The sequence below is a fragment of the Pseudomonas khavaziana genome (assembly GCF_019145205.1).
Classification (GTDB): Bacteria; Pseudomonadota; Gammaproteobacteria; order Pseudomonadales; family Pseudomonadaceae; genus Aquipseudomonas; species Aquipseudomonas khavaziana.
In genome coordinates this window covers 343184-400854 of the sequence record NZ_JAHSTT010000005.1, presented here as the reverse complement: position 1 = coordinate 400854, position 57671 = coordinate 343184, and the positions used below count along the sequence as shown (strand labels likewise).

The 57671-nt window shown below is 60.1% G+C and carries 47 protein-coding genes and 1 pseudogene (2 of these 48 running past the window's edge); 31 read left to right on the top strand and 17 right to left on the bottom strand.

Annotated features, from left to right (window positions below; all coding sequences use genetic code 11):
• Nucleotides 1–1210, top strand: the 3' portion of a protein-coding gene (locus KVH01_RS15345; RefSeq protein WP_217881955.1) for a putative bifunctional diguanylate cyclase/phosphodiesterase. 842 nt of this gene lie to the left of the window's left edge; only the last 1210 of its 2052 coding nucleotides appear in the window; its start codon lies beyond the left edge, outside the window; the stop codon is at nucleotides 1208–1210.
• 126 nt (nucleotides 1211–1336) lie between these two features.
• Nucleotides 1337–2674 (top strand): imelysin family protein, encoded by a 1338-nt coding sequence (locus KVH01_RS15340; protein WP_217881954.1) that lies wholly within the window; start codon nucleotides 1337–1339, stop codon nucleotides 2672–2674.
• A 127-nt stretch (nucleotides 2675–2801) separates the two neighbouring features.
• Here KVH01_RS15340 and KVH01_RS15335 read toward each other — a convergent pair whose 3' ends face one another.
• Entirely contained in the window at nucleotides 2802–4226 is a 1425-nt protein-coding gene (locus KVH01_RS15335; protein WP_217880603.1) for an IS1182 family transposase, read from the bottom strand.
• A gap of 302 nt (nucleotides 4227–4528) precedes the next feature.
• Between KVH01_RS15335 and KVH01_RS15330 the strand changes: the two genes are divergently transcribed.
• A complete protein-coding gene (locus KVH01_RS15330) occupies nucleotides 4529–5983 on the top strand; it encodes a TrkH family potassium uptake protein (protein ID WP_057013678.1) in 1455 nt (484 codons plus the stop codon).
• On the opposite strand, the gene KVH01_RS15325 is transcribed toward KVH01_RS15330, so the two are convergent.
• A complete protein-coding gene (locus KVH01_RS15325) occupies nucleotides 5940–6998 on the bottom strand; it encodes an AraC family transcriptional regulator (RefSeq protein WP_217881953.1) in 1059 nt (352 codons plus the stop codon). The two genes, KVH01_RS15330 and KVH01_RS15325, sit on opposite strands and share 44 nt — an antisense overlap.
• 158 nt (nucleotides 6999–7156) lie before the next feature.
• Here KVH01_RS15325 and KVH01_RS15320 point away from each other — a divergent pair, with 158 nt between their 5' ends.
• The 3 genes from KVH01_RS15320 (at nucleotide 7157) to KVH01_RS15310 (ending at nucleotide 9315) form a co-directional block, all read left to right on the top strand.
• On the top strand, nucleotides 7157–7468 hold the full coding sequence (locus KVH01_RS15320) for an Mpo1-like protein (protein WP_217881952.1): 312 nt from the start codon (nucleotides 7157–7159) through the stop codon (nucleotides 7466–7468).
• A gap of 363 nt (nucleotides 7469–7831) precedes the next feature.
• Nucleotides 7832–8014, top strand: coding sequence for a hypothetical protein (locus KVH01_RS15315; protein WP_217881951.1), 183 nt, complete (start codon nucleotides 7832–7834; stop codon nucleotides 8012–8014).
• A gap of 104 nt (nucleotides 8015–8118) precedes the next feature.
• Nucleotides 8119–9315 carry an MFS transporter gene (locus KVH01_RS15310; RefSeq protein WP_217881950.1) on the top strand — a complete coding sequence of 399 codons (1197 nt, stop codon included), beginning with the start codon at nucleotides 8119–8121 and terminating at the stop codon, nucleotides 9313–9315.
• Here the strand turns inward: KVH01_RS15310 and arfB are convergent.
• On the bottom strand, nucleotides 9312–9725 hold the full coding sequence (arfB, locus tag KVH01_RS15305) for an alternative ribosome rescue aminoacyl-tRNA hydrolase ArfB (RefSeq protein WP_217881949.1): 414 nt from the start codon (nucleotides 9723–9725) through the stop codon (nucleotides 9312–9314). The genes KVH01_RS15310 and arfB overlap by 4 nt on opposite strands.
• A gap of 110 nt (nucleotides 9726–9835) precedes the next feature.
• A complete protein-coding gene (locus tag KVH01_RS15300; RefSeq protein WP_217881948.1) occupies nucleotides 9836–11257 on the bottom strand; it encodes an amino acid permease in 1422 nt (473 codons plus the stop codon).
• A 649-nt stretch (nucleotides 11258–11906) separates the two neighbouring features.
• On the opposite strand from KVH01_RS15300, the gene KVH01_RS15295 reads away from it, so the two are divergent.
• The 3 genes from KVH01_RS15295 to KVH01_RS15285 all read left to right on the top strand — a co-directional run bounded on the left by KVH01_RS15295 (nucleotide 11907) and on the right by KVH01_RS15285 (nucleotide 14744).
• Nucleotides 11907–12044 carry a hypothetical protein gene (locus KVH01_RS15295; protein ID WP_003237751.1) on the top strand — a complete coding sequence of 46 codons (138 nt, stop codon included), beginning with the start codon at nucleotides 11907–11909 and terminating at the stop codon, nucleotides 12042–12044.
• Nucleotides 12045–12116: 72 nt separating this feature from the next.
• Nucleotides 12117–13076, top strand: coding sequence for a M29 family metallopeptidase (locus KVH01_RS15290; protein WP_217881947.1), 960 nt, complete (start codon nucleotides 12117–12119; stop codon nucleotides 13074–13076).
• A 243-nt stretch (nucleotides 13077–13319) separates the two neighbouring features.
• Complete coding sequence (locus KVH01_RS15285) at nucleotides 13320–14744, top strand: IS1182 family transposase (RefSeq protein ID WP_217880603.1); 1425 nt, start codon at nucleotides 13320–13322, stop codon at nucleotides 14742–14744.
• Nucleotides 14745–14876: 132 nt separating this feature from the next.
• Here the strand turns inward: KVH01_RS15285 and rluB are convergent, their stop codons facing one another.
• The 6 genes from rluB to KVH01_RS15255 all read right to left on the bottom strand — a co-directional run bounded on the left by rluB (nucleotide 14877) and on the right by KVH01_RS15255 (nucleotide 19822).
• Nucleotides 14877–16097 carry a 23S rRNA pseudouridine(2605) synthase RluB gene (gene rluB / locus KVH01_RS15280; protein ID WP_043049064.1) on the bottom strand — a complete coding sequence of 407 codons (1221 nt, stop codon included), beginning with the start codon at nucleotides 16095–16097 and terminating at the stop codon, nucleotides 14877–14879.
• A 144-nt stretch (nucleotides 16098–16241) separates the two neighbouring features.
• Nucleotides 16242–16433, bottom strand: coding sequence for a DUF1289 domain-containing protein (locus tag KVH01_RS15275; protein ID WP_043049065.1), 192 nt, complete (start codon nucleotides 16431–16433; stop codon nucleotides 16242–16244).
• A gap of 136 nt (nucleotides 16434–16569) precedes the next feature.
• Nucleotides 16570–17484 (bottom strand): SMC-Scp complex subunit ScpB, encoded by a 915-nt coding sequence (gene scpB / locus KVH01_RS15270; protein ID WP_032879731.1) that lies wholly within the window; start codon nucleotides 17482–17484, stop codon nucleotides 16570–16572.
• Between the two features lie 12 nt (nucleotides 17485–17496).
• Nucleotides 17497–18195: a segregation and condensation protein A gene (locus KVH01_RS15265; RefSeq protein ID WP_172833438.1), complete on the bottom strand. Its 699-nt coding sequence runs from the start codon at nucleotides 18193–18195 to the stop codon at nucleotides 17497–17499.
• A 120-nt stretch (nucleotides 18196–18315) separates the two neighbouring features.
• Complete coding sequence (locus tag KVH01_RS15260; protein WP_034115727.1) at nucleotides 18316–18945, bottom strand: L-threonylcarbamoyladenylate synthase; 630 nt, start codon at nucleotides 18943–18945, stop codon at nucleotides 18316–18318.
• 13 nt (nucleotides 18946–18958) lie between these two features.
• Nucleotides 18959–19822, bottom strand: a complete 864-nt coding sequence (locus KVH01_RS15255; protein ID WP_124412963.1) for a PHP domain-containing protein — start codon at nucleotides 19820–19822, stop codon at nucleotides 18959–18961.
• Nucleotides 19823–19909: 87 nt separating this feature from the next.
• On the opposite strand from KVH01_RS15255, the gene KVH01_RS15250 reads away from it, so the two are divergent.
• The 7 genes from KVH01_RS15250 (at nucleotide 19910) to KVH01_RS15220 (ending at nucleotide 25372) form a co-directional block, all read left to right on the top strand.
• Nucleotides 19910–20506: a septation protein A gene (locus KVH01_RS15250; protein WP_043049069.1), complete on the top strand. Its 597-nt coding sequence runs from the start codon at nucleotides 19910–19912 to the stop codon at nucleotides 20504–20506.
• 1 nt (nucleotide 20507) lies between these two features.
• Nucleotides 20508–20807, top strand: a complete 300-nt coding sequence (locus KVH01_RS15245; protein ID WP_043049070.1) for a YciI family protein — start codon at nucleotides 20508–20510, stop codon at nucleotides 20805–20807.
• 106 nt (nucleotides 20808–20913) lie between these two features.
• The gene (locus KVH01_RS15240) at nucleotides 20914–21321 is read left to right on the top strand and encodes a translation initiation factor 2 (RefSeq protein WP_217881946.1); all 408 of its coding nucleotides are present in this window, start codon (nucleotides 20914–20916) and stop codon (nucleotides 21319–21321) included.
• A 7-nt stretch (nucleotides 21322–21328) separates the two neighbouring features.
• Nucleotides 21329–22006, top strand: a complete 678-nt coding sequence (locus KVH01_RS15235; RefSeq protein WP_043049073.1) for a response regulator transcription factor — start codon at nucleotides 21329–21331, stop codon at nucleotides 22004–22006.
• A gap of 103 nt (nucleotides 22007–22109) precedes the next feature.
• A complete protein-coding gene (locus tag KVH01_RS15230) occupies nucleotides 22110–22571 on the top strand; it encodes an LTXXQ domain protein (protein ID WP_043049075.1) in 462 nt (153 codons plus the stop codon).
• Nucleotides 22572–22638: 67 nt separating this feature from the next.
• Nucleotides 22639–23982, top strand: a complete 1344-nt coding sequence (locus tag KVH01_RS15225) for a sensor histidine kinase (RefSeq protein WP_043049077.1) — start codon at nucleotides 22639–22641, stop codon at nucleotides 23980–23982.
• Between the two features lie 40 nt (nucleotides 23983–24022).
• Nucleotides 24023–25372: a CoA transferase gene (locus tag KVH01_RS15220; protein ID WP_217881945.1), complete on the top strand. Its 1350-nt coding sequence runs from the start codon at nucleotides 24023–24025 to the stop codon at nucleotides 25370–25372.
• 104 nt (nucleotides 25373–25476) lie between these two features.
• Here the strand turns inward: KVH01_RS15220 and KVH01_RS15215 are convergent, their stop codons facing one another.
• A complete protein-coding gene (locus KVH01_RS15215; RefSeq protein ID WP_217881944.1) occupies nucleotides 25477–26328 on the bottom strand; it encodes a DNA-3-methyladenine glycosylase family protein in 852 nt (283 codons plus the stop codon).
• On the bottom strand, nucleotides 26325–27752 hold the full coding sequence (gene arcD / locus KVH01_RS15210; protein WP_217881943.1) for an arginine-ornithine antiporter: 1428 nt from the start codon (nucleotides 27750–27752) through the stop codon (nucleotides 26325–26327). Before arcD (KVH01_RS15210) ends, KVH01_RS15215 begins: the two co-directional genes overlap by 4 nt.
• 405 nt (nucleotides 27753–28157) lie before the next feature.
• Here arcD (KVH01_RS15210) and arcD (KVH01_RS15205) point away from each other — a divergent pair, with 405 nt between their 5' ends.
• The 10 genes from arcD (KVH01_RS15205) (at nucleotide 28158) to KVH01_RS15160 (ending at nucleotide 41183) form a co-directional block, all read left to right on the top strand.
• Nucleotides 28158–29585 carry an arginine-ornithine antiporter gene (arcD, locus tag KVH01_RS15205; RefSeq protein ID WP_032879725.1) on the top strand — a complete coding sequence of 476 codons (1428 nt, stop codon included), beginning with the start codon at nucleotides 28158–28160 and terminating at the stop codon, nucleotides 29583–29585.
• Between the two features lie 25 nt (nucleotides 29586–29610).
• A complete protein-coding gene (gene arcA, locus KVH01_RS15200) occupies nucleotides 29611–30867 on the top strand; it encodes an arginine deiminase (protein WP_043049082.1) in 1257 nt (418 codons plus the stop codon).
• A 12-nt stretch (nucleotides 30868–30879) separates the two neighbouring features.
• The gene (locus KVH01_RS15195) at nucleotides 30880–31890 is read left to right on the top strand and encodes an ornithine carbamoyltransferase (protein WP_043049084.1); all 1011 of its coding nucleotides are present in this window, start codon (nucleotides 30880–30882) and stop codon (nucleotides 31888–31890) included.
• A 153-nt stretch (nucleotides 31891–32043) separates the two neighbouring features.
• Nucleotides 32044–32973: a carbamate kinase gene (gene arcC / locus KVH01_RS15190; protein WP_217881942.1), complete on the top strand. Its 930-nt coding sequence runs from the start codon at nucleotides 32044–32046 to the stop codon at nucleotides 32971–32973.
• Nucleotides 32974–32991: 18 nt separating this feature from the next.
• Nucleotides 32992–33354 (top strand): DUF5064 family protein, encoded by a 363-nt coding sequence (locus KVH01_RS15185; protein WP_043049087.1) that lies wholly within the window; start codon nucleotides 32992–32994, stop codon nucleotides 33352–33354.
• Nucleotides 33355–33540: 186 nt separating this feature from the next.
• Nucleotides 33541–35049, top strand: a complete 1509-nt coding sequence (locus tag KVH01_RS15180) for a sigma-54-dependent transcriptional regulator (protein WP_043049088.1) — start codon at nucleotides 33541–33543, stop codon at nucleotides 35047–35049.
• A gap of 410 nt (nucleotides 35050–35459) precedes the next feature.
• Nucleotides 35460–38690 carry an aminomethyl-transferring glycine dehydrogenase gene (gcvP, locus tag KVH01_RS15175; RefSeq protein WP_217881941.1) on the top strand — a complete coding sequence of 1077 codons (3231 nt, stop codon included), beginning with the start codon at nucleotides 35460–35462 and terminating at the stop codon, nucleotides 38688–38690.
• A gap of 176 nt (nucleotides 38691–38866) precedes the next feature.
• Complete coding sequence (gene gcvT / locus KVH01_RS15170) at nucleotides 38867–39991, top strand: glycine cleavage system aminomethyltransferase GcvT (RefSeq protein ID WP_217881940.1); 1125 nt, start codon at nucleotides 38867–38869, stop codon at nucleotides 39989–39991.
• Between the two features lie 392 nt (nucleotides 39992–40383).
• Entirely contained in the window at nucleotides 40384–40599 is a 216-nt protein-coding gene (locus KVH01_RS15165) for a cold-shock protein (RefSeq protein WP_056847631.1), read from the top strand.
• A gap of 95 nt (nucleotides 40600–40694) precedes the next feature.
• Entirely contained in the window at nucleotides 40695–41183 is a 489-nt protein-coding gene (locus tag KVH01_RS15160) for an RDD family protein (protein WP_217881939.1), read from the top strand.
• A gap of 71 nt (nucleotides 41184–41254) precedes the next feature.
• On the opposite strand, the gene nadA is transcribed toward KVH01_RS15160, so the two are convergent.
• Nucleotides 41255–42313, bottom strand: a complete 1059-nt coding sequence (nadA, locus tag KVH01_RS15155) for a quinolinate synthase NadA (RefSeq protein ID WP_043049096.1) — start codon at nucleotides 42311–42313, stop codon at nucleotides 41255–41257.
• Nucleotides 42314–42805: 492 nt separating this feature from the next.
• Between nadA and KVH01_RS15150 the strand changes: the two genes are divergently transcribed.
• Together KVH01_RS15150 and KVH01_RS15145 are read left to right on the top strand one after the other, a co-directional pair.
• On the top strand, nucleotides 42806–44521 hold the full coding sequence (locus tag KVH01_RS15150) for a ShlB/FhaC/HecB family hemolysin secretion/activation protein (protein WP_217881938.1): 1716 nt from the start codon (nucleotides 42806–42808) through the stop codon (nucleotides 44519–44521).
• Nucleotides 44522–44656: 135 nt separating this feature from the next.
• On the top strand, nucleotides 44657–49612 hold the full coding sequence (locus KVH01_RS15145; RefSeq protein ID WP_217881937.1) for a hemagglutinin repeat-containing protein: 4956 nt from the start codon (nucleotides 44657–44659) through the stop codon (nucleotides 49610–49612).
• 137 nt (nucleotides 49613–49749) lie between these two features.
• On the opposite strand, the gene KVH01_RS15140 is transcribed toward KVH01_RS15145, so the two are convergent.
• The 4 genes from KVH01_RS15140 to KVH01_RS15125 form a co-directional block, all read right to left on the bottom strand.
• Complete coding sequence (locus tag KVH01_RS15140; RefSeq protein WP_217881936.1) at nucleotides 49750–51294, bottom strand: MDR family MFS transporter; 1545 nt, start codon at nucleotides 51292–51294, stop codon at nucleotides 49750–49752.
• Complete coding sequence (locus KVH01_RS15135; protein WP_217881935.1) at nucleotides 51287–52438, bottom strand: HlyD family secretion protein; 1152 nt, start codon at nucleotides 52436–52438, stop codon at nucleotides 51287–51289. The genes KVH01_RS15140 and KVH01_RS15135 overlap by 8 nt, the downstream gene beginning before the upstream one ends.
• The gene (locus KVH01_RS15130) at nucleotides 52435–53916 is read right to left on the bottom strand and encodes a TolC family protein (RefSeq protein ID WP_217881934.1); all 1482 of its coding nucleotides are present in this window, start codon (nucleotides 53914–53916) and stop codon (nucleotides 52435–52437) included. Before KVH01_RS15130 ends, KVH01_RS15135 begins: the two co-directional genes overlap by 4 nt.
• Nucleotides 53917–54198: 282 nt before the next feature.
• Complete coding sequence (locus tag KVH01_RS15125) at nucleotides 54199–54933, bottom strand: AraC family transcriptional regulator (protein WP_217881933.1); 735 nt, start codon at nucleotides 54931–54933, stop codon at nucleotides 54199–54201.
• 331 nt (nucleotides 54934–55264) lie between these two features.
• On the opposite strand from KVH01_RS15125, the gene KVH01_RS15120 reads away from it, so the two are divergent.
• From KVH01_RS15120 to KVH01_RS15110, 3 genes and pseudogenes are all read left to right on the top strand, one after another.
• The gene (locus KVH01_RS15120; protein WP_217881932.1) at nucleotides 55265–56653 is read left to right on the top strand and encodes a lipid II-degrading bacteriocin; all 1389 of its coding nucleotides are present in this window, start codon (nucleotides 55265–55267) and stop codon (nucleotides 56651–56653) included.
• 80 nt (nucleotides 56654–56733) lie between these two features.
• On the top strand, nucleotides 56734–57288 hold the full coding sequence (locus tag KVH01_RS15115) for a hypothetical protein (RefSeq protein WP_217881931.1): 555 nt from the start codon (nucleotides 56734–56736) through the stop codon (nucleotides 57286–57288).
• Nucleotides 57289–57403: 115 nt separating this feature from the next.
• A pseudogene (locus KVH01_RS15110) lies at nucleotides 57404–57671 on the top strand (hypothetical protein); its annotated part runs 44 nt beyond the window's last position; the annotation flags it as partial.

Genomic DNA, 57671 nt, shown 5'->3' with positions numbered 1-57671 from the left:
TGTAGCGGTGTTGTGCGTAGGGTTGGATGATTTCAAGAGCGTCAACGAACAATTCACCTACCAGGCCGGCGACAAACTCTTACTGGCCCTGGCCGACCGCTTGCGCGCCCACAGCGGCCGCCTCGGCACGCTTGCCCGTTTGGGTGGCGACCAGTTCGCCTTGGTGCAAGCCGATATCGACCAGCCCTACGAAGCAGCTGAACTGGCACAAAGCATCCTCGATGACCTGGAAGCTGAATTTGCACTCGACCATGACCTGATTCGCCTGCGCGCCACCATCGGCATCACGCTGTTCCCGGAGGATGGCGACAGCACCGAGAAGCTGCTGCAAAAAGCCGAACAGACCATGACCCTGGCCAAGAGCCGTTCGCGCAACCGCTATCAGTTTTATATCGCCAGCGTCGACAGCGAAATGCGCCGACGCCGCGAGCTGGAAAAGGACCTGCGCGACGCCCTGGGCCGCGACCAGTTCCACTTGGTGTACCAACCACAGATCAGCTACCGCGATCACCGTGTGGTTGGCGTAGAAGCCCTGCTGCGCTGGCAACACCCGGAACACGGCCTGGTGCCGCCCGACCTGTTTATCCCCCTGGCGGAACAGAATGGCACCATCATCCCGATTGGCGAATGGGTGCTCGACCAGGCATGCCGGCAACTGCGCGAATGGCATGACCTGGGCTTCACCGGCCTGCGCATGGCCGTCAACCTCTCCACCGTACAGTTGCACCACACCGAGCTGCCCCGGGTGGTCAACAACCTGATGCAGATCTATCGCCTGCCTCTGCGCAGCCTGGAACTGGAAGTCACCGAGACCGGCCTGATGGAAGATATCAGCACCGCTGCCCAGCACCTGCTGAGCCTGCGTCGCTCCGGTGCGCTGATTGCCATCGACGACTTCGGCACCGGGTATTCATCCCTGAGCTATCTGAAAAGCCTGCCGCTGGACAAGATCAAGATCGACAAGAGCTTCGTTCAGGACCTGCAGGATGACGACGATGACGCCACGATCGTGCGCGCCATTATCCAACTGGGCAAAAGCCTGGGCATGCAGGTGATTGCAGAGGGCGTGGAGACCGCCGAGCAGGAGGCCTACATCATCTCCGAGGGTTGCCATGAGGGGCAGGGTTATCACTACAGCAAACCCTTGCAGGCGCGGGAGTTGGCGGCTTATTTGAAGCAGTCCGAGCGCAATAATGCGGTGAGTCTTTGAATTAACAAACCGATACTAAATATTTACCGTGCATAAGCCTTTACACAAAATGCAAATCTTTCGCATTATGTCGCAGCTTTTGCGCTCCCCGCGCGCCCTATTCACCACCGAAGCAGGATGTTCGCCATGATTCGTATGCCCCTGGCCACCGCCAGTCTGCTGGCCATTGCCATTTCTCTCGCCGGTTGCGGCGAAGGTAAAGACAAGGCCGCCGCGCCTCAAGCTCCCGCAGCCGCCAGCGCTACCGCACCTGCAGCTGCCCCGGCAGGTCAGGTCGACGAAGCGGCTGCCAAAGCCGTAGTCGCGCACTACGCAGACATGGTGTTTGCGGTGTACAGCGATGCCGAATCCACCGCTAAAACCCTGCAAACCGCAGTCGACACCTTCCTCGCCAACCCGAACGACGAAACCCTCAAAGCGGCCCGTACCGCCTGGATCGCCGCCCGCGTGCCTTACCTGCAGAGCGAAGTGTTCCGCTTTGGCAACACCATCATCGACGACTGGGAAGGCCAAGTGAACGCCTGGCCCCTGGACGAGGGCTTGATCGACTATGTCGACAAATCCTATGAGCACGCGCTGGGTAACCCGGGCGCCAACGCCAACATCATCGCCAATAACGAGATCCAGGTCGGCGAAGACAAGGTCGACGTCAAAGACATCACCCCGGAAAAACTCGCCAGCCTCAATGAGCTGGGCGGTTCCGAAGCCAACGTTGCCACCGGCTACCACGCCATCGAATTCCTGCTCTGGGGCCAGGACCTCAACGGCACCGGCCCTGGCGCGGGCAATCGTCCAGCTTCGGACTACCTGACCGGTGACAGTGCAACCGGCGGTCACAATGAGCGCCGCCGCACTTACCTGCGCGCCGTGACCCAGCTGCTGGTCAGCGACCTGGAAGAAATGGTCGGCAACTGGAAACCCAACGTCGAAGACAACTACCGCGCCACCCTGGAGTCTGAACCTGGCACCGATGGCCTGCGCAAAATGCTGTTCGGCATGGGCAGCCTGTCCCTGGGCGAGCTGGCCGGTGAGCGCATGAAGGTGTCCCTGGAGGCCAACTCGCCGGAAGACGAGCAGGACTGCTTCAGCGACAACACGCACTACTCGCACTTCTACGATGCCAAGGGCATCCGTAACGTCTACCTGGGCGAATACACCCGCGTTGACGGCACCAAGATGAGTGGTGCCAGCCTGTCATCCCTGGTGGCCAAGGCCGACCCGGCAGCCGATTCGGCTCTCAAGGCCGACCTGGCGGCAACCGAAGCGAAGATCCAGGTCATGGTCGACCACGCTGAGAAAGGTGAGCACTACGACCAACTGATCGCCGCCGGCAACGATGCGGGCAACCAGATCGTACGTGACGCCATCGCCGCACTGGTCAAGCAGACCGGTTCGATCGAAGCCGCTGCAGGCAAGTTGGGCATCAGCGACTTGAACCCGGACAGCGCTGATCACGAGTTCTGATTCGTACGCTGTTGAAAAAGGCGACCTTCGCAGACTGTGTGAAAACGCAGTCTGCCGCTGTTTAAAAGCCAATGCCCCGACTTGTCGGGGCATTGGCTTTTCTGAAATCTGAAAAATAATGGGCCTCTCAGCCCATCAACGCCATCAGCTTTTGTGCTCCGAGCACCTTGATCGCCCTTTTCAGGTTGTAGGCTTGTACCGCCAGTGCCATTTCGGCTCTGGCGCCTTTCAGCTGTCGTAGCAAGAACCGGCCATTGCCAAATAGCCATTGCTTGAGATTGCCGAAGGGGTGTTCGACGATAGATCGTCGGCTAGCCATCATCTCGGGATGGGCCCGCATTCGCTGCTCCATCCGTTCAAAAGCGGCTTCATGAGCATGGCGCGTGAGGTGGCGGCGGCTCGTTTTGGTACAGCGGCTTTTTAACGGACAAACGCCACAATCGGCGATAGTCGCCTGATAAATCCGATTGCTTTTGTTCATCTGCTTAAGTGTTAGCCATTTACCGCCAGGGCATTGATAAGCGTCGCGTTGTTCCTCGTACTTGAAGTCCGTGCGATCAAAAAACTCAGTACCGTCACCTTGATTGTTGACCGAGCGATTAGGCGGTACGAAGGCCATGATGCCGACATCTTCACAGGCTTGAAACTGTTCGCCATTGGAGTAGCCGGCATCGGCCGTGACGCTTAATTGCGATTGATTCAGCTCGGTTTTAGCAGCTTTTGCCATTGGCTCAAGCTGCTGCCGATCAGAGCCATCCTGAGTTACCTCGTGGTGCAGAATCAGACAATGTTCAGCGTCCACGGCGCTTTGGATGTTGTACGCCACGAACTTGCCAGAAGGCGTGCGCATTTTTTGCGCATCGGACTCGCCCACAATGTGTTGAACCAGACCTTGAGCTTCCATGAGCAGTTGGCAGGTCTGGTTATTGGCCTTTTTTACCTGCAACTCCCGAAGCGTCGCCTGCACCGCCGAGCGGTCAATGGATTCCCCTTCCTCGCCACGATCCGCCTCATCGAGCTGCGCCAAATAGCGTTCAATGCGCTTCTCGAGCGCCGCTTCCTGGTGTTTGAGCTTTTTCGGCGTCATGTGCTTTCGATTCGAAGCCACCGCCTGAAACTTGCTGCCATCGATGGCCACCAGCTCGCCAGCAATCAGGCCAGCGTGTCGGCAAAACTGAACAAAGGCGCGGCAGGTGGCGCTGAACGCCGCACTGTTGTCGCGGCGAAAATCAGCGATGGTTTTGAAGTCAGGGGCCAGTCGGCCCAACAGCCACATGACTTCAACGTTGCGCTGACACTCGGCCTCGAGTCGTCGCGACGAGCGAATACGCTGGAAATAGCCGTACAGATAGAGTTTGAGCAGATCGGCAGGATCGTACGAAGGGCGTCCCGTGGCCTTGGGTCTGGCTTTGTCGAAACCCAACTGCTCAAGGTCCAGCAGGGAAATGTAGGCCTCGATCACCCGAACCAGATGGTCATCGGGGATAAGTTCGTCCAACGAAAGTGGAAACAGAGCGCTCTGGGAGCGGTCTTCACCTTGGATATAGCGCATAAGCAAAATGCCCGTATCTTGCGATACGGGCATTTTCTTTAACCGGCCGGCAGATTGCTAGGTTTTCACACAGTCTGCTTCGGGTCGCTTTTTTTATACCTGTTTCAAACACTGCAGATCCCCTGTGGGAGGGGGCTTGCTCCCGATAGCAGTAGACCAGCAACCACATGCTTCACTGCCCCTCCGCTATCGGGGGGCAAGTCCCCTCTCACATTTGCTGCGTGTAACCTCAAGCACTCTGGTTTACATGCCTTGCACCGCAGGTAGAATGGCGCCTCTACCCAATCACCCGAGCGAATTACATGGCGTTGCCGACCTTACGCATCATCGGTTTCATCATCGGCATCTTCCTGATCACCCTTGCGGTCGCCATGGTCATTCCGATGGCCACCCTGGTGATCTTCGAACGCACCAGCGATCTGCCCTCGTTCCTGTGGGCCAGCCTGATCACCTTTATCGCAGGGCTGGCCCTGGTCATCCCCGGTCGCCCCGAACATGTGCACCTGCGCCCCCGAGACATGTACCTGCTGACGGTCAGCAGCTGGGTGGTGGTATGCATCTTCGCCGCCCTGCCGTTTTTGCTGACCCAGCACATCAGCTACACCGACTCGTTCTTCGAAAGCATGTCGGGCATCACCGCCACCGGTTCCACCGTATTGAGCGGCCTGGACAGCATGTCACCGGGCATCCTGATGTGGCGTTCGCTGTTGCACTGGCTTGGCGGCATCGGTTTTATCGGCATGGCGGTGGCGATCCTGCCGCTGCTGCGCATCGGTGGCATGCGCCTGTTCCAGACCGAATCTTCGGACCGCTCGGAAAAGGTCATGCCCCGCTCGCACATGGTGGCGCGGCTGATCGTGGCGGCGTATGTGGGCATCACCATCTTCGGCAGCCTGGCATTCTGGTGGGCCGGCATGGGCTTGTTCGATGCGATCAACCACGCGATGTCGGCGATTTCCACCGGTGGGTTTTCCACGTCGGATGAGTCACTGGCGCACTGGAAACAACCGGCGGTGCATTGGGTCGCCGTGGTGGTGATGATCCTCGGCAGCTTGCCGTTCGCCTTGTATGTGGCCACATTGCGCGGCAACCGTCGGGCGCTGATCAAGGACCAACAGGTACAAGGCTTGCTCGGCCTGTTGTTCGTGACCTGGCTGGTACTCGGCACCTGGTACTGGTGGACCACCGACCTGCATTGGCTCGACGCCTTGCGGCATGTGGCGCTGAATGTGACTTCGGTAATGACCACCACCGGATTTGCACTGGGGGACTACAGCCTGTGGGGTAACTTCTCACTGATGTTGTTCTTCTACCTGGGCTTTATCGGCGGCTGCTCGGGCTCCACGGCCGGCGGCATCAAAATCTTTCGTTTCCAGGTCGCCTACATCCTGCTCAAGGCCAACTTGAACCAACTGATTCACCCACGTGCGGTAATCAAGCAAAAGTACAACGGCCATCGCCTCGACGAAGAAATTGTGCGCTCGATCCTGACCTTTTCGTTTTTCTTCGCCATTACCATCTGCACCATCGCCCTGGCCTTGTCACTGTTGGGCGTGGACTGGATGACCGCCCTGACCGGCGCCGCCAGTACCGTATCCGGTGTCGGCCCGGGCCTGGGCGAAACCATTGGCCCGGCCGGCAACTTCTCCACCCTGCCGGATGCGGCCAAGTGGATCCTGTCCCTGGGCATGCTGCTGGGCCGGCTGGAGATTATTACCGTGTTTGTGCTGTGCATTCCGGCGTTCTGGCGCCACTGACCGCCGACATTTCCAGCAACCGCGCCCGGTATTCGCCGGGCGTGGCATCAAACCAGCGACGAAACGCACGAAAAAAGTTGCTCGGGTCGGCAAAACCCAGCAGGTAGGCTATTTCCAGCAAGGTCATGTTCGGCTGCGCCAGGTATTGCTCGGCCAGTTCACGACGGGTGTCGTCGAGCAAGACCTGGAAGCTGGTGCCCTCTTCCTGCAGACGCCGCTGCAAGGTGCGCTGGGACAGGTGCAACGTCTGGGCCACCGCTTCGCGCTTGGGTTCGCCCTGAGGCAGCAGACGGCACAACACCTGCCGTGCCTTGTGGGTCACGCGACTTTCGGAAAAACGCGCCAGGTATTCACCGGCAAAGCGGTCGTGCAGCAGCGCCATGGCTTGGTTGGCGGTGGGCAGCGGCGCCTCCATGTCGGCTTGCTCGAAGATCAGCGCGTCATAGGGTGCATTGAATTGCAAAGGCGCATGAAAGGCCTGTTTGTACGGCACCAGGTCCGCCGGTTGATCGCCCTGCAGCAGCACTTTGCGCGGTTGCAAGGTGCGTCCGGTTAGCCAGCCGCACAAGGCCAGGGCGCTGGCCAACGAGGCTTCGGCGCTTTGTCGGGTCGGCGGCAGGTGATCGCCATGAACCGTCAGAATCAACGCATAGCCTTCAGGTATAAGTCGGAAGCTCAAGTCAGCGCTTTCGGCGATGATGCGCTGGTAGCGCACCAGTCGCATAAAGCCCTCAGCCAGTGTGTTGCTGGACATCAAGGCATAGCCGGCGACATGAAACGAAGCAGGGCGCACCACCTTCCCCATGTTCAGGCCAATCGCCGGGTTGCCCGACAACTCCACCGCTCGCTGCCACAAGCGAGTCATGGCATCCTGAGGGAAACGCGCGTCGGGGTCATTCAGCGCCGCATAATCCAGGCCCAGCTGCCTGAACAAGACACGGCAATCCAGGCCATCCATTTCCAGTGCCTTGACTATCCCCATCGCCCAGCTTGCAGAAGTTGTTCGTTCGCTCATGGCGTCTTCTTATTGAAAGCAGGCTCAAACGGCCAGGAAGCCAAGGATACTAAAATGGCATCTATTGTCACTGGCCGTTACCTCTGATGACTCTAGACTCAAATAAGCTCCCCGCCGAACATCTGTTGGGCGGTATAACCACCCGAGGGCCGGCAGTCGTGGAAAACGTCAAGAAATTCAACAGTTTTGCCGAGTTCTACCCGTACTACCTGCGCGAGCATGGCAACAGCACCTGTCGGCGCCTGCACTTTATCGGCACCACCTTGGTGATCGGCATCCTCGCGTATGCCATTGGCAGGGGTTCACTGGTTCTTTTGCTGGCCTTGCCCGTCGCCGGCTACACCTTTGCCTGGATCGGCCACTTTTTCTTCGAAAAGAACCGTCCAGCGACCTTCCAGCACCCGTTCTACAGCTTGTTGGGGGATTTTGTGATGTACCGCGACATGATCCTGGGCAAAGTGCCGTTCTAAGGGTGTGACCTCATGTCACTTGCGTTTGAACCATGAAAAAATGTGAGTTCACCGAGATAAAAGTCTTTTTGTCATTTACGGTGCTGTATCCTGCCAAGGCTTTTTGAGAGCGCGGAATCACCTGCGATTGAAAAAACAGACCTTGCGAGGAGCGACGACGATGCACGAGATACCTAATCTCCCCTTCCCAAGCCTGCACCCAACTGAGCAGCCAACACCGCAGCAGGCCAACGAGAAACAGCCTGAGGCCAAAGAAGCAAAACCAGTCGACCGCGAAAGCCAGGACTGATGCCGTACCAGACCGTGTGGAAAGCGCACCATTGAGCGCTTTCCACACTGCCTGAATAACCCGAGACCCTCATTATGACCACTACCCTTCCTGATACTCCTGACACCGCCGTGCTCGACACTGCCTTGCAGATGGTCGAAATCTGGAACCGCCTCAGTGCAGACAAGCAGGCCACATTGCTCAAGCGCTTCGGCACCCAGGAAAACGCCTTGGCGGCCCTGGTAACCACGCAACTGCTGGCCCCTGCCCAGGGTTGATGTGTTGTTGATCTGACGTTTTACATTTTTCCCCGCCCTGCCCGGCCTGCGCGCCGGTATCATTAGCAGCCTATCTTTGCCTGCTGCGACAGTGGACCCTTCCCATGCCAGATTCCCAGCGACCCATGGCGGTCACGCTGCAAGTCGTATCCATCGTGCTGTTCACCTTTATCGGCTATCTGAACATTGGCATTCCCCTGGCCGTCTTGCCGGGCTACGTCCATAGCCAGTTGGGCTATGGTGCGGTGATCGCCGGGCTGGTGATCAGCGTGCAATACCTGGCCACCTTGCTGAGCCGTCCCTATGCCGGCAAGATTATCGACAACCTGGGCAGTAAGCGCGCCGTGCTGATTGGCCTGGTGGGCTGCGGATTGAGCGGGGTGTTCATGCTGCTGGCAGCGTGGTTTTCCAGCCTGCCGGCGGTCAGCCTGGGCAGCCTGCTGATCGGTCGACTGGTGCTGGGCAGCGCTGAAAGCCTGGTGGGCTCAGGCGCGATTGGCTGGGGCATCGGCCGCGTCGGTGCGGCGAATACGGCCAAGGTCATCTCCTGGAACGGCATCGCCAGCTACGGCGCGCTGGCGGTCGGCGCACCGCTGGGGGTGCTGATGGTCAGCCATTTCGGACTGTGGAGCATGGGCGCCAGCATCATTCTGCTGGCGGTAGTGGGTGTGCTGCTGGCCTGGAAAAAGCAAGCGGCGCCAATTGTGCCTGGCGTCCGCTTGCCGTTCATGAATGTGCTGGGCCGGGTACTGCCCCATGGTTGCGCACTGGCGTTGGGCTCAATCGGCTTTGGCACCATCGCTACCTTTATCACCCTGTACTACAGCACCCAGCACTGGGACAACGCGGTATGGGCCTTGAGCCTGTTCGGCGCCAGCTTTATCGGCGCACGCTTGTTGTTCGGCAACTTGATCAACCGCATTGGCGGCTTTCGGGTCGCGATTGCCTGCCTGTCGGTGGAAGTGCTCGGCCTGCTGCTGCTGTGGCTGGCGCCAGATGCCCAGTTGGCATTGGCAGGTGCGGCGTTGAGTGGCTTCGGCTTTTCCCTGGTGTTCCCGGCGCTGGGGGTGGAGGCGGTCAACCTGGTGCCGGCCTCAAGCCGCGGCTCGGCGGTGGGCGCCTATTCACTGTTTATCGACTTGTCGCTGGGCATCACCGGGCCGCTGGCTGGCGCCGTGGCAGCAGGGTTTGGCTTTGCGTCGATCTTCCTGTTCGCCGCCCTCGCCGCTGCAGCGGGCTTGCTGCTGAGCCTCTATCTGTACCACCAGGCGCCCAAGGCCCGCGAAACACGCGACGCCTAAAAGTCGACTTTGCCGCGCCCGGCCTTGATATTGCCGCGCTTGGTCTTGGACTCGAGGCGGCGTTTCTTCGAGCCCAGGGTGGGCTTGGTCGGACGACGCTTTTTCTCGACCTTGGTGGCGCTCTGGATCAACTCCACCAAACGTTCCAGTGCATCGGCGCGGTTCTGTTCCTGGGTACGGTATTGCTGGGCCTTGAGCACCAGCACGCCTTCGCTGGTAATACGGCTGTCGCGCAACGCCAGCAGGCGCTCCTTGTAGAACGCCGGCAGCGACGAGGCGGGAATATCGAAGCGTAGGTGCACCGCACTTGAGACCTTATTGACGTTCTGCCCGCCGGCGCCCTGGGCGCGAATGGCGGTCAACTCTATCTCGGCATCGGGCAAGTGTACGTTGTTGGAAATCACCAGCATGAGCAACAAGGTCCTCCAGAATGAGTCCCAGGATACGCGAATGCATCTTGCCCATCCTCTCAAACAACAAACCCGGCCTAAGGCCGGGTCTGCTCAACAGCATTGGAAGATTACTTCACGGCAGGAGCGGCCATATCCAAGGGTTGCTGCATCCTTCGCTTGCTCTTGACCCAGTAGCACACGCCCATGAACGCCACCCAGACCGGGATCGCGTACACCGACATCCGGATCCCCGGGATCATCAGCATGACCACAAGGATAAACACCACGAATGCCAGGCACACATAGTTGCCATACGGGTACCACAGCGCCTTGAACAGCGGCACCTGGCCGGTGCGGTTCATGTGCTGGCGGAACTTGAAGTGCGAGAAGCTGATCATCGCCCAGTTGATCACCAACGTGGCCACCACCAGGGACATCAGCAGTTCCAGCGCGTCATGGGGCATCAGGTAGTTCATCAGCACCGCCACCAGGGTGATCGCCGCCGAGGCCAGGATCGAACGCACAGGCACACCGCGCCTGTCGATTTTCGCCAAGGCCTTGGGTGCATCGCCCTGCTCGGCCATGCCCAGCAGCATGCGGCTGTTGCAGTAGGTGCCGCTGTTGTACACCGACAACGCTGCAGTCAGCACCACGAAGTTGAGGATATGCGCGGCGGTGTTGCTGCCCAGCATCGAGAACACCTGCACGAACGGGCTACCGCTGTAGGCATCGCCGGACGCATTGAGGGTCGCCAGCAGGCTGTCCCATGGCGTGAGTGACAGCAGCACCACCAGGGCGCCGATGTAGAAAATCAGGATGCGATAGATCACCTGATTGATCGCCTTGGGGATCACGGTACGAGGCTGGTCGGCTTCGGCCGCGGTAAAGCCGAGCATTTCCAGGCCGCCGAAGGAGAACATGATGATCGCCATGGCCATCACCAACCCACCGACACCTTGGGGGAAGAAGCCGCCGTGGTCCCACAGGTTGCTGACCGAGGCTTGCGGGCCGCCGCTGCCGCTGACCAGCAGGTAGCTGCCCAGGGCGATCATGCCGACGATTGCCACCACCTTGATGATGGCGAACCAGAACTCGGCTTCACCGAAGACCTTGACGTTGGCCAGGTTGATCGCATTGATCAACACGAAGAAGGCCGCCGCAGACACCCAGGTCGGGATTTCCGGCCACCAGTAGTGCACGTACTTGCCGACGGCTGTCAGCTCCGACATGCCCACCAGGATGTACAGGATCCAGCAGTTCCAGCCCGACAAAAAGCCGGCGAAGCCGCCCCAATACTTGTGGGCAAAATGGCTGAAGGAACCGGCGACCGGCTCTTCGACGATCATTTCGCCGAGTTGGCGCATGATCATGAAGGCGATAAAGCCGCAGATGGCATAGCCCAGGATCATCGACGGGCCGGCGGACTTGAGCACCCCGGCCGAGCCCAGGAACAGGCCGGTGCCGATGGCGCCCCCGAGGGCGATCAACTGGATATGCCGATTTTTCAGGCCGCGTTTCAGCTCGCCTGAAGAAGAATGGGGTCCACTCATGAAAACGGTCTCACGCAAGGTTTGAGGATGTTGAATGCAGGTTGCTGCCTTGAATTACCGACTCAAGCAGCGCCGCTCAAACCCCAGCGCAGGCACCAGGAGTACAGCGTCTTTCTAACGGTCATGCGTCACCTGTTTGTTTTTATCTGTGACGAAATCGAACCCGTCCGGCTCGTGGCCAGGCGGAGTGATCAGGGCGAACACACACCCTGGGTCTTGGCCTTTTGCGTGGGTACGCAAGGGGGGTCACAGTAAAACGCGGCGCATTGTACACCGCTCGACGGCTTCGGGCCGAGCCTGCTAAGCGCCCGCGAGAAAATGGCAGATATTCCTTACGCGTCGGGCACACGCTGAAATACCAGGGCAAACCCGTAAATTTATCGTTACACCATGGAAAACCTACGTTACAGCCGGCTTTTACCGACATCCACCAGAAAATTGTCGGTGAGAATCTTCCGAAGAATCGGTTCAGCCAATTGTCTGTTTTGCTTGAATAAAAAAATCTGCCAAAAAACAGAAGAAAAAATCCAAATGAAACCGTGTCAATAAATTTTTTGCATTTTGAAACACTCTCTTCTAGGTTCTTTGCACTTGCTCGCGAAGCCCGCGGGCAAGCCGTTCTCAAACAACGTCCTCTAGGAGATACACCATGCAAGCACTGGAAAAAGACCTGGAAACCGAACTGCAACTCGACGATTGGTTTGAAGCGCCGACCCATGAGGCCGCCGTTGAAATGATGCAAGCCGATGCCGTTGTGCCTTTCGGCACCGCGATGTGGCCTTTCTAATACCCGGCAGGCATCCGGCAGGTGCTGTGCACGGCACCTGCCCCCTTACCCAGGCACAGAAGGACACACGTCATGGACAAGGCCCGCGCCGTCGAACACTTTCTCTACTACCTCGCACACCACCCGGCCCTCAGCGGCCTGCATCGTCCCACCGTGCTGCTGGGCCATACCGAGCGCTACGACGCCATCGCCCAGGCAATCACCCACGGTAGCGCCGCGCGCTTCAACTTCCAGCTGCAGCGCCTGGACCTGGCGCCCAGCGACACCTTGGTCCAGGCCATTGAAACCTGCGACCTGTACCTGTTTCTCTACGACTCCTCGACCCTGCCCAACCCACGCGCTGAAGGCCCTGACTTTATCCGCGCCCTGCATGGCGTGATGGCCGAGCACTGGAAGAAATCCCTGCTATTCAAGGATTATGGGGATTACTTCTACGACACCTTCAGCGTCGAGCCGCAGCGCATCGCCGACCTTAACGCCACGCTGATCCGACGCATGTCCCAGGCCAATGTGCTGAGCTTCACCGACAAGCACGGCTCGCGCCTGGAAGCGCCGATGAGCAGCATCAAGAAATGGACCAATATCAACGGCGTCGGCAACCACGACCTGGCCCCCGGCGAAATCGCCACCCACAGCGAAGCCATCAATGGCCAGGTGCGGTTTGTCGGCACCTTCCTCAGCACTATTCCGTTTGCACGCAAATACGGCGTGCTGCAATCACCGTTGGAGTTATGGATCGAGAACTCGACCATCTGCAGCGTAGCCAGCGAGGTGCCGGGGCTGGCGGATGATTTCAACAAATACCTGAATGCCAACCCATCGAACCGCCGCGTGGAGGAACTGGGCATTGGCACCAATGAAGGGGTCAAGGATTTGTATGCGCGCAATGCAGGCTTTGAAGAGCGCCATTGCGGGTTACACCTGGGCCTGGGCGGCGGGCAGAAAGGCAGTCACCACCTGGATTTGATCTTCGCCAGTGGGGTGTTGGCGCTGGATGACAAGCCGGTGTTTGATGGCTCCTTTGCCTTCTGAACACAGGGCTCGAAAACACGGGAGATCCAACTGTGGGAGGGGGCTTGCTCCCGATAGCGGTGTGTCAGTGACAGATACTTAAGCTGACATATTGCTATCGGGAGCAAGCCCCCTCCCACAGTTGATTGCATTTCAAATTTAGATCAAAAAAAACGCCAACCCTAGGCAGACTGTGTGAAAACCTAGCAATCTGCCGGCCGGTTAAAGAAAATGCCCGTATCGCAAGATACGGGCATTTTGCTTATGCGCTATATCCAAGGTGAAGACCGCTCCCAGAGCGCTCTGTTTCCACTTTCGTTGGACGAACTTATCCCCGATGACCATCTGGTTCGGGTGATCGAGGCCTACATTTCCCTGCTGGACCTTGAGCAGTTGGGTTTCGACAAAGCCAGACCCAAGGCCACGGGACGCCCTTCGTACGATCCTGCCGATCTGCTCAAACTCTATCTGTACGGCTATTTCCAGCGTATTCGCTCGTCGCGACGACTCGAGGCCGAGTGTCAGCGCAACGTTGAAGTCATGTGGCTGTTGGGCCGACTGGCCCCTGACTTCAAAACCATCGCTGATTTTCGCCGCGACAACAGTGCGGCGTTCAGCGCCACCTGCCGCGCCTTTGTTCAGTTTTGCCGACACGCTGGCCTGATTGCTGGCGAGCTGGTGGCCATCGATGGCAGCAAGTTTCAGGCGGTGGCTTCGAATCGAAAGCACATGACGCCGAAAAAGCTCAAACACCAGGAAGCGGCGCTCGAGAAGCGCATTGAACGCTATTTGGCGCAGCTCGATGAGGCGGATCGTGGCGAGGAAGGGGAATCCATTGACCGCTCGGCGGTGCAGGCGACGCTTCGGGAGTTGCAGGTAAAAAAGGCCAATAACCAGACCTGCCAACTGCTCATGGAAGCTCAAGGTCTGGTTCAACACATTGTGGGCGAGTCCGATGCGCAAAAAATGCGCACGCCTTCTGGCAAGTTCGTGGCGTACAACATCCAAAGCGCCGTGGACGCTGAACATTGTCTGATTCTGCACCACGAGGTAACTCAGGATGGCTCTGATCGGCAGCAGCTTGAGCCAATGGCAAAAGCTGCTAAAACCGAGCTGAATCAATCGCAATTAAGCGTCACGGCCGATGCCGGCTACTCCAATGGCGAACAGTTTCAAGCCTGTGAAGATGTCGGCATCATGGCCTTCGTACCGCCTAATCGCTCGGTCAACAATCAAGGTGACGGTACTGAGTTTTTTGATCGCACGGACTTCAAGTACGAGGAACAACGCGACGCTTATCAATGCCCTGGCGGTAAATGGCTAACACTTAAGCAGATGAACAAAAGCAATCGGATTTATCAGGCGACTATCGCCGATTGTGGCGTTTGTCCGTTAAAAAGCCGCTGTACCAAAACGAGCCGCCGCCACCTCACGCGCCATGCTCATGAAGCCGCTTTTGAACGGATGGAGCAGCGAATGCGGGCCCATCCCGAGATGATGGCTAGCCGACGATCTATCGTCGAACACCCCTTCGGCAATCTCAAGCAATGGCTATTTGGCAATGGCCGGTTCTTGCTACGACAGCTGAAAGGCGCCAGAGCCGAAATGGCACTGGCGGTACAAGCCTACAACCTGAAAAGGGCGATCAAGGTGCTCGGAGCACAAAAGCTGATGGCGTTGATGGGCTGAGAGGCCCATTATTTTTCAGATTTCAGAAAAGCCAATGCCCCGACAAGTCGGGGCATTGGCTTTTAAACAGCGGCAGACTGCGTTTTCACACAGTCTGCCTAGGGTTGGCGTTTTTGTGCAGCGCTTAGCGCATCACTGCGGCTTCTTGCGACCAAAGCCCGGACGCTGGCCGGAGCCGGCCGGTGCGCCGCGGCGCTTGCCCGACGGCTCATCGGCTACCAGTTTCGGGCCAGGGCGCTTGTTCGCCGCTGGCTTGGCTGGACGCTTGGTACTGGCGTTGTCGGCCGGGCGATCCGCTTCGCCACGGTTGCTGCGACCACCGCTTGGCGCTTCGCCACGGGCAGGACGTGGTGTGCGGGGAGCACGTTCACCTTCCTGACGGGACGGTGCGGTTGGGCGGCGCTCACCTTCGATCTGCGGCTCACGGGAGATACGACCGCCAGTGGCCGGTGCATTCAGCGCCGGGCGCAGGGTACGGGCCACGCGCTCGGTACGCGCTACTGGGCGCGAGGACTTGCGCTGCATACGCTCGAGCTTGTCCTTGCTCTTGGCATTCATCTGCGGCATCGCGACCGGCGTCAGGCCAACTTCGGCGCTGAGAATGTCGACTTCGTACTGGCTCATTTCGCGCCAGCGGCCCATCGGCAGGTCGGAGTTGAGGAACACCGGGCCGAAACGCACGCGCTTCAAGCGGCTGACCACCAGGCCCTGGGATTCCCACAGGCGACGCACTTCGCGGTTGCGGCCTTCCATCACCACGCAGTGGTACCAGTGGTTGAAGCCTTCACCGCCTGGGGCCTGCTTGATATCGGTGAACTTGGCCGGGCCGTCTTCCAGCACCACGCCGGCCTTGAGGCGTTCGATCATCTCGTCATCGACTTCACCGCGTACACGCACAGCGTATTCACGGTCCATCTCGTAGGACGGATGCATCAGGCGGTTAGCCAGTTCACCGTCGGTGGTGAACATCAGCAAGCCGGTGGTGTTGATGTCCAGGCGACCGATGTTGATCCAGCGGCCTTCTTTAGGCTTTGGCATCTTGTCGAACACGGTCGGACGGCCTTCCGGGTCGTCACGGGTACAGATCTCGCCATCGGGCTTGTTGTACATGATCACGCGGCGCACCGATTCGGCGGCCTCTTCACGCTTGATCACCTTGCCATCAATGGTGATTGCATCGTGCAGGTCGACGCGCTGGCCGAGGGTGGCCTCGACGCCGTTGACCTTGATGCGCTTCTGGGTGATCCAGGCTTCAACGTCGCGGCGCGAGCCCACACCGATACGCGCCAGCACCTTTTGCAGCTTTTCGCCTGCTGGGCCGATTTCCTGGTCTTTCTGGTCTTGGTCATTCATCGTAAGCACCTCCCGGTGGGTCGATTCAGGCGTGGCCTGAAGGGTATTGAAAGCGGGGCCTTGGCCGAATAGGTCGGCAAGGGGTCGCGAATCATACGCGCATGGCGCGTGTTGCGCATCACAGACTAGTCGATAAAGCCCAAGTCATTTGCTTTTCCGCCGACCGGTGGCGCCGAGGGCCAACAACCGCAGCTCGGCTTCTGCCAATACCGTGCGCTTGTCGGTTTTATCGAGTTTTTTCCAGGCACGGATTTCGCGCTTGCTGCGCCCGCAGCCGACGCAGATGTCGTCGCTGAATTTGCAGATGCTGATGCACGGGTCTTTGGTTGAACTCATTTTTTCTCCCAGACCATCCAGACAATGGAGATCCAATGTGGGAGGGGGCTTGCTCCCGCTAGCGATGGGTCAGTTGTTGCATATGTTGCTGATACACCGCCATCGGGAGCAATCCCCTTCCCACACTAAATCAGCATCAGTCTTCGAGTTGACGGCGTTCGTTTTCGATCGCCTCGGCCAGTGCTCGGGCTTCGTCCTCTTCGTCGCTCAGCGGCGGTTGTTCGAGGGCGGCGACAGCGGCCAGGAGCTTTTCCCGGGCGTCGGCGACGCCGAGGATGTCTTCTTCGACTTCGGGCTCGGGTTCAACGTTCACCTCGGTCTGCGGCTCGTCGGCAGCATCGCGCAATAAATCGTCAAAGTCGGTCTTGATCCCCTGCTCCATATCGTCCAGCTCCAACAATAACGTGTGGAAACTGGTCTCGTCCTTCGGCTCCTCCGGCTCGGCACTGGCATCAGCCAGTTCCTGCAGGCTTTGCGGCACCGGCGCGTCGTCGAAGTCGAGCACCGGCTCGGCTTCCATTTCGCGCAGTTCGGCCAAGGGCGGCAGGTCGTCGAGGTTTTTCAGGTTGAAGTGGTCGAGGAACACCTTGGTGGTGGCGAACATCGCGGGTTTACCCGGCACATCACGGTAACCGACGATGCGGATCCACTCGCGCTCCAGCAGGGTCTTGACGATATGACTGTTGACCGCCACGCCACGCACATCCTCGATTTCACCCCGTGTGATCGGCTGGCGATAGGCGATCAGTGCCATGGTCTCCAGCATCGCCCGGGAATAACGTTGCGGGCGCTCTTCCCACAAACGACCAACCCACGGCGAAAACTTCTCGCGGATCTGCAGGCGATAACCCGAGGCCACTTCGCGCAGTTCAAAGGCACGGCCGTCGCAGGACTTGCGCAGGATCTCCAGGGCTTTCTTGAAGACCGGCGGCTCCGGGCGTTCGGCTTCTTCAAACAGTTCGAACAGGCGCTCCAGGGATTGCGGTTTGCCCGAGGCCAGGAGAAAGGCCTCCAGCAAGGGTGCCAGTTCGCGGGGTTCAGTCAGATTCATCGATTCAGCTCGTTATTCGGCTCGCGCCCGCACGTGGATAGCCGCAAAAGGCTCATTCTGGACCAGCTCCACCAGGGACTCCTTGACCAGCTCGAGGATAGCCATAAAGGTCACCACCACCCCAAGTCGCCCTTCTTCGGCGGTGAACAGCTCGACAAACGGCACAAACCCACCGCCCTTGAGACGCTCCAGTACATCGCTCATACGCTCGCGGGTGGACAGCGCCTCACGGCTGACCTGATGGCTTTCGAACATATCGCCACGGCGCAACACCTCGGCCATGGACATCAGCAATTCTTCCAGGCTCACATCCGGCAGCAATTTACGCGCACGCGCTTCGGGCGCATCGAGCTTGGGCACCACCACATCGCGGCCCACACGGCTCAGGTTGTCGATGCCTTCGGCAGCGGCCTTGAAGCGTTCGTACTCCTGCAAGCGGCGGATCAGTTCGGCGCGCGGGTCATCCTCTTCGGCTTCCACCGTTTCCGAGCGCGGCAGCAGCATGCGCGACTTGATCTCGGCGAGCATGGCGGCCATCACCAGGTACTCGGCAGCCAGTTCCAGGCGCACCGACTGCATCAGCTCGACATACCCCATGTACTGGCGGGTGATTTCCGCCACGGGGATGTCGAGGATATTGATGTTCTGCTTGCGGATCAGATACAGCAGCAAGTCCAGCGGGCCTTCGAAGGCTTCAAGAAACACCTCCAGGGCATCCGGCGGGATGTACAGGTCCAGGGGCATTTCCATCACCGCCTGGCCATACACCATGGCAAACGGCAGTTCCTGCTGGGCGCCGGCCTGGGGGTCAGCGGTTTCCACGGCCGACATTCAGGCCTCGACCATGAACGGTGTGGGGTCGCCACAACCCACGCGCACCACCTCCGGTTCGCCATCGGCGAGGTTGATCACCGTGGAAGCCTTGTTGCCGCCATAACCGCCGTCGATGATCAGGTCGACATGCTTTTCCAGCAGGCGGCGCATTTCGTAAGGGTCGTACAGCGGCTCGGTTTCACCCGGCAGGATCAACGACACGCTCATCAGCGGCTCACCCAGCTCGGCCAACAAAGCCAGGGCTATCGGGTGTTCCGGAACCCGCAGGCCGATGGTGCGCTTCTTCGGGTGCAGCAACAGGCGCGGCACTTCGCGGGTGGCGTTGAGAATAAAGGTATAGGGCCCCGGCGTATGGGCCTTGAGCAGGCGGAAGGTGCCGGTGTCGACCTTGGCGAAAAGCCCCAGTTGGGACAAGTCGCTGCAGATCAGCGCAAAGTTATGCTTGTCATCCAGTTGGCGCAGGCGTCGTACCCGCTCGACCGCGCCCTTGTCGCCGATCTGGCAACCAATGGCATAGGACGAATCAGTCGGGTAGATCACCACGCCGCCAGCGCGGATGATCTCGACGGCCTGTTTAATCAGGCGCGCTTGCGGGTTTTCCGGATGAATCTGGAAGAATTGACTCACGTGTTCTACCTGTTCAGACGGTGGCAATAATGGGGTCATGCTTGAATCGCCCCCACAACAGCGGCAGATCTTCCGGGACCTGGCGAAACTCGCCAATCTCGGACCAGCCGCCTGGGCCATGGAAATCACTGCCGGCACTGACCAGCAGACCAAATTCGCGGGCAAGAACCGCCAGGCTGCCGACCTGTTCGGCAGGTTGATACCCATTGACCACTTCGATCGCGTGGCCGCCCGCTCCAATATAGTCGCTGATCAGCTTGCGACGCTTGCTGCGGGTGAAATCGTAATGCCAGGGATGCGCCAGGCTGACCCAGGCCCCGGAGGCCCGCAGGGTCTCGACGGTGTCTTCCAGGGTCGGCCAATGCAGCTTCACATCGCCCAACTTGCCGGCGCCCAGCCATTTGCGAAAGGCCTCGGCGCGATCCTTGACATAGCCTTCACGCACCATCCAGTCGGCAAAGTGCGGACGGGCCGGCGCGTTGCCGCTGTCGCCCAACTCCTGCTGGATGGCGCGAGCACCGTCCAGGGCACCGGGCATGCCTTTAAGGCTGAGCTTGCGGCTTATTTCTTCGGACCGCAGCCAGCGGCCATCGTGCAATTGGGCGATGGCGGCCACCAGTGGCGGGGCATGCTGGTCGAAGCCGTAGCCGAGCACATGGATGGTGGCACCGCCCCAGGTGCACGACAACTCCACGCCGTTGACCAGTTGCATGCCCAGGGAATTCGCGGCCTCACGGGCTTCATCGAGGCCCTCGAGGGTGTCGTGGTCGGTCAACGACAGGACTCGCACGCCTTTTTCAAACGCCCGCGCAACCAGTACCGCGGGCGCCAAGGCGCCGTCGGAGGCCGTGCTGTGGCAGTGCAAATCAACATTCACGTGGGTATGTAACCTCAAGTCAGCTGGCGCTATCGCAACCAAGGATGTTTGTTATTATGCCGCCACATCCAGCTTCTGGCTCTTACTGTGAAACAATTCATCGACTTCATCCCGCTGTTGCTGTTTTTCATCGTTACCAAACTCGACCCCAGGGTCATCGAAATCGCCGGTCACGAGCTTTCGTTCGGCGGCATCTACAGCGCCACCGCGGTACTGATCATCAGCTCCATCGTGGTCTACGGCGCCATCTTCATCGCCCAGCGCAAGCTGGAAAAAAGCCAATGGCTCACGCTCATCGCCTGCCTGGTCTTCGGCGGCCTGACCCTGGCGTTCCACAGCGAAACCTTCCTTAAATGGAAAGCTCCCGTGGTCAACTGGCTGTTCGCGCTGGTGTTTATCGGCAGTCACTTTATCGGTGACCGCCTGCTGATCAAGCGGATCATGGGCCATGCGCTGACCTTGCCGGAACCGGTATGGGTGCGCCTGAACGTGGCCTGGATCGTGTTTTTCCTGTTCTGCGGTGCCGCCAACCTGTTCGTGGCGTTTACCTTCCAGGACTACTGGGTCGACTTCAAAGTGTTCGGCAGCCTGGGCATGACCGTATTGTTCCTGATCGGCCAGGGTATCTACCTGTCGCGGCACCTGCATGACACCGCCCCTACCACGCCGAAAACCGAGGACTGACATGCTCTACGCCATCATTGCCACTGACGTTGCCAACTCGCTGGAAAAACGCCTGAGCGTGCGCCCGGCCCATGTCGAGCGCCTCAAACAACTGCAGGCCGAAGGCCGAATCGTACTGGCTGGGCCGCATCCTGCGGTAGACAGCAATGAACCGGGCGAGGCCGGTTTCACCGGTAGCTTGATCGTCGCCGAGTTCGCCTCCCTGGCCGACGCCCAGGCCTGGGCCAAGGCAGATCCTTATGTCGCGGCCGGCGTGTACGCCGATGTCGTGATCAAGCCGTTCAAGCAAGTCCTGCCTTGAGCCCGGCGGCGCCGAAGCAAATCGGTTCGGCGTACTGCCAATGGCTCATTATTCCCGGTGACCTGCCGACAACGTTCTGAATATTCGTGTGGAATCAGGAGTTCCGATGCGCTTACGTCAGTTGTGTCTGTTGGCAGTGTTAACGATCGGGGCTACGGCCCACGCTGAAGAGCCCTCGTACAGCGGCGCTTCCGCGCCCTTGTCCTTGAGTGCCGACGCCCAGGTCACCGAGTTGCAGCAACGTTTGAAAGAAAGCGAACGCCAGCGTGAAGCACTGGGCAAGCAACTGCAAAGCGCAGACTCTGCCCGCGAAAGCGCCCAACTGAGTCGCCTGCGCCAGGAGAACCAACGCCTGGCCCAGCAACTCAAAGAGACACAGGGCGGCGCCTTGACCCGCTGGCTGACCGAACAGCAACAGTGGTTCGTCATCGGTGCGACCGTCGCGCTGATCGCCCTATTGTGTGGGATCTTCGCCAGCGGTGGGCACCGTCGCCGTCGACAATGGCTAAATTGAGTGAGTCATGAGCGAGCTGTTACTGATAGATGATGACCAGGAGCTCTGTGAGCTGCTGACCAGTTGGTTGAGCCAGGAAGGTTTCCAGGTGCGCGCCTGCCACGACGGCTTGAGCGCCCGCAAAGCCCTGGCCGAAGCCGCCCCCGCAGCGGTGGTGCTCGATGTGATGCTGCCCGACGGCAGCGGCCTGGAGCTGCTCAAGCAATTGCGCAGCGACCACCCGGAGTTGCCGGTGTTGATGCTCTCGGCCCGGGGCGAGCCCCTGGACCGCATCCTCGGCCTGGAACTGGGAGCCGACGACTACCTGGCCAAGCCCTGCGATCCCCGCGAATTGACGGCGCGCCTGCGTGCCGTATTGCGCCGCAGCCACCCGGCCGCGGTGTCGACCCAGCTGGAACTGGGCGACCTGTGCTTCAGCCCGGTGCGCGGCGTGGTCAGCATCGATGAGCAGGAATTCACCCTCACTGTTTCCGAAAGTCGCCTGCTCGAAGCCCTGTTGCGCCAACCCGGCGAGCCTTTGGACAAACAGGAACTGGCGCAGATCGCCCTGGGCCGCAAGCTGACTCTTTATGATCGCAGCCTGGACATGCACGTCAGCAACCTGCGCAAGAAAATCGGCCCGCACCCGGATGGTCGGCCACGGATCGTCGCGTTGCGCAGTCGCGGGTACTACTACAGCCTCTAGAGGCAGCCTTACCAAATCTTTACCCTCTGCTGACGGCGGCTGACCTTGATCTCCCTAATCTACTCACATCCGGACTCACCGGAATAGAGACAGGAGAATCACCATGCGCAAGACCCTTATCGCTTTGATGCTCGCCGCTGCCCTGCCTACCGTAGCCATGGCCATGCCAGAGGGCCCAGGCCCGATGGGCGAACCTTCCGGCCACATGATGGGTGGCCCGGGCCACGGTGGTGAACATGGTCCGCGTGGCAAAGGTGGCCCGTTCAGTCAACTGGACCTGAGCAAGGAACAACGCGAACAGATCCGCAAGCTCATGGGTGACCAATGGCACGCTCGCAAAGACCTGGTCAAGAAGTACCTGGACAAACTGCCGGCCGCTGACCAGAAAGCCATGCAGGACGAAATCGCCGCCGGCAAGCAGAAAACCCAGGCCGATATCCGCGCCGTGCTCAAGCCCGACCAACAGAAGAAGTACGACGAGATCGTCAAGAAGCAAACCGAGCGCCGCGCCGAGTGGAAGGAATTCCAGGCCTGGAAAGCCCAGAAGGCGCAAAAAGCGCAATAATGCGCGAACGTAATGCCTACAGCCCAGTGGTTCACACCGCTGGGCTTTGCCTGTTTGAGGGTTTCCTGTGCGTTCATTGTTCTGGCGTATCCTGGCAAGTTTCTGGCTGGCCATCGCCCTGGTTGCCGGCTTGTCGATCCTGCTCGGGCATATGCTCAATCAGGACGCCTGGATTCTCAGCCGTCATCCCGGCCTCAACAACCTGGCGCAGGAATGGACCCAACTCTACGAAGCCCAGGGCGAGGACGCTGCCCAGGACTTGCTGCAACAACGCAAACGCCAGTACCACATCGACGTGCAAGTGCTCAACGAAAGCGGCGAGCCGGTGGTGCGTGGCACCTTCCCGCGCCGCGCCGCGGCCTTCGAGGCCCGGCAGAATGACAGCAAGGACGGCCACCTGCCCTGGCGGCGTCTGACGGCCGAATACACCAGCGACAAAACCGGCGACACCTACCTGTTGATCTACCGCATCCCCCATCCGGAGCTGGATGCCTGGCACCGTAGCAGCCTGTTATGGCCGTTCAGTGCCCTGGCGATTGCCCTGGTGGTGCTGACCCTGTTCAGCCTGCTGGTGACGCTGTCCATCACCCGCCCACTCAGCCGCCTGCGCGGCGCTGTGCATGACCTGGGGCAAGCCACCTATCAGCAAAACAGCCTGGCGCAATTGGCCAATCGGCGTGATGAGTTCGGTGTGTTGGCCACCGACTTCAACCGCATGGGTGCGCGCCTGCAAAGCCTGATCGGCAGCCAGCGCCAGTTGCTGCGTGACGTGTCCCACGAACTACGCTCGCCGCTGGCGCGCTTGCGTATCGCCCTGGCCCTGGCCGAACGGGCCAGCCCCGAAGAACGGGAGAAACTCTGGCCACGCCTGACCCGCGAATGCGACCGCCTGGAAGCCTTGATCAGCGAGATCCTGGTACTGGCGCGGGTCGATGCCGACAACGCCAGCGCCGAAGACATCGACCTCGACCCGCTTCTCAAGACCCTGCAAAAGGACGCCCAGCTCAGCGCGCCAGACCAGATGGTGCACCTCAACACCGAAGCCGACCTGCACCTCAAAGGCTGGCCGACCATGATCGAACGCGCCGTGGATAACCTGCTGCGCAATGCCCAACGCTTCAACCCCGTCGGCCAACCGATTGAATTGCAGGCCCAGCACCAAGGCGGGCGCATTCTGATCAGCGTGCGTGACCACGGCCCCGGCGTTGAAGCCGAGCACTTGAGCCAACTGGGCGAGCCGTTCTACCGCGCCCCCGGCCAGGTTGCCCAGGGACATGGGCTGGGGCTGGCCATCGCCCGTCGCGCCGCCGAGCGCCATGGCGGCAACCTGATCCTGGCCAATCACCCTGACGGCGGTTTTGTCGCCAGTATCGATCTGCCGCTGGAACCCGGCGTTGTCACAGCCGTGTGAAGATCTTCTATAGTGGCCCTTCTCTTACGGAGGGCCTTTGATGACTGACCTGCTGACTCCCATCCAAGCCGCACTCGATTTACCACACGCAGCGATAGCCATGACCGAAACCGGGGCCCTGCCCTCGGCCTTCGCCGTCACCGACCTGGCCGCTGCCAGCATCGGCGCCGCCGGCCAGGCCATCGCCCAGTTGCTCCATCAGCAGACCGGGCGCTTGCCCAATGTCAGCGTGGACCGGCGCCTGGCCTCCTTGTGGTTCTCTTCTTCAATTCGCCCGGTGGGTTGGCAAGTGCCGCCGCTGTGGGACTCGGTGGCCGGTGACTACGCCAGCACCGACGGCTGGATTCGCTTGCATACCAACGCGCCCCATCACCGTGCCGCGGCAGAGCGGGTGCTGGGGCCCGTGGCCGACCGCGCCGAAATGGCAACCAAAGTCGCGGCATGGAACGCCGCCGAACTGGAGCAGGCCATTGTCGACGCCGGCGGTTGTGCCGCGCAGATGCGTGGGTGGCAAGCCTGGCAGCAGCATCCACAAGGCTTGGCAGTGAATGCCGAAGAGCTGGTAAAGCGCCAGGTTTTCGAAAGCCGCACCGACAAACCCTGGCTCGGTTCGCCTGCGCGCCCGCTGGCCGGTATCAAGGTGCTGGACTTGACCCGCGTATTGGCCGGCCCGGTGGCCAGTCGTTTCCTCGCCGGGTTGGGTGCGGATGTACTGCGCATCGATTCGCCGACCTGGAACGAACCCGGCGTGGTGCCGGAAATGACCCTGGGCAAACGCTGCGCCCGCCTTGACTTGAAAAGCCCCGAAGGCCGACAGGTATTCGAAGCCCTGCTTAAGGATGCTGACGTGCTGTTCCATGGTTACCGCGCCGATGCCCTGGAACGACTGGGATACACCCCAGGCGAACGACAAGACCTCGCCCCCGGGCTGATCGACGTCAGCCTCAACGCCTACGGCTGGAGCGGCCCATGGCGTAACCGTCGCGGCTTCGACAGCCTGGTACAGATGAGCAGCGGCATTGCCGAGGCGGGCATGGCCTGGAAGCAGGCGGATAAACCCGTGCCGCTGCCAGTGCAGGCGCTGGATCACGCCACCGGCTACCTGATGGCTGCCAGTGCGATCCGGGCCTTGGGCGAACGCCTGGCATCCGGCCGCGGTGGCTCGGCGCGCTTGTCATTGGCGCGTACGGCGAAGTTGCTGGTGGATGCAGGACACGTGCCGGGACAAGCGGCGTTGCGTGCCGAAGATCCAAGCGATCAAGGGCTGGTGGTGGAGCAGACGGCGTGGGGGCAGGCCCATCGGTTGCTGGCGCCGCTGAGCATCAGTGGCACGCCGTTGCAGTGGGATTTGCCGGCGGGGGAGTTGGGCGCGCACCGGCCTCAGTGGTGATTAATACACTGTAGGAGCGAGCTTGCTCGCGAAGGTCGCCAACGATAACGCGGGAAACCTGACACCCAGCGGCGATCTAAGGTTTTTCGCGCGCAAGCTCGCTCCTACAGGGTTGTCCACAGATGCTGCGCCGCATATGCCCTCAATGGTCGCCACGCCTCGGCCCGGGCCAGCAACTGCCGCGCCGACACCGGCCCACCCTCCAGCGCCGCCAGCGCATTGATCAAACCGATATCCCCAGATGCAAACGCATCCGCCTCGCGCAACTGGCGCATGGCGATGTACTGCGCGGTCCAGTCGCCAATCCCCGGCAACACCACCAACCGCGCAACGCCGTCCTTGAGGCTGGCCTTGGGTTGGAACACCCGCGGGTCATCCAACACTGCCTGGGCCACGGCAGACAAGGTACGACCTCGCGCCTTGGGCATGCCCAGGGTCGCCAGGTCCGCCGCCGCCAGCACTTCGGGTGTCGGGAACACATGAGTGATACCGGCGTATGGGGTGTGCAGCGGCTGGCCATACTGCGCCACCAGCTTGCCCGCCAGGCGAATGGCCGCCACCACAGTGATCTGCTGGCCCAGCACCGCACGAATCGCCAGCTCCAACCCGTCCCAGGTCCCGGGCACGCGAAGGCCAGGACGGGCCGCGACCAGTTGCGCCATCAACGGGTCGTCAGCCAAGTGGGCATTAATCAACTTGGGCTGGGCATCCAGGTCGAACATGGCCCGCAGACGTCGCTCGATCTCGGGCAGCGCCGCCGCGTCAGGAAACGCGACATCCGCCGCCAGCCAATCACCCGCGCCGGGCGCCACGCTGAGCCAACCCTGTTGCCCGTTCACGCTGATGCTGCGCCGGTACACGCCGGCCTCAACGGTTTCTAATCCATTGATGGCTCGAGCTGACAGAAACGCCAACATTGCCGCCCAATCGTAGGGCGGCTGATACGCCAATCTCACAACGACAATACCCCGCTATACAACCCGTATGCCGCCAACCCGGCGCCCGCGATCACGCAGCTGAAAATGCCTTTTTCCACGTGGGTAAACAAGGGTTGACCTTGCTCGCGCTTGGCCTGGGCGAAAAGGATCACACCCGGGGCATACAGCAGCGCCGACAGCAGCAAATACTTCAAGCCCCCGGCGTACAACAGCCATACCGCATAGCCGAGGGCAATCAGCCCCACTGCCAAATCTTTCATGCGCTGGCGCGGGGCGCCGGCATAGGTCTCACCGCGCCCGCTCAACAACACCGCATAGGCCGCCGACCACAGGTAGGGCACCAGGATCATCGACGACGCCAGGTAGATCAGGGTGGTGTAGGTGCTGGCCGAAAACAACGTAATCACCAGGAACGCCTGGATCATCACATTAGTCAGCCACAGCGCGTTAACGGGCACCTGATTGGCATTTTCCTTTTTCAGGAACGCCGGCATGGTCTTGTCATGGGCAGTGGCATAGAGGATTTCCGCGCAGAGCAGCGCCCATGAAAGCAACGCCCCGAGCAGCGAAACCGCCAGGCCGATGCTGATCAATACCGCGCCCCAGGGCCCGACGATGTGTTCCAGCACGCCCGCCAGGGAAGGGTTCTGCAACTGCGCCAATTGCGGCTGACTCATGATGCCCAGGGACAGCACATTCACCAGCACCAACAGCGCCAGCACGCCCAGGAAACCAATCACCGTGGCGCGGCCTACATCCGAGCGTTTCTCGGCCCGCGCCGAGTACACGCTGGCGCCTTCGATGCCGATAAACACAAACACCGTAACCAGCATCATGTGGCGCACCTGCTCGACCACGCTGCCCATCTGCGGGTTACCCAGGCCCCAGATGTCGCGGGTGAAGATATCCGCCTTGAACGCGACGGCGGCGATCGCGATAAACATCAACAGCGGCACAATCTTCGCCACCGTGGTGACCTGGTTGATAAACGCCGCCTCCTTGATCCCGCGCAGCACCAGGAAATGCACCGCCCACAGCAACAGTGACGCACAACCGATGGCCAGCGGTGTATTGCCCTGGCCGAACGCCGGGAAAAAGTAACCCAGGGTGCTGAACAGCAACACGAAATAACCGACGTTGCCCATCCACGCGCTGATCCAGTAACCCCAGGCGGACGAGAACCCCATGTAATCGCCAAAACCGGCCTTGGCGTAGGCGTACACGCCGGAGTCCAGTTCCGGTTTGCGATTGGCCAGGGTCTGGAACACAAAGGCCAGGGTCAACATGCCGACTGCCGTGATTGCCCAGCCAATCAGCACGGCGCCCACTTCTGCACGGGCCGCCATGTTTTGCGGGAGCGAGAAGATCCCGCCGCCAATCATCGAACCCACGACCAAGGCGATCAGGGCACTGAGCCGAAGTTTCTGGGCTGGTTGGGACATGCAGGTTCCTCACAATAAAAGTTTGAGCCGACCACTGCGCACTCAACTAATTCAATTTAGTGACACTAACGCTTCATAACATAAGTGCATGTAAACGCGAGAAGTTTAGGCTTATTTAGAATTTAAATAAGTCAATTATGAAGCGTTCGTCAGACGCCGTACAAAAAGTTTGCACATCCGCAAATACGAACTAGCGTCAACCACCATGTCCCAGACGAAATGATTAACCACATCGGAAGAGCCCGCTCTAGCAAGCGCCCTCCCGCGGACTGCGTCGCCCAGCAACTTATGCCCCTAAGTCGCTAATTCACAATGGAATGTGCCAATGAAGTGATCTGAGTCAGCTGTTTGATTGGCGCACGGAATTATTCTGTGATCTCTCTTCTCCTGCATTGGAGTCACGCAATGTCTGATTCTCCCGGAAAACTTAGGCTTGGTGCGCTGGTTGCACTTGTCGTGGGCTCAATGATTGGCGGCGGGATCTTCTCGCTGCCGCAAAACATGGCAGCCAGTGCCGACGTAGGCGCAGTTTTGATTGGCTGGGTAATTACCGCCATCGGCATGCTGACCCTCGCATTCGTCTTCCAGACCCTCGCCAACCGCAAGCCTGACCTCGACGGCGGTGTGTACGCCTACGCCAAGGCCGGTTTCGGCGACTACATGGGTTTCTCATCCGCCTGGGGTTACTGGATCAGTGCCTGGCTGGGCAACGTGGGGTACTTCGTACTCTTGTTCAGCACCCTCGGCTACTTCTTCCCGATCTTTGGCGAAGGCAACACGCCAGCGGCGGTGATTGGTGCATCGGTGCTGCTGTGGGCTGTGCATTTTCTGGTGCTGCGCGGGATCAAGGAAGCGGCGTTCATCAACCTGGTCACCACCGTGGCCAAGGTCGTACCGCTGCTGCTGTTCGTACTCATCGCACTGTTCGCGTTCAAGCTGGATATCTTCACCGCTGACATCTGGGGTGTGAAAAACCCCGACCTGGGCAGCGTGATGAACCAGGTGCGCAACATGATGCTGGTCACCGTGTGGGTGTTTATCGGTATCGAAGGCGCGAGCATCTTCTCCTCCCGTGCGGAGAAACGCAGCGACGTGGGCAAGGCCACCGTGATCGGTTTTATCACCGTGCTGCTGTTCCTGATGCTGGTGAACGTGCTGTCCCTGGGGATCATGACCCAGCCGGAACTGGCCAAGCTGCAAAACCCGTCGATGGCCGCGGTGCTCGAGCACGTGGTGGGCCACTGGGGCGCGGTGCTGATCAGCGTCGGCTTGATCATTTCGCTGCTGGGCGCGTTGCTGTCCTGGGTGCTGCTGTGTGCGGAGATCATGTTTGCCGCCGCCAAGGACCACACCATGCCGGAGTTCCTGCGTAAGGAAAACGCCAACCACGTGCCGGTCAATGCCCTGTGGCTGACCAACGCGATGGTACAGATCTTCCTGGTGATCACGCTGTTTTCCGCCAGCACCTACCTGTCGCTGATCTACCTCGCCACCTCGATGATCCTGGTGCCTTACCTGTGGTCGGCGGCCTACGCCCTGCTGCTGGCGGTGCGTGGGGAAACCTACGAAAACGCCCTCAAGGAGCGCAAGAAAGACCTGTTCATCGGCGCCGTCGCGCTGATCTACGCGATCTGGCTGCTCTACGCCGGCGGCACCAAGTACCTGCTGCTCTCTGCCCTGCTCTATGCCCCCGGCGCGATCCTGTTCGCCAAGGCCAAGCGTGAACTGGGCAAACCGATTTTCACCAACGTCGAGAAGCTGATTTTCGCCGCAGTGGTCATTGGCGCCCTGGTGGCGGCCTATGGGCTCTACGACGGCTTCCTGACTCTGTAATTGTATGTTCACTGGAGGATTTGTAATGACCACGGAAAAAGTTAAGTACGGCGTACATTCCGAAGCCGGCAAACTGCGCAAAGTCATGGTGTGCTCCCCAGGCTTGGCCCACCAGCGGCTGACCCCCAATAACTGCGACGAACTGCTGTTCGATGACGTGCTGTGGGTGGCACAGGCCAAGCGCGACCATTTCGACTTCGTGACCAAGATGCGCGAGCGGGATATTGATGTGCTGGAAATGCACAACCTGCTCACCGACATCGTCGCCATCCCCGAAGCCCTGGACTGGATCCTGGAGCGCAAGATCACCGCCAACACCGTGGGCCTGGGCCTGGTCGATGAGGTCGGCTCGTGGCTGCGCAGCCTGGAGCCGCGCAAGATCACCGAGTTCCTGATTGGTGGTGTGTCGGCCGATGACCTGCCGAGCAGCTTCGGTGGCAGGACCATCGAGATGTTCCGCGACTTCCTCGGCCACGCCAGCTTCATCCTGCCGCCGCTGCCCAACACCCAGTTCACCCGCGATACCACCTGCTGGATCTACGGCGGTGTAACGCTTAACCCGATGTACTGGCCGGCGCGACGCCAGGAAACCCTGCTGGCCTCCGCCATCTACAAGTTCCATCCGGAATTCACCAACGCCGACTTCCAGATCTGGTACGGCGACCCCGACCAAGAACACGGCGCCGCCACATTAGAAGGCGGTGACGTCATGCCGATTGGCAACGGCGTGGTGTTGATCGGCATGGGCGAGCGTTCGTCCCACCAGGCCATCGGCCAACTGGCGCGCAACCTGTTCAAGAACAACGCCGTTGAGCGGGTGATCGTTGCCGGCCTGCCGAAATCCCGCGCAGCCATGCACCTGGACACCGTGTTCAGCTTCTGCGACCGCGACCTGGTGACCGTCTTCCCGGAAGTGGTCAACCAGATCGTGCCGTTCACCCTGCGCCCTGACGACAGCAAGCCCCACGGCATCGATATCCAACGCGAGACCACCAACTTCCTCGATACCGTCGCCGCAGCCCTCAACCTCAAGGCCCTGCGCGTGGTCGAGACCGGCGGCAACAGCTTCGCCGCCGAACGCGAGCAGTGGGATGACGGCAATAACGTGGTGGCTGTAGAGCCTGGCGTGGTGATCGGCTACGACCGCAACACCTACACCAATACCCTGCTGCGCAAGGCCGGTGTGGAAGTCATCACCATCAGCGCCGGTGAGCTGGGCCGTGGCCGTGGCGGCGGCCACTGCATGACCTGCCCGATCATCCGCGACCCTATCGACTATTAAGGAGATTCCATCATGGCTTTCAATATGCGCAACCGCAGCCTGCTGTCGCTGATGCACCACACCACTCGTGAGCTGAACTACCTGCTGGACCTGTCCCGCGACCTCAAGCGCGCCAAATACACCGGCACTGAGCGTCCGCACCTGCAAGGCAAGAACATTGCGTTGATCTTCGAAAAAACCTCGACCCGCACCCGCTGCGCCTTCGAAGTCGCGGCCCATGACCAGGGCGCCCACGTCACCTACATCGACCCGGTGTCATCGCAGATCGGCCACAAAGAAAGCATGAAAGACACCGCCCGCGTCCTGGGCCGGATGTTCGATGCCATCGAGTACCGTGGTTTTGAGCAGGAAATCGTCGAAGAGCTGGCCAAGTTCGCCGGTGTGCCAGTGTTCAACGGCCTCACCGCCGAATTCCACCCGACCCAGATGATCGCCGACACCCTGACCATGCGCGAACACAGCGACAAGCCGCTGCATGACATCAGCTACGCCTACCTCGGTGACGCACGCTACAACATGGGTAACTCGTTACTGATGATCGGCGCCAAGCTCGGCATGGACGTGCGCATCGGCGCTCCGAAAGCGCTGTGGCCGCACGACGATTTCATCAAGCAATGCCAAGCGTTTGCCGAGGAAAGCGGCGCACGCATCACCATTACCGAAGACCCTGCCGAAGCGGTCAAGGGCGTGGACTTTATCCACACCGATATCTGGGTGTCGATGGGCGAGCCAGTGGAAGCCTGGGACGAGCGTATCGAGCAACTGCTGCCCTACCAGGTCAACGCCAAGATGATGAAAGCCTCGGGCAACCCCCGGGTGAAATTCATGCACTGCCTGCCGGCGTTCCATAACAGCGAAACCAAGGTTGGCAAGGACATCGCAGCGCGGTATCCGCACCTGGCCAACGGTGTGGAGGTAACCGAGGAAGTGTTCGAGTCGCCAGCCAACATTGCCTTTGAGCAGGCGGAAAACCGCATGCATACCATCAAGGCGATTCTGGTGTCGGCACTGGCGGATATCTAACTCTCACTGTCGGAACAGGGTTCAAAAATGTGGGAGGGGGCTTGCTCCCGATAGCGGTGGCTCAGCTATAGATAAATTGACTGTCCCGCCGCCATCGGGAGCAAGCCCCCTCACACATTGGGCTCTGTGCTCACACCCTAGAAGGATTGCATTATGCGCATCGTCGTAGCCCTGGGCGGCAACGCCCTCCTGCGCCGTGGTGAACCCATGACCGCGGACAACCAACGCGCCAATATCCGCATCGCCACCGAACAGATCGCCAAGATCCACGCCGGCAATGAGCTGGTGATCGCCCACGGCAATGGCCCGCAAGTGGGCCTGCTGTCGTTGCAGGCGGCGGCCTACACCAGCGTCTCGCCGTACCCGCTGGACGTGCTGGGCGCCGAGACCGAAGGCATGATCGGCTATATCATCGAACAGGAACTGGGCAACCTGCTGGACTTCGAAGTACCGTTTGCCACCCTGCTCACCCAGGTTGAAGTCGATGCCAAGGACCCGGCGTTCCAGAACCCGACCAAACCCATCGGCCCGGTGTATTCCAAGGCCGAGGCAGAAAAACTCGCCGCCGAAAAAGGCTGGGCCATCGCCCCCGACGGCGAAAAATATCGCCGTGTGGTCGCCAGCCCGCGGCCCAAACGCATCTTTGAGATTCGCCCGATCAAGTGGCTGCTGGAAAAAAACGCCATCGTGATCTGCGCCGGCGGCGGCGGCATCCCGACGATGTATGGCGAAGACGGCAAGCTCAAGGGCATTGAAGCAGTGATCGACAAAGACCTGTGTTCGTCGTTGCTGGCCGCGCAATTGGACGCCGATCTGCTGGTGATCGCCACCGACGTCAACGCCGCCTTTATCGATTTCGGCAAGCCAACCCAGAAAGCCATCGGCCAGGCCCACCCGGACGACATGGAAAAACTCGGCTTCGCCGCCGGCTCCATGGGTCCCAAGGTGCAAGCGGCCTGCGAGTTCGCCCGCCAGACTGGCAAAACCGCGGTGATCGGTTCACTCTCGGACATCGAAGCCATTGTCCAGGGCAGCGCCGGCACCCGCATCAGCACGGCAAAACCTGGCATCACTTATCTGTGAAGTAGAGGAGATACGCCTATGGCTACCTTTGAACCCGGTCACTTGCACGTTGAACGCCACGCGCTTAACAAAGACGACTACAGCTACAACCTGTGCATCGACTATGAAGTCAGCCAGGACCCAAAGGAAGGCAAGGGAATGCTCTTCAAGCTGCACGGTTCGGTGCAGGGCAAGGACCTCAAGGAAGAGTTCTTCCTGCCCAAGGACCAGGCCTTCGACTTTGCGCGGCATGCGATGAACATTGCGCAGAAATACGGCATGCCGAAGGTCGCGGTGCTCAATGGTTCGATGCACAAGCAGTACGACCTGATGTTCGAGGATGTGCGGCATCAGTTGGATGTGAAATCAGGTGATCCAGTCAAGCCCGAACACCTGGAGTAAGTTGAAAATGTGGGAGGGGGCTTGCCCCCGATGGCTGTGTGTCAGCAACAGATTTATTAGCTGATCCACCGCAATCAGGGGCAAGCCCCCTCCTACATTTTGACCGCCATCATTCGTCAGATTTCACCTGCGCCCCGCGCCAAGGCATACTTGCCGCCTCTCGCTCCCCAGAATTGCTAGCACCCCATGCGTATCCACGTCAGCTTCATCGACCGCGTCGGCATCACCCAGGAAGTCCTGGCCTTGCTCGGTGGGCGCAATCTCAACCTGGATGCGGTGGAGATGGTGCCGCCCAACGTCTATATCGATGCGCCGACCCTCAGCGCCGAGGTGCTCGAAGAGCTGCGCGACGCGTTGTTCAGCGTGCACGGCGTGCAAGCGGTTAAGGTGGTCGACATCCTGCCGGGCCAACGCCGCCACCTGCAACTCGACGCCCTGCTGGCAGCCATGACCGACCCGGTGCTGGCCCTGGACAGCGCGGGCAAGATCCTGCTGGCCAACCCGGCGTTGATCGCGCTGTACGGACGCGAGCCGGCCGGGGAAAGCATTGCCGAGCTGTTCAATGACCCAACGCTGCTGGACACTTTGCTGGAACATGGTTTTCGCCTGCCGTTGCGCGAGATCAGCGTCAACGGCCAAACCCTGTTGCTGGATGCCACGCCAATCACTGACGCAGGCGCCCTGCTCACCCTCTACCAGCCCAATCGCATCGGCGAGCAACTGTCGGCACTGCACCACGACCATGCCGAAGGTTTTGATGCGCTGCTGGGCGAATCCCCGGCCATCCGTACCCTCAAGGCGCGAGCGCAACGGGTGGCGGCGTTGGATGCACCGCTGCTGATCCAGGGCGAAACCGGCACCGGCAAGGAGCTGGTGGCCCGCGCCTGTCACGCCACCAGCGCACGCCACAGTGCGCCGTTTTTGGCCTTGAACTGCGCGGCACTCCCGGAAAACCTCGCTGAGAGCGAGTTGTTCGGTTACGCCCCGGGCGCCTTTACCGGCGCCCAGCGCGGCGGCAAGCCGGGGCTGATGGAACTGGCCAACCAGGGCACGGTATTTCTGGATGAGATCGGCGAGATGTCGCCGTACCTGCAAGCCAAGTTGCTGCGCTTTCTCAATGACGGCAGCTTTCGCCGTGTGGGCGGTGACCGCGAAGTGAAGGTCAATGTGCGCATCCTCAGCGCCACCCACCGCGATCTGGAAAAGATGGTCAGCGAAGGCACCTTCCGCGAAGACCTGTTTTACCGCCTCAACGTCCTCAACGTCGAAGTACCGCCCCTGCGCGCACGCGGCCAGGACATCCTGCTGCTGGCCCGCTACTTCATGCAGCAGGCCTGCGCGCAGATCCAGCGCCCGGTCTGCCGCCTGGCGCCCGGCACTTATCCGGCACTGCTGGACAATCGCTGGCCGGGCAACGTGCGGCAACTGCAAAACGTGATCTTCCGCGCCGCTGCTATCTGCGAAAGCAGCCTGGTGGACATCGGCGACCTGGACATCGCCGGCACCTCCGTGGCACGCCAGAACGATGGCGAAATCGAGAGCCTGGAACAGGCCGTGGAAGACTTTGAGCGCGATCTGCTGGAAAAGCTCTACACCAGCTACCCCTCGACCCGCCAACTGGCCAGCCGGTTGCAGACTTCCCATACGGCAATCGCCCATCGCCTGCGCAAGTACGGCATCCCCAACAAGCCCTGATTCAAGTTGGAATACAAACAAATGTGGGAGGGGGCTTGCTCCCGATAGCGGTGTGTCGGCCATAAACCTTTGACTGATACACCGCTATCGGGAGCAAGCCCCCTCCCACATTTGCAGAGCATTCCAAATTTTGGTCCAGGAACGACATTCAGTGTACTGAAAGCGCTACAGCGTAACGATATCGCTACAACCCTGTTTTTTGCGCGCCATGCAAGGCTTTGATCCACATAGGCTTTTTTTCACGCACCCGACTGTAGCGAAATCGCTACATGTAAACACGCTAACGTTATAACTATTTTCATCAAGTCTTTGATTTATAAAGACTTAATAACCTTGGCCGCAATATTGCTAAGCAACTCCCCATTATTCCAATCCCGTCCACCAGACGATTCTGGCCCTGAGGAGTTTCCATGAGCGAGTTGCGTTTCACTGAAGATCACGAATGGCTGCGCGCCGAAGCCGATGGCAGCGTTACCGTGGGCATCACCGCTTTTGCGCAGAACGCGCTGGGTGATGTGGTTTTCGTGCAACTGCCGGAGTTGCAGGCTTACGACAAGGGCGCTGAAGCCTCCACCGTGGAATCGGTAAAAGCCGCCAGCGGCGTGTATATGCCGTTGGACGGTGAAGTGCTGGAAGTGAACGACAAGCTCAGTGACAGCCCGGAACTGGTCAACGAAGACCCGATGGGTGAAGGCTGGTTCTTCCGCTTTAAACCGACCGACGCCGAGGCAGTGGCTAAGCTGTTGGATCAGGATGCATACGACCGCCTGATCAAAGCCAACGCAGAAGCCGAGGAGCGCGCCATGAGTATCAATTTGACCACCGCCAACGAATTCATCGCCCGCCACATCGGCCCGCGCCAGGCAGATGAGCAGCAGATGCTCGCCAGCCTGGGCTTTGATTCCCTCGAAGCCCTCAGTGCCAGCGTGATCCCGGAAAGCATCAAGGGCACCAGCGTGCTCGGCCTGGAAGACGGCTTGAGCGAAGCCGAGGCCCTGGCCAGGATCAAGGCCATCGCCGGCCAGAACCAACTGTTCAAGACCTACATCGGCCAGGGCTACTACAACTGCCATACGCCGTCGCCGATCCTGCGTAACCTGCTGGAAAACCCGGCCTGGTACACCGCTTACACGCCGTATCAGCCAGAGATTTCCCAGGGCCGCCTGGAGGCCCTGCTGAACTTCCAGACGCTGATCAGCGACCTCACCGGCCTGCCGATTGCCAACGCGTCCCTGCTCGATGAAGCCACCGCCGCCGCCGAAGCCATGACCTTCTGCAAGCGCCTGAGCAAGAACAAAGGCAGCAATGCCTTCTTCGCCTCAGTGCACAGCCACCCGCAAACCCTCGACGTACTGCGCACCCGTGCCGAACCGCTGGGCATCGACGTGGTGGTCGGCGATGAGCGCGAACTGACCGACGTCAGCCCGTTCTTCGGCGCACTGCTGCAATACCCGGCCAGCAACGGCGATGTATTTGATTACCGCGAGCTGACCGAGCGTTTCCACGCCGCCAATGCCCTGGTGGCCGTGGCCGCCGACCTGCTGGCCCTGACCCTGCTGACCCCACCGGGTGAGTTCGGTGCCGACGTCGCCATTGGCAGCGCGCAACGCTTCGGCGTGCCGCTGGGCTTTGGTGGCCCGCACGCGGCGTACTTCTCCACCAAGGATGCGTTCAAGCGCGATATGCCGGGGCGCCTGGTCGGGGTTTCCGTCGACCGCTTCGGCAAGCCGGCCCTGCGCCTGGCCATGCAGACCCGCGAACAACATATCCGTCGCGAGAAGGCCACCAGCAACATCTGCACCGCCCAGGTGCTGCTGGCCAACATCGCCAGCATGTACGCCGTGTACCACGGTCCCAAGGGACTGACCCAGATCGCCCAGCGCATTCACCAGCTGACCGCGATCCTGGCCAAGGGCTTGACCGCCCTGGGCCTTGAGGTCGAGCAGAAAAACTTCTTCGACACGATCACACTCAACACCGGCGCCAACACCAAAGCCTTGCATGACAAGGCCCACGCCCAGCGCATCAATCTTCGTGTAGTCGACGCCGAACGTGTTGGCCTGTCGGTCGACGAAACCACCACCCAGGCCGATATCCAGGCCTTGTGGGCGATCTTCGCCGACGGCAAGGCCCTTCCCGCCTTCGCCGCCACCGACAGCACCCTGCCTGCCGCTCTGCTGCGCCAGTCACCGATCCTCAGCCACCCGGTATTCAACCGCTATCATTCGGAAACCGAGCTGATGCGCTACCTGCGCAAGCTGGCCGACAAGGACCTGGCCTTGGACCGCACCATGATCCCGCTGGGCTCGTGCACCATGAAGCTCAACGCCGCCAGCGAAATGATCCCGGTGACCTGGGCCGAGTTCGGTGCCCTGCACCCCTTCGCCCCGGCTTCACAAAGCGCCGGCTATCAGCAACTGACCACCGAACTGGAGGCCATGCTCTGCGCGGCCACCGGCTACGATGCGATCTCCCTGCAGCCAAACGCCGGCTCCCAAGGTGAATACGCAGGCCTATTGGCCATCCGCGCCTATCACCAGAGCCGTGGCGAAGCACGTCGCGACATCTGCCTGATCCCATCGTCGGCCCACGGCACCAACCCGGCCACCGCCAACATGGCCGGCATGCGCGTGGTGGTGACCGCCTGCGATGCGCGTGGCAACGTCGATATCGAAGACCTGCGCGCCAAGGCCATCGAGCACCGCGAGCACCTCGCCGCGCTGATGATCACCTACCCGTCCACCCACGGCGTGTTCGAGGAAGGCATCCGTGACATCTGCGCGATCATCCACGACAACGGCGGCCAGGTGTACATCGACGGCGCCAACATGAATGCCATGGTTGGCCTGTGCGCACCGGGCAAGTTCGGCGGCGACGTGTCCCACCTGAACCTGCACAAGACCTTCTGTATCCCCCACGGCGGTGGCGGCCCCGGCGTTGGTCCGATTGGCGTCAAGTCGCACCTCACGCCATTCCTGCCGGGCCACGCGGCCATGGAACGCAAGGAAGGCGCGGTGTGTGCCGCACCGTTCGGCAGCGCGAGCATTCTGCCGATCACCTGGATGTACATCAGCATGATGGGCGGCGCCGGCCTCAAGCGCGCCTCGCAGTTGGCGATCCTGAATGCCAACTACATTTCCCGTCGCCTGGAAGAGCACTACCCCGTGCTCTACACCGGCAGCAACGGTCTGGTGGCCCATGAATGCATCCTCGACCTGCGCCCGTTGAAAGACAGCAGTGGCATCAGCGTGGATGACGTGGCCAAGCGCCTGATCGACTTCGGTTTCCATGCGCCGACCATGTCGTTCCCGGTGGCAGGCACCTTGATGATCGAGCCGACCGAAAGTGAGTCCAAGGAAGAACTGGACCGTTTCTGCGACGCCATGATCGCCATCCGCGAAGAGATCCGCGCGGTGGAAAACGGCACGCTGGACAAGGACGACAACCCGTTGAAAAACGCACCACACACCGCCGCAGAATTGGTCGGCGAGTGGTCACACCCCTACAGCCGTGAACAAGCGGTGTACCCGGTCGCCTCGCTGATCGAAGGCAAATACTGGCCACCGGTTGGCCGGGTCGACAACGTGTTTGGCGACCGCAACCTCGTCTGCGCATGTCCGTCGATCGAGAGCTACGCATAACCTGAAGGTCAACTCGATCAAAGGTGGGAGCGGGCTTGCTCGCGAAAGCGGTGTATCAGTTACAGGTGCATCAACTGACAGCCCGTTTTCGCGCGCAAGCCCGCTCCCACATTTTTGACAACATTATCGAGTGCTGACGCCTAACCGCGCGCCAGCACGTTTTTCAGGAGCTGAATATGTCCACCGAAACCCTGTTGAAAACCCCATTGCACGCCCTGCACCTTGAGCTGGGCGCGCGCATGGTGCCCTTCGCCGGCTACGACATGCCAGTGCAGTACCCGCTGGGCGTGATGAAGGAACACCTGCACACCCGTGAACAGGCCGGGTTGTTCGACGTGTCCCACATGGGCCAGATCCGCCTGACCGGCGCCAATGCCGCCAAGGCCCTGGAAACCCTGGTACCGGTCGATATCATCGACCTGCCGGTGGGCATGCAGCGCTACGCGATGTTCACCAACGAGCAAGGCGGCATCCTCGACGATCTGATGGTCGCCAATCTGGGCAACGACGAACTGTTCCTGGTGGTCAACGCCGCCTGCAAGGACCAGGACCTGGCGCATCTGCGCAAACATATCGGCGACCAATGCACCATTGAGCCGCTGTTCGAAGAGCGCGCCCTGCTCGCACTGCAAGGCCCGGCGGCGGTGAAGGTACTGGCGCGCCTGGCGCCGGAGGTCACCCAGATGACCTTCATGCAATTTGCCACTCTGCGCCTGCTGGGCGTGGACTGCTACGTCAGCCGTTCCGGCTACACCGGTGAAGACGGCTTTGAAATTTCCGTACCGGCAGCTAACGCAGAAAGCCTGGCCCGCAGCCTGCTGGCCGAAACCGAAGTACAGGCCATTGGCCTGGGCGCCCGCGACTCCCTGCGCCTGGAAGCCGGCCTGTGCCTCTATGGCCATGACATGAACACCGACACCACGCCAATCGAAGCCAGCCTGTTGTGGGCAATCTCCAAGGCTCGGCGTGCCGATGGCCCACGTGCCGGCGGTTTCCCGGGTGCCGACCGCATCTTCACCCAGCAACAAGCCGGCGTGAGCCGCAAGCGCGTAGGCTTGCTGCCCCAGGAACGCACCCCGGTGCGTGAAGGTGCCGAGATCGTCGACGAACAAGGCACCGTGATCGGCAGCGTATGCAGCGGTGGCTTTGGTCCAACCCTGGGCGGTCCGCTGGCCATGGGTTACCTGGACAGCGGCTTTACTGCACTGGATAGCGAAGTCTCTGCACTGGTGCGTGGGAAAAAGGTGCCATTACGTGTAAGTAAAATGCCATTTGTGCCACAGCGTTACTATCGCGGCTGATTAAATGTTTCCATAAGTAACGCGGCTGCGCTTACGCGCACTAAACTGTAACGCAGCCGCCATAAAACAGTGCATATCCGATAGTCTTTTCTATAGGAAGTCTCCTATAACAAGTGAATAACTCTATCGAATAACTCGCCACTACTACGTTCAACAAAGTGTCATGTGCCCGAGCAAAAACAGGGTCTTTCGCAGGGCTTGTTTTTTTCATATTAGTTGGCGTAGAGTTCCTTCACTGTGTTTGCATGGGTCGCTTGGAACCTGGACCTGGGCAGTAGCTAAAAGTTTTGCTACAACCCGTTCGACGTCTCTTACTTTCCTGCAACCCAGCCCAGTACTCTTTCATGTGAAAGGGGCTGTCATTAATTTTTAGCGTCAAAGGAAAGAAGAAAATGGCTGAACGTCAGAGCGGTCTCGTCAAGTGGTTCAATGACGAAAAAGGGTTTGGTTTTATCACTCCAGAAAGCGGCCCGGATCTGTTTGTGCATTTCCGCGCTATCCAGGGCAATGGCTTCAAGAGCCTGAAAGAAGGCCAGAAAGTGACCTTCGTAGCTGTACAAGGCCAGAAAGGCATGCAGGCTGACGAAGTACAAGCAGAGAACACCTGATCCTTCCTGCGACAAAAAGCCCCTGATATGACATCAGGGGCTTTTTTATGGGCGTTTGTCCGTAAAATGCTGCTTTTCCTCCTGAGAGCCCTGCCATGTCGAAGCACCTGCTAAGCCCCCAAGGCCAATTCCCCGCCGTTGGCCTGGGCCGTCGCCTGGCAGCGATGTTCTACGATTTCCTGTTGTGCACGGCGCTGCTGATCGTCACCGCCTTTATCTACAAGCTGGTGTGGATCGCCTTTGTGGGCGAAGCGAAAATGCGCACCCTCACCGAATCCGGCGCGCTGGACGGTGACCCGTTGCTGTCGACGATCCTGTTGTTTGTACTGTTTGGGTTCTTCGCCAAGTTCTGGACCCATTCGGGGCAAACCCTGGGCATGCAGGTGTGGGGCGTGCGCGTGCAAAACGCCGACGGCTCGCGGATCAGCCTGTGGCAGGCATTGTTGCGTTTTGTGGTGTCCATTGCGTCATGGTTGTGCGTGGGGCTGGGGTTTATCTGGTCGTTGTTCGACAAACAGAAACGCAGCTGGCATGACATCTATTCGGACACGCAGTTGGTGCGAATCCCCAAGCAAAAGAAGTAACCACCTGCCAAGTGAAGATCAAAATGTGGGAGCAAGCCCCCTCCCACATTTGGAAAGTGTTCACACCTGGGCTATGCGTTACCTGCCAGCTTTAGGCGTGCGGCCTGGGTGAAATCCAACATGCGCTTTAGCGGCCGCACCGCCTGTGGAATCACCGACGGTTCGACGAAAATCTCATTACTGCCCTCACGCAGACACTGCAACGTGCGCTCCAGCGTGTTCATTGCCATCCACGGGCAGTGCGCGCAACTGCGGCATGCCGCGCCGTTGCCGGCGGTAGGCGCTTCAATGAAAATCTTGTCCGGGCACAGCTGCTGCATCTTGTAGAAGATGCCGCGATCAGTTGCCACGATAAAGGTCTTGTTCGGCAGGCGCTGCGCTGCAGCAATCAGTTGGCTCGTCGAGCCTACGGCATCCGCCAGCTCGATCACCGAAGTCGGTGACTCCGGGTGCACCAGGATCGCCGCGTCCGGGTACAGCGCCTTCATGTCTTCCAACTGCTTGGACTTGAACTCTTCATGGACGATGCAGGCACCGTCCCACAGCAGCATGTCGGCACCGGTCTGGCGCTGGATGTAGGTGCCCAGGTGTTTGTCCGGGCCCCAGATGATGGTCTCGCCGTTGTCCATCAGGCTTTCGACGATCTCCAGTGCGCAGCTTGAGGTGACCACCCAATCGGCACGGGCTTTGACCGCCGCCGAGGTGTTGGCGTACACCACCACGGTGCGCTCGGGATGCTGGTCGCAGAATGCAGAGAACTCATCCACCGGGCAACCCAGGTCCAGGGAGCAGGTGGCTTCCAGGGTCGGCATGAGGATGCGTTTTTCAGGGGTGAGAATCTTGGCGGTCTCGCCCATGAACCGCACACCGGCCACCAGCACGGTCTTGGCCGGGTGGGCGGCGCCGAAGCGCGCCATTTCCAGGGAGTCGGAAACACAGCCACCGGTTTCTTCGGCCAGGGCCTGGATTACCGGGTCGCAATAGAAGTGGGCAACCAGCACAGCATCCTGAGCCTTGAGCTCGGCGGCGATGGCGGCGCGCAGGCTCGCCTCTTGCGCGGCGCTGAGCACCTTGGGCTGCTTGGCGTCGAGGTGGGCTTGAACCAGTAGGCGTTCGGAAATGTGCGTCATGTTCGCAAGACCTGCAGGCGCAGTAGCGCGAAAGTCGAGTGTACCACCGGCTCTGGAGCCCTTCGGGCGCCGCCGGACGAAGTGTTTTTGTTCATCAAGCACGGGTAAAGCTGAAGCTGCGCAAGGCTACAGAATATCGAATGGATTCAAAAGCCTAATCTGGTGTGCCGGGACGCGACTGCCGGGTGCACCGCTGCCTGCTATAAACGCAATGATTAAGCGCATTAACTGCAACAATCAAAAAAACCCTATCCCCCTCCGACGCCAACCATACCCCTAAAATACTGGCGTTTCGGGTTACCACTGACCCGGCACGCACTGATTTTGTGCGTTTTTTCCCTAAATAACGTGGTACTCCTCACGTTTTGTGCAATAAATCCCCCGCTCATGTAACGAACCGTTTAATGATGACTCCAGTGTGGCAACTCCCCTGAGTTCACGGTTTGGCTCAGGAGGCATAGATCATGTGTGTTTCTACATTAAGGATGTCGAGTGCCAATTCAGCCCACAACCGGACACTGCTGTCGTATTCAAAAACTGGGCATCATCCTGCTTTGCCTGAGCGCGCTGCCGGTGGCTGCCGCCCAAACGCCGCAGCCAGGCCAGGAAGCCCTTCGCTTGCAGCAGCAACAGCAGCACGACCTGCAGCAACTACAACTGGAGCAGCGCCAGCGCCAGATGCAACGCGGCCGTTTCGGGACGCCTTCGGTCACACCGGCGGCGCCCAAAGACATCGCCAAGGATGAACGCTGCTGGCCTTTGCGCGGTATCCGCCTGGCCGGGGCCACCTTGTTCAACCGCACCGAGCTGGACAAACACATCGAGCCCTACGTTGCACCCTGCATGGGCGTCACCCAGATCAACCGGCTGTTGGCCGAGGTCACGCGCCTGTATGTCGAGGCCGGCTATATCGCCAGCCGTCCCTACCTGATCAGTGCGCCGAGCGCCGGGCAGCCACTGGATATTCACGTCGAGGAAGGCTACCTCGAAGCCATCGAACTGGCCGACCAGAGCCTGCCCGTGTCGTTAGGCGCAGCGTTTCCCGGGATGCTCGGCAAGCCGCTGAACCTGCGCGACCTGGAACAGGGCCTGGACCAGCTCAACCGCCTGCGCTCGGTCGACCTCACCGCCGATATCGCCCCTGGCAGCCAAGCGGGCGCCTCGCGCATCATCCTGCGCTCGCGCAGCAGTGCCTCGCGTTGGGCCCTGGGCGTTGGGCTGGATAACCTTGGCAGCGCCGGCACCGGGCGTGATCGCAATGCCCTCAGCCTGAGCCTGGACAGCCCGCTGCAACTGGGCGATTCGCTCAACCTGAGTTTCAGCGACACGCTAAACCATGGGCCGCGCTACAGCCGCAGCCACAGCCTGTTCTATTCGATCCCCTACGGCTACTGGACCTACAGCCTGTTCGCCAGCCATGCCGAATACCGCTCGCCGTTCAAGCTCAGCCGCACGACGCTCTACAACAGCGGCCGCACCGATCAGGTCAGCCTGCGCAGCGACCGGGTGCTGTGGCGCGACCAGGGCCATCAACTGAGTGCCAACCTGCAACTGGCCTACAAGGACGTCGACAGTTACCTGCAGAAGGCTCACCTGGACATCCAGAGCCCCACGCTGACGGTGGCCGAGGCCGGCCTGAACCTGTTCTGGCTCAACAGCGCGGTGTGGAACCTGGACCTCAATTACGCCCAGGGCCTGACCTGGTTCGGCGCCGATCGCGATGCCGACCAGATGCACAAAAACCGGCCCAAGGCGCAATTTCACAAGTACCGCGCCAACCTCAGCCAATGGCGCAACGGCCAATGGTCTGCGCAACCGTGGCAGTGGCAGAGCCAGCTGTCGGTGCAATACAGCCCGGACGCGCTGCCTGCCATCGAACAGTTGCTGGTCACCGACGACTCGGCCGTGCGCGGCTACCGCGACAACAGCAGCTCGGGCGCGATTGGCGCCGTGTGGCGCAACACGTTGCGCCTGCCGCTGAACAGCGACTTGCCGGTGAAGATCACCCCGCGCCTGGGCCTGGACAACGGTTGGGTCAAGCGCGAACACGGCGCCCAAAGCCAACGCCTGAGCGGCGCCAGCGCGGGGCTCAACCTGAGCTGGAAGAACGTGCAGCTCGACTTCGATTACCAACGCAACCTCAACACCCCCACAGGTTTTCGCCAGGAGCCGGAGGTCTGGCTGACACGCCTGAGCTTGCAGATCTGAGCGCGCAAATATGAGCCTGCAAATATGAGAACACCGCTGTTTTTAGCCTGAGACAACCGCCGTACCTGACCACCACAGCAGCGTTGCAACGAACAACGCACGTCGTGGATCAGCCAACACAGAGCGAGATCATTTATGCCGACTACTTCCCACAGCTTTCACCTTTCGCCCCAGGGCAAACTGCGCTGGGCCATTGCCAGCCTGTTCCTGCTGCCCCAGCTTGTGCTCGCCGCAGGCGTGACCGTGGCCGAAGGGCCTGGTGGCACGCCGCAGCTGCAAAACCAGGGCGGTGTGCCCATCGTCAACATCGTCGCGCCAAACGCCGGCGGCCTGTCCCATAACCAGTTTCTCGACTACAACGTCGACCGCCAGGGCCTGGTGCTGAACAACGCCTTGCAGGCCGACGTGTCCAAGCTCGCCGGGCAACTGGCGGCCAACCCGCAGTTCCAGGGCCAGGCGGCGAGCGTGATCCTCAACGAAGTGATCAGCCGCAACGCCTCGGCCCTCAACGGCGCCCAGGAGATCTTCGGCCAGGCCGCCGACTATGTGCTGGCCAACCCCAATGGCATTTCGGTGAATGGCGGCAGTTTCATCAACACCCCGAATGCCAACCTGGTGGTCGGCCGTCCTGAACTCGACAACGGCAAACTGCAAGCCTTGAGCACCCGGGATGCCACCGGCCAACTGACGGTGCAAGGCCAGGGCCTGCACAACCGCGAAGGCTCCATCAACCTGATCGCGCCACGTATCGACAGCGACGGCAGCATCAGTGCCCATGATCAATTGAACCTCACAGTCGGGCGCAACCAGGTCGACTTCGCCAGCGGGCAAATCAGCCAGGTAGACCCGGCCAGCAAGACCCAGGACCAGCGTATCGACGCACGCCTGTTCGGGGCGATGCTGGCCGGGCGCATCAATATCATCAGCACCGCCGAAGGTGCCGGTGTGCGCGTGGGCGGCGTGCAGGTGGACGGCCGTGACGGCGTGAAAATCAGCTCGTCCGGCGACCTCGATATCAGCGGCCAGGTCCACGCCAACAGCCTCGACGCCACCCGCGCCGGTGTGCAGAGCCGCCAGGGCGATGTCGACTTGCACAGTGCCAGGGACTTGAACCTGGCGGCCACCGACGTCAGCGGGCGTAACGTCAAACTCGCTGCCAGCCGTAACCTGACCCTCAGCAGCCTGGAAAGCCGCAAACTCCAGGAAAAACGTGAACAGTGGGACAACAGCAACTTCCTGTTCACCTACGAAACCTATGACCGCACCACCACCGACAAGGACTCGCGCCAGCACGGCAACAAGGTTGTCGCGCAACAGGACGCCGCGCTGTCCTCCGGCGCCAGCACCGAGATCAAAGCCAGCCACGTAGAAGCGGGCAGCGCCTTGCGCGTCAACAGCGGCGCCGACCTGCAGCTGAACGCCGCCACCGAAACCCATGAAACCCGCGACCAGGGCAACCATCGCAAGCATTTGTGGAAAGCCAACTGGGACAAATCCAGCAGCGAACAACGCAGCATCACCAGCAGCCTCAAGGCAGGCAACACGCTGGAGCTGACCAGCAAGCAAAAACTGCAATTGCAAGGCGCCGAACTGCAAACCCCAGGCGATATCCAGTTGGCTGGCCGCCAAGTGGAAATTGCCAGCGCCAGCCGTACCCAGAGCAGCAGCGACAACGCCTACTCCGGTGACCTGACCGGTGGCAGCTTCTTCGGCAAGAAAGGCGACGGTAACCAAGGCAAAACCCTGAACACCGGCAGCAAGGTCAACGCCGACGGCAAGCTGATCGTCAAGGCCGACGACGTACGCATCAGCGGTAGCCAGGCCCGTGGCGGCAAGCAGGCCAGCGTCATCAGCGACAAGGGCTCGCTGGTGATCGACGGCGTACAGGACACCTCCCACGACAACCGCTACAGCAACGACAGCAAGTTCTTCGGCATCTCCAAGGACGAAAGCCGCAAGAACCTCAAGGACAGCACCATAGTCGCCAGCCACCTGCGCTCAGACAGCAACCTCAAGCTGCAAAGCGCCCAAGACATCACCGTCACTGGTTCCCAGGTGTCTGCCGGCGACGAACTGCAGGCACAGGCCAAGGGTGATATCAAGGTGGCTGCGGCCGAGAACACCACCCACGACACCACCAGCACGCACACCCGTGGCTTCGACGGCTATGCCAGGGAGACCGCCGACGGCAGCCGTCAATACCGTGCAGGGGTGAGCTATGAAGACCAGCAGCAAACCCGCAAGACCGACACCACCCGGCAGCAGGCTTCCAGCCTTAAAGGCGGCAGTGTGGTAGTCGGCGCTGGCGGCGATGTGAGCATCAAGGGTTCCGACCTCAAGGCGACCCAGGGCGATGCAAGCCTGAGCGGTCAAAACCTCGCGCTGTTGGCGGCCGACGACAGCAGCACCCAAGCCATCGACAAGACCACCACCGGTGGTAGCTTCTACTACACCGGCGGCCTTGATCGGGCTGGCAGTGGCGCGCAATTCAGCCATCAGAGCAGCCAGGACACCAACAGTAAAACCACCGCGCAAACCAGCACCGTGGCAGCGACCGGCAAGCTGACCATCAACGTCGGCGACACCCTTACCAGCCAGGGCTCACAGGTCAAGGCTGGCACCGAGTTGCAGGTCAACGCGGGCCGGATCGACAATCAGGCAGCCCATTCCACCGAGGCCAGTACCCATAAGGGAAACGGCTGGACCGCCGATGTCGGCGCCAATGTGGAGTACAAAGGCATTACTCGCCCGATCGAAAAAGCCGTCGAAGGCGTGGCCCAGGTCAAGTTCCATCAGCCTGGTTTGCTGGACGCGTTCGAACAACCGAATGTCGGGCTGGACGTGGAAGTCGGACACACCCACAAAACCCGCACACAGCAGCACAGCACGGCGGTGGTCAGCCAGTTCAGTGGCGCCACGGTGCAGGTCGATACCGCTGGAAAACTGCAGGATGCAGGCACTCAATACCGGGCCACCGATGGCGGGCTGACGATCAAGGCCGGCGAACATGTCGCCACGGCCGCCGCCAATACCCACGACAGCAGCGAGCAAGGCGTGGACGCCAAGGCGGGTGTGCGGATCTACACCACCACCGGTGAAGACCTGAATGTGCGCGGCAGCGGCTTGGGCGGCAGCAGCGATGTGCGTGAAACCAGCAGCACGGCGGTGGTCGGCCGCTATGCCGGCACCCAGGGCGTGAGCATCGAGGCCAAGGGCGATGCACGCTATGAAGGCAGTCGGTTCAACGGCGGCCAGGCCGGCGTCAACCTCAAGACCGGCGGTGAGTTGGCGCTCAACCAGGCCAATGACAGCCAGAGCACAACCAGCAGCACCTTGCGCGGCAACGGTTCATTGAGCGTCGGCACGGCACCAGGCGCCAACGGCACGAACATGAACCTCGGTGCCGGTGTGCAACTGGACAACAAACGCCTGGACACTCAGGACAGCCAGGCCCGCGTCACGACGATACAGGGCAGCGGGCCGATCCAGCTCAGCAGCGGTGGCAACATGACCCTGCAGGGCACGCAAATCGGCTCCAGCACCGCCAAGACCGGCGATATCCACCTCAATGCCGGGGGCAAGCTGGACCTGCAAGCCGCCACCAACCGCCACGTCAGTAGCGGCAGTAATCTGGGCGGCGGCCTGACCATTGGCGCCGGCAAGACCAGCAGCGCCGACAGCAGCAGCAAGACCGGCAGCCTCAGCGCCAATTTCAACATCGGCAAAGTGGCGGAAAATGACCAGGGCGTAGTCGTCGGGCAGTTGCACAGCAACGGCAAGGTCAGCCTCGCCGGTGGTGCCGAGGCGGCCGATGCCCTGCACTTGCAGGGAACTCAGGTCAGCGCGGCCAGCGTCAACCTCGATGCGCAGAACGGCGGCATTCTGCAAGAGTCAGCACAATCGACCCAGGCCCATGACAACTGGGGTGTGACCCTGGGCGCGGGTGGCAGCGTTGGCAAGACCACCTTGGCCGACGCAGGGGAGCACGAAACACCCAAGACCCAGCGCGGCATCAATGCGCGGGCCAAGGTCGATGTGGATCACCTGCAAAGTAGCACCCAGCATGACAGCCTGATCAAGGCCGGCAACGTGGTCATCAACAGTGCCGGCGACACCCATCTGGCCGGGGCACGCATCGAGGCCGAGCAGGTGAGTGGAAAAGTTGGCGGTGATCTTGTCGTCGAGAGTCGCAAGGACCAGGTCAATAGTACCCAGGTCAATGTCGATGCCAGGCTGGATGTGGAGAAAAACCAGCCAGGCGTGGTGGATAAACTCGCCACTGCCACCGGCCCGCTCAAGGACCAGGTGCAAGCCAAGGCCGAAGGTGCGTTCGACAAGCATCGCGACAAGCTGGAGAACGTCGTCGACAAAAGCACCGGGCACCTGGCTTCGGCCAAGGACAAAGTGGTCAACGGCGTCGTCAACGCCAAGGAGCGCCTGGAAGAAAAACTCATCCGCAGCGCCAGTTACGATGTGAACCCCGAGCCCCGTGGCGCTTTCGCCACCCGCGTGGACAAGGCCAAGGCTTACCTGGCGGACAAGAAGGAGGCCCTGGGCACGCGCCTGTCGGGTTTCAAGGAAAAGATCTGGCCGAAAAACAGCGACAGCTACGTCGTCAGCGGCAAGAACACCACCGGCAGCTCGGTAGCCAATACCGCCGAAAGCGTGTTGTTCGGTGACAAGAGTGGCAACACCAACTACACCCCGACCCTGTATCTGGACGTCAGCCATGTGGTCAAGGACAGCGTCACCCAGGCGTCAGGCATTCGCGCAAGCCAGGGCGTCAATCTGCAGGTGAGCGGTGATACGCGCCTCACGGGTGCGCGGATCGGCGCCGAGCATGGCAAGGTCGAGCTGGGCGGTTCCAAAGTCACCGCTACGGCATTGGCCGGCAGCGACTACCGTGCTGATGTCGGGCTGAACGTCTCGAAATCACCGGTCAACCTCGCACTGGGGGCCAAGGATGAATTGACTCAGAAACAGGACGACGCCACGCGCAAGGATCAAGCCTTCAACCTGGGACCACTGCGAGCGGGTGGGCACAGTGAAAGCCAGGCCTTGCAGGCAGGGATTGATCAAGGCATCAACTAAAAGGCTAAGCACCGATTTACCAAACGAAACAGATCCAAATGTGGGAGAGGGCTTGCTCCCGATAGCAGTGTGTCAGTCAGCTTATCTGTATCTGACCCACCGCTATCGGGAGCAAGCCCCCTCCCACATTTGTAGAGCTAATTCCTGGCTTGTTGCCGCAAGGCAAGGGCCGCCAAGCCACACAGCACCAACGCAACACAGGAGACGTAGAACGCGTCGCTGTAAGCCATCAGGTACGCCTCGCGCCGCACGATACGGATCAGCCCCTCAAGAACCTGCTGCTGGGCGGGTAGCAATTGATTGAAAATAAACGCTTCGCTGTCGGCCATGCTGACGCGCAGACGCTCCTGCAAGGACGGCGAAAACAAGGTGATCGACTCCCCGACCCGCTCGGAGTGAAAGCGTTCGCGCATGGCGACAATCTGCGTCAACCCCGCAGTGCCCACGGCACCACCCAGGTTACGCAGCATGGAGAACAAGGCAGAGGCGGAACCGGCTTCATCCTTGGGCAAGCCGGATACCGCCAGCACCGACAGCGCCACCATGATCAGTGGCTGTCCGATACCGCGCACCACCGTGGAAGGAATGATCACGTTGGCAGCGCTATCCACATCCAGATGCGCCCCCAGATAACACCCCAGCGCCATGATGAAAAAGCCGCTGGCGACCATCAGTTTCGGGTTGAGCCACTTCATCAGGCGTGGCATGAACGGCGCCAGCACCAGTTGCACCATGCCGTAGGCGATCAGGCTGATGCCGATTTCCCGGGCGTTGTAACCCTGCAGCTGGGACAGGTAATTGGGCACCAGAAACACCAGGCCGAAGGTCGCCCCGCCGAAAATGAACATTGCCGCACTGGCCACGCCGAAGTTGTAGCTCTTGAGCAGGCGCAGGTTGATGAAGGAGCGGCTGCCATACAGCTGCGACAGCACGAAATAAACCAGGGCAACGCCTGCGACCAGTGACATCCACACAATGAAATCGGAGCCGAACCAATCCTTGCGCCCGCCTTCTTCCAGCACGATCTGCAAGCCACCCAGGCCGACGATCATGGCCAGGATGCCGCCCCAGTCGCCGCGCTTGAGCAGGCTCAACTGCATGGGCTTGGCGTCGATGGACCACGCCACCGCCAGCAGCAAGAGAATGCCCGGGGCCAGTTGCAGGTAGAAAATCCAGCGCCAGGAATAAGCATCGGTCAGCCACCCGCCGATGGACGGCCCGGCCGCCTGGGCAACGCTGTTGGACAGGGCGAACAAGGCCATGCCCATGGCAATCTTGCTCGGCGGCAGCTCGGTGATGATCAACTGGAATGACAAAGGGATCAGCACCGCGCCGGCCGCGCCCTGGATCACCCGAATGATGATCATCACTTGCAGGTTGGGCGCCCAGGAGCAGGCGATGGACGCCACCAGGAATACAAACGAACCCACCAGCATCACCCGGCGCAGGGAGAACACCTGCACCAGCCAGGCGGTCAGCGGGATCATCACGATCTCCGCGACCAGGTAGGCGGTGGAGATCCACGAGCCTTCCTCAAAGGTCGCCCCCAGGGAGCCTTCGATTTCCGGCAATGCGGCGCTGGTTACGTGCACGTTCATGCCGGCCATGAAACAGCCGAACAGCCCACCGATCACCGCCACCCAGGCGCGAAAGGAGACGCTCTTTTCAGCGTCTTCAGTCATGTGCAACGCCCTGGTTGGCTGGCCGGGTATCGACCGTGGTGACCACCGACATACCCGGCAGGATAGGCCCGCCTTGATCATGCTCATCGATGACAATCTTCACCGGGAAGCGCTGCACGATCTTGGTGAAGTTGCCGGTGGCGTTGTCCGACGGCAACAATGCGAACACCGCCCCCGAACCTGGCGAGTAACTCACCACGTGGCCCTTGAGCTTGCGTCCTGAATAACTGTCGATGCTGATGTCCACGGGTTGGCCGGCGCGCATGTCGCGCAACTGGGTTTCCTTGTAGTTGGCCACCACGTAGGCCTGCTGCAAGGGCACCACCGCCAGCAGCGGCAGGCCTGGCGCGACGTATTGGCGGGTGCGCACTTTGCGCTGCCCCACTACCCCGTCGATGGGCGAGCGGATCAAGGTGTCTTCCTGGGCATGGGTCGCCAGGTTCAACTGCGCCTGGGCCTGGCTGCGCCGGGCAATCTGTTGTTGGAGCGAAGCTTGGGCCAATTGGCGGCGACTGATGGCAACGGTCAACCGGGTTTCCTGTTGACGTTGCATGGCCTTGGCAATTTCCACCGCGGCGCTGGCCTGGGTGTAGCTGGCCGCCGCCGTTTCCAGGCGCTGGGCACTGGCGGCGTGTTCGCGCACCAACCCTTCGTAGCGTCGCTGGTCGAGGCGTGCGCGGTGCAACTCGGCGGCCACGCTGCGGGCGTGGGCCTGGGCCTGGGCAACGCCGGCCTGTTGCTGGGCGATCAGGCTGTCGGTGACGCGCAGGTTGGCCTCTTGCGCCGCCACCGAGGCCTGGGTTTCGGCCAATTGTGCACGGGCCTGTTCCAAGCGTGCCTGGTAGTCACGGTCCTCGATGCGCACCAGCACATCCCCGGCCTTGACGGGCTGGTCGTCCTCCACCAACACCTGGGCCACATACCCGGAAACCTTGGGGCTGATGGGAATCCAGTCGGCACGCACATAGGCATCATCGGTCTGTTCCAGATACCGGCCGACCGTCATCCAGTACACGCCGAACCCCACCGCTGCGATCAACAGCGCCGCGCCGCCCAGCAGGATCAGGTGCCGTTTGCGACGTTGCCTGCGCGTATGCGCCGATTCATCCTGGACAGCAGTTTTTTCTTCAACGGCGATATTCATGGCTGGGTACCGGAAAAAGTGGTGTAAGCGTGGGTGGGAGCTGAAGGTTGCCAACCACCGCCAAGCGCCTGAAACAGGCTGATCTGGCGTTGCAGCAACTGGCCGTCGGCGTCGGCGCGAGTGGCCTGTAGGCGGATCAGTTCACGCTCGCTGTCCAGCACGTCCAGAAAGTCGATAGACCCCGCGTCGTAGTTGAATTGGGCCAACCTGTAGGCGTGGCGGCTGCTGTCCAGTGCCTGGCTCAAGGCTGCGTGACGCTGGCGCTCGCCGTCGTATAACGCCAGGGCCTGGCGCACCTCCTTGAGAGCCTTGAGTACGCTGGCCTCGAATTGCGCCACCTCCACCTGTTCAAGCGCCCGCGCCTGCTTGACCCGCGCGCGGTTGGCGCGCCAATTGGGGAACTGCCAGGTGATCAGCGGGCCAATGCCGAACATCACCGCGCTGCTGTTGCCCAGCTCATGGGGCCTGTTGGCCGATGAAGACACCGAGGCGCCGAAGGTCACCTTCGGATACAGGTCGGCCTGCACGATATCCACTTGCAGCGTGGCCGCCTGCAATGCTCGCTCGGCCTGACGGATATCGGGGCGGCGCGCCAATAATTGCCAGCCATCGCCCACCGGCAGTTCGGCATTGAGTTGCGGCACCACTTCACAGGTCGCAGCGCCAGCGCCTTGCTCAAGGTCGGCGACGCCGGTGAGCATCGCCAGCTCGTACAGCGCTGCTTGCCGACGCGCCTCGAGCATCGGCAGCAAGGCCAAGGTTTCGCCCTGCAGGGCTTGCATGCACGTGTATTCAAGGTCCGTCACCACACCGGCCTGGCGCTGGCGATCGATCAACGCCAGGCTGCGCCCGACCACGTCCAACGAATGACGCTGAACCTTGGCACGTGCACCGAGGGCGCAAGCATTCACATAGGCGCGGGTGGTCTGCGCCACGACCGTGATGCGTAACAGGTCTTCGGCATCCTGCGCCGCCGCGGCTTGCACCTGAGCTCGTTCGATCGTGCGCTGAACCTGGCCCCACACATCCACTTGATACGCCAATTCCATGCCGGGGTTGAACGCCCATTCCGACGGTGCATGGCTATCGGTGGCCTTGGCCAGGGTCTGATCATCGGCGGTCTTGCCATAAGCCGCCCCCAGTGACGCCTGGGTGGCCGGCCAACGTTCGGCATCGGCCTGCATGATCCCGGCCAGCATCGCTTGCACATGGGCCTGGGCCGCCGCCAGGTCGCGGTTGTGCAGCAATGCCTGCTGCACCAGCGCATCGAGCTGCGGATCGTTGTACAACTGCCACCAGCGTTCGGGTAATGCCTGGGCCGATACGCCTTGCGGCAAGTGGCTCAGGGCATTGATGCGCTCTGGATGTGGCTGTGCGGGCGCATGGGCAACCCAGGACGAACAACCCGCCGACAACGCCAGCGCAATGCCCAGCAGCGCCAAACGGCCATGCCATGGGGGAAAAGAAGGCGAACCCATCGAAGAAATCCAGAAGGCCAAGTAGAGACCCAGGGTAAGAGCGCAACGAGGTGCGAATCTCCCGAGTTCCGGACAACCATCGTTTTGATTGGGACAAGGTGCGGGTCTGTAGGAGCGAGCTTGCTCGCGAAAAACGTCAACGATAACGCGTGTTTCCTAAGTAAACGCGGCGCCTATGGGTTTCTCGCGAGCAAGCTCGCTCCTACAGGGGCATTAGGGCAAGCCCCCTCCCACATTTGAACCCAGGCTGACAGGGAAGCCTGTCGCCAAGTCAAATCACACTCATCGACAGTTACTCGGGGTGTAACCCATGGTGCGCTTGAACATCGCAGTAAACGCACTCGGGCTCTGATAGCCATGCTCCAGCGCCACTTCCAGGATCGACACACCACAGGCCAGGCGCTGCATGCTGAGCAAAAGCCGCGTGCGCTTGCGCCATTCGCCATAACTCATGCCCAACTCTTTCTGGAACAGCCGCGCCAGGGTGCGCGAACTCATATTGAGCTGCAGCGCCCAACTCTCCAGTGTCGACTCCTGGGAAGGGTTGTCGATAAAGCCCGCACACAACGACTTGAGCCTCGGCTCATCCGGGATCGGCACATGCGCCAGCACCCGTTGTGCCCGGTCGAGCTCCGAAAAAATCAACTCGACAATCTGCGCGTGGCGCAACAACGCCGGCTCACTGTCGAGCTTATCCCCCGCAGCGACGATCAGCTCACGCAACAGCGGCGAAACCCTGATGACCTCGCACTCCAACGTCAAGCCACGATGCGCGCCCGGCGAGATCAACAAGGTGCGCATACGCACCTCACCGGTCATGCGGATCTGATGCTCCCTCCCCGACGGCACCCACAATGCATGCCCGGAAGGCACCACCCAGGCCGTCGCCTCCACCGACACCAGCATCACGCCGTTGATGGCATAGACGAGCTGGCCCTCGTCATGTCGATGGGGCGCCACGATGTGGCCGTGTTCATAGTTAGCGGCGAGTGCGGCTAGTGGGGTAGGCACGTTCATTTCAGCAGGCCATCGAGGCGTTTGCTGGTCTTGAGAGAAGCGAGCTATGTCGGCAATTGCAGGAAGGGGCTGTGAGCATCATATCGTTTCTCCTTTTTAGGGCAGACCGCCAGGAGCGATCGGCGCGTCTTGAGTGCAGAAACAACCCGCACATCAGAAAAATGCACAAATGCATATTTTCGCCTTGAAAATTTAACTGTATGGATACACAGTATCAACAGGCCTCATCTTATGCCGATCCATCGCTACCGACGAGCAGCGCGGCGAGGCCGAGCCAGAGGGGTAATTCCCAAAAATTGACCGAAATATATATCGATAAGGATATCGACTCATGACTATCGTTCTTCCACCCATCGTCGTCACTGCCACCGAGCCCGGTTACCCGGCAAATCCTGGAGGCCTGCCGTTTCCCGCGCCGAACCCGGCGGTTGTGTTCCAAGGGCAGATGCTGGAACGCTTTGCTTATTATCGCCAGGGGTTGTGGCGCGAGATGCTAATCAAAATCGCCAACGAACAGGTCACCTGGGGAATGACAGGTGGGCCAGCGCCAGGGATTGTCCATGATTTGCAATCGGTGCCGTTTGCAGATAGCTACCTTTACTTTAATCCGGGCCTGACTTCTGGCCATGGTTTGAATTACGCCCAGCAATATTTCCAATCAGGTGGCGTAACCTCCTCTCCAGGCCTCTCGGGCGGTGACCTGACTCCGGTCGCAGCCGTTGGGCACTTCCTTTACGGCAAAGGTACTCCAACCGAAACCTCAATCAACCTATTCGGGCTGAACTCACCGAGTATCTCAAGCGCTGTGTTCAATGATGTTCTAGCCTCAGCGCCAATTGGAACGTCGCCGATTTCCATTGGCAACATTCCTTTTACGCCAGACGCTACGTCCTGGCAGCTTGCAACATGGATAGACAATCTTTCCCTGACCTTGCAAGGCACCCTCAATAAGGGTCAGGACGGTAGTTATCAATTTACCGGCTCCGTATCCGCCGCCAACCACACCTACGATTCGATGCCTGCCGGTTTCAAAGCGGCCATCGGCGAGGCGGCTGCAAATACGCTTCAAAGCGTATTTGACGCTCATGGCGCTACGCCCTTTGAGGTAGTGATCAAAGGCGAAACCGCAGTTACCGTTACCAAAGAGCTCACACCCGATGAAAAGGCTGCCTATACAGACGCAGTCAGCTTCGTATCGACCGCCAATGAGCAAATGCTTCAAAAATATGGTGCCAACTTGAGCAAGGTTGCCCAAGACATGCAAGCTGAGATCGCTGGCAAGAAAATCAGAAGTTATGCAGAAGCAATGGCGACCTTTGAGAAAATCAGCGCCAACCCCGCTATGAAACTCAATGCGTTGGACACCCAAGCAGTGGTCGATGCGCTGAATGCACTGGATAAGGCGACCTTTGCGGATAACATCACCCGTTTGGGCAAAGCATTCGGTGTGGTCGGTAAAGTCGTACAAGCAGAAGCCATTCGCGAGAAAACTGTCTCCGGTTTTCAAACCGGCGACTGGAAGCCTCTTATGCTTGAACTTGAAGCGATGGCAGTCGGCACAGGTGCTGGAATTTTGCTCGCCACCAGCATGGCGTTCTTCTTTCCTGTTTTTGCGTCGGCTGCCGCTGGAGTCGTCGTGGTGGCCATGATGATGGCAGCCACCGCCGCCTATTTTGATGCAGCCAAAGTCGATGAGATCAACAACCTGATTCTTAACTAAAACAAAGGGTCCGGGCGAGCCGAGTCTTGTCCGGACCCAGCGTGTTAGCATTAAAAATCGTACAACGGGATTTCCAAGCAATGAACAAGCCAATCAAACAGACCATACCTCTGCCCTATCTATTCATTGCAATGACCATGGCACCTATATTTTTCATAGCTTTTTTATTTCCTGCAAACGCCACATCCGCGCCCTATGCAAATATTGAAAGCTTCATAAACACTTACCTGCTCGGCGAGGTGGGGTTTTGGTCGTCTAACTTTCCTTTCAGCTCCACAGTGATAACTAACTACATTGGCTTGCTCGGACCGATATTTGCGGTGATCTTTTTTTTGAAGGTCCGCAAGGGGATGATCATCGATGCTGATCAATATGCAAACATGACCATCAGCAAATATCTGTTCGGTTTGATAGTTTTATCGAGTTTTATCTATATGATCGTATCCGTGAGCTATTTTTGCCCGCATGATCTGGCGGCTCACAACTTGAAATGGCGATTGTTTGGCACACACATATTCACATATGCAATATTCTCTTCAGGCGTGCTATTTATTATTTATTTTGTTACTTTGATTTTATATTTCTCCCTATTATACATACCGAGATTTTTAATAAATAAGAATAAACAGCGATAGCTTCACGCCATATAGCAGAAAAAGGGACAGATTTGAACGGCACTTACTTAACAGCTAACCGGCTGATCTGATTACAAAAAAATGAAAAAAGGCCGCCCTTGGCCTACGGTGATAGTTGCGAACACACACCACTAGAACAAGGACAGCCCGCGGGAATCGTAGACGTCAAATCGTCAGGCATCAACAGCAGCGCATTCAGCAGCACACCAAAAACAGCAATGCCCATGCGTTCTTTAAGCTGCTAGCCGATCCGGAGCTGCTACAGCGTGCCGAGTCAGTGATGCCCAAGCATCGTCAACGCTTGTTTCCGCCGACTGAAACACTGTCGATGTTTCTGGCTCAAGCCATGAATGCCGACCGTTCTTGTCAGAAGGCCGTGAATG

Bases quoted from the DNA above. Each gene is read 5' to 3' on its own strand.
- KVH01_RS15340 (WP_217881954.1), top strand. From the start codon at position 1,337: ATGATTCGTATGCCCCTGGCCACCGCCAGTCTGCTGGCCATTGCCATT.
- KVH01_RS15335 (WP_217880603.1), bottom strand. From the start codon at position 4,226: ATGCGCTATATCCAAGGTGAAGACCGCTCCCAGAGCGCTCTGTTTCCA.
- KVH01_RS15330 (WP_057013678.1), top strand. From the start codon at position 4,529: ATGGCGTTGCCGACCTTACGCATCATCGGTTTCATCATCGGCATCTTC.
- KVH01_RS15325 (WP_217881953.1), bottom strand. From the start codon at position 6,998: ATGAGCGAACGAACAACTTCTGCAAGCTGGGCGATGGGGATAGTCAAG.
- KVH01_RS15315 (WP_217881951.1), top strand. From the start codon at position 7,832: ATGACCACTACCCTTCCTGATACTCCTGACACCGCCGTGCTCGACACT.
- KVH01_RS15310 (WP_217881950.1), top strand. From the start codon at position 8,119: ATGCCAGATTCCCAGCGACCCATGGCGGTCACGCTGCAAGTCGTATCC.
- arfB (WP_217881949.1), bottom strand. From the start codon at position 9,725: ATGCTGGTGATTTCCAACAACGTACACTTGCCCGATGCCGAGATAGAG.
- KVH01_RS15300 (WP_217881948.1), bottom strand. From the start codon at position 11,257: ATGAGTGGACCCCATTCTTCTTCAGGCGAGCTGAAACGCGGCCTGAAA.
- KVH01_RS15295 (WP_003237751.1), top strand. From the start codon at position 11,907: ATGCAAGCACTGGAAAAAGACCTGGAAACCGAACTGCAACTCGACGAT.
- KVH01_RS15290 (WP_217881947.1), top strand. From the start codon at position 12,117: ATGGACAAGGCCCGCGCCGTCGAACACTTTCTCTACTACCTCGCACAC.
- KVH01_RS15285 (WP_217880603.1), top strand. From the start codon at position 13,320: ATGCGCTATATCCAAGGTGAAGACCGCTCCCAGAGCGCTCTGTTTCCA.
- rluB (WP_043049064.1), bottom strand. From the start codon at position 16,097: ATGAATGACCAAGACCAGAAAGACCAGGAAATCGGCCCAGCAGGCGAA.
- KVH01_RS15275 (WP_043049065.1), bottom strand. From the start codon at position 16,433: ATGAGTTCAACCAAAGACCCGTGCATCAGCATCTGCAAATTCAGCGAC.
- scpB (WP_032879731.1), bottom strand. From the start codon at position 17,484: ATGAATCTGACTGAACCCCGCGAACTGGCACCCTTGCTGGAGGCCTTT.
- KVH01_RS15245 (WP_043049070.1), top strand. From the start codon at position 20,508: ATGCTCTACGCCATCATTGCCACTGACGTTGCCAACTCGCTGGAAAAA.
- KVH01_RS15240 (WP_217881946.1), top strand. From the start codon at position 20,914: ATGCGCTTACGTCAGTTGTGTCTGTTGGCAGTGTTAACGATCGGGGCT.
- KVH01_RS15235 (WP_043049073.1), top strand. From the start codon at position 21,329: ATGAGCGAGCTGTTACTGATAGATGATGACCAGGAGCTCTGTGAGCTG.
- KVH01_RS15230 (WP_043049075.1), top strand. From the start codon at position 22,110: ATGCGCAAGACCCTTATCGCTTTGATGCTCGCCGCTGCCCTGCCTACC.
- KVH01_RS15220 (WP_217881945.1), top strand. From the start codon at position 24,023: ATGACTGACCTGCTGACTCCCATCCAAGCCGCACTCGATTTACCACAC.
- arcD (WP_217881943.1), bottom strand. From the start codon at position 27,752: ATGTCCCAACCAGCCCAGAAACTTCGGCTCAGTGCCCTGATCGCCTTG.
- arcD (WP_032879725.1), top strand. From the start codon at position 28,158: ATGTCTGATTCTCCCGGAAAACTTAGGCTTGGTGCGCTGGTTGCACTT.
- arcA (WP_043049082.1), top strand. From the start codon at position 29,611: ATGACCACGGAAAAAGTTAAGTACGGCGTACATTCCGAAGCCGGCAAA.
- KVH01_RS15195 (WP_043049084.1), top strand. From the start codon at position 30,880: ATGGCTTTCAATATGCGCAACCGCAGCCTGCTGTCGCTGATGCACCAC.
- arcC (WP_217881942.1), top strand. From the start codon at position 32,044: ATGCGCATCGTCGTAGCCCTGGGCGGCAACGCCCTCCTGCGCCGTGGT.
- KVH01_RS15185 (WP_043049087.1), top strand. From the start codon at position 32,992: ATGGCTACCTTTGAACCCGGTCACTTGCACGTTGAACGCCACGCGCTT.
- KVH01_RS15180 (WP_043049088.1), top strand. From the start codon at position 33,541: ATGCGTATCCACGTCAGCTTCATCGACCGCGTCGGCATCACCCAGGAA.
- gcvP (WP_217881941.1), top strand. From the start codon at position 35,460: ATGAGCGAGTTGCGTTTCACTGAAGATCACGAATGGCTGCGCGCCGAA.
- gcvT (WP_217881940.1), top strand. From the start codon at position 38,867: ATGTCCACCGAAACCCTGTTGAAAACCCCATTGCACGCCCTGCACCTT.
- KVH01_RS15165 (WP_056847631.1), top strand. From the start codon at position 40,384: ATGGCTGAACGTCAGAGCGGTCTCGTCAAGTGGTTCAATGACGAAAAA.
- KVH01_RS15160 (WP_217881939.1), top strand. From the start codon at position 40,695: ATGTCGAAGCACCTGCTAAGCCCCCAAGGCCAATTCCCCGCCGTTGGC.
- nadA (WP_043049096.1), bottom strand. From the start codon at position 42,313: ATGACGCACATTTCCGAACGCCTACTGGTTCAAGCCCACCTCGACGCC.
- KVH01_RS15145 (WP_217881937.1), top strand. From the start codon at position 44,657: ATGCCGACTACTTCCCACAGCTTTCACCTTTCGCCCCAGGGCAAACTG.
- KVH01_RS15140 (WP_217881936.1), bottom strand. From the start codon at position 51,294: ATGACTGAAGACGCTGAAAAGAGCGTCTCCTTTCGCGCCTGGGTGGCG.
- KVH01_RS15135 (WP_217881935.1), bottom strand. From the start codon at position 52,438: ATGAATATCGCCGTTGAAGAAAAAACTGCTGTCCAGGATGAATCGGCG.
- KVH01_RS15130 (WP_217881934.1), bottom strand. From the start codon at position 53,916: ATGGGTTCGCCTTCTTTTCCCCCATGGCATGGCCGTTTGGCGCTGCTG.
- KVH01_RS15125 (WP_217881933.1), bottom strand. From the start codon at position 54,933: ATGAACGTGCCTACCCCACTAGCCGCACTCGCCGCTAACTATGAACAC.
- KVH01_RS15120 (WP_217881932.1), top strand. From the start codon at position 55,265: ATGACTATCGTTCTTCCACCCATCGTCGTCACTGCCACCGAGCCCGGT.
- KVH01_RS15115 (WP_217881931.1), top strand. From the start codon at position 56,734: ATGAACAAGCCAATCAAACAGACCATACCTCTGCCCTATCTATTCATT.